Genomic DNA, 44,924 nt, shown 5'->3' with positions numbered 1-44,924 from the left:
TTATTAATCGACAGCTAAAAGACTAAAAACACTATACAGATACATTCCATCGTATCATCTCGTGACGCCTTAAAAGGCAATCTCTAGAAAGGAGGTGTTCCAGCCGCACCTTCCGGTACGGCTACCTTGTTACGACTTAGCCCCAGTTACCAGTTTTACCCTAGGCCGCTCCTTACGGTGACGGACTTCAGGTACTCCCAGCTTCCATGGCTTGACGGGCGGTGTGTACAAGGCCCGGGAACGTATTCACCGGATCATGGCTGATATCCGATTACTAGCGATTCCAGCTTCACGGAGTCGAGTTGCAGACTCCGATCCGAACTGTGATAGGCTTTATAGATTCGCTCCTTGTCACCAAGTGGCTGCTCTCTGTACCTACCATTGTAGCACGTGTGTGGCCCAGGACGTAAGGGCCGTGATGATTTGACGTCATCCCCACCTTCCTCACGGTTTGCACCGGCAGTCTTGTTAGAGTTCCCGACATTACTCGATGGCAACTAACAACAGGGGTTGCGCTCGTTATAGGACTTAACCTGACACCTCACGGCACGAGCTGACGACAACCATGCAGCACCTTGTAAATTGCCCGAAGGAAAGTCTATCTCTAAACCTGTCAATCTACATTTAAGCCCTGGTAAGGTTCCTCGCGTATCATCGAATTAAACCACATGCTCCACCGCTTGTGCGGGCCCCCGTCAATTCCTTTGAGTTTCATTCTTGCGAACGTACTCCCCAGGTGGGTTACTTATCACTTTCGCTTAGCCACTCAGACCGAAGTCCAAACAGCTAGTAACCATCGTTTACGGCGTGGACTACCAGGGTATCTAATCCTGTTCGCTACCCACGCTTTCGTCCCTTAGCGTCAATTAATTGTTAGTGATCTGCCTTCGCAATCGGTATTCTATGTAATATCTATGCATTTCACCGCTACACTACATATTCTAACCACTTCACAATAATTCAAGACCAGCAGTATCAATGGCAATTTTCCGGTTGAGCCGAAAACTTTCACCACTGACTTACTGACCCGCCTACGGACCCTTTAAACCCAATGATTCCGGATAACGCTTGGATCCTCCGTATTACCGCGGCTGCTGGCACGGAGTTAGCCGATCCTTATTCGTAGAGTACCGTCAGACCGGTATACATACCGGGGTTTCTTCCTCTATAAAAGTAGTTTACAACCCATAGGGCAGTCTTCCTACACGCGGCATGGCTGGATCAGAGTTGCCTCCATTGTCCAATATTCCTCACTGCTGCCTCCCGTAGGAGTCTGGTCCGTGTCTCAGTACCAGTGTGGGGGATCTCCCTCTCAGGACCCCTATCTATCGTAGCCTTGGTATGCCGTTACCATACCAACTAGCTAATAGAACGCATAGCCATCTTTTAGCAATAAATCTTTAATCCCTAATGAATGCTCACTTAAGATACTATGAGGTATTAATCCAAATTTCTCTGGGCTATCCCTCACTAAAAGGTAGGTTCTATACGCGTTACGCACCCGTGCGCCGGTCGTCAGCGAGTGCAAGCACTCCTGTTACCCCTCGACTTGCATGTGTTAAGCCTGCCGCTAGCGTTCATCCTGAGCCAGGATCAAACTCTTCATCGTTTGTCTTTAAATAATATTCAAAACAATACAACGGAATTATAATCGTATCTCTATGATGTCTCTAGTCTTTATTCTTTGTATAAACTATCTCTAGTTTAATACGCGCTGTCAATCAATATATCAATGAACTTTTATTTAGTAAAGAATAACCACTATTAATAGTATTCCCTACTCTTGCTATTACCTAAGGAATCGAACCCTAAAAAGTATCCTAAAATACTCCCAAACCATCGTAATTAATACTCCTATGAACGTCGCTTATCTCTCAAAGCGGGTGCAAATATACAACCCCTTTTTAAACCACCAAAACTTTTTGAAAATTATTTTGAAAAAAAGTTTTTCCGAGTAAGCTAAGCCCTAAATTCTCAATGAACATCGCAAAAAGAACCCCCTTTTTGCGGGTGCAAACATACAACCCTTTTTTAATCCAACAACACCTTTTCTAATCTTTTTTCTAATCTTTTTGCAACACCCTTAAAACATACACTTTACACAACAAAAAAAAATTGAAAAAGCACTCTGTATTTACACCTTCTCTATTTGAACCACAATTGACTTACTAATTGGTGTATTGCTTTTATCTGCAAAATGATTGTAAGGAACGAGAACATTTGTTTCTGGAAAGTAAGAAGCTAAGTTTCCCTGAGGTATATTATAAGGTATCACTAAAAAATTAGAGGCCCTCCTTTCAATAGTATTGTATTGACTTACTAAATTAATGACATCGAGTTTTTTTAAACGATGTTTATCCATATCCATTTGATTCATCAACACTACCCTTCGCTCATTATAAATCCCCCTATACCGATCATCTAAACCATATATAGTTGTATTAAATTGGTCATGAGATCGAATAGTCATTAATATAAACTCATTTTTATTGACATCATGATTAGGCAAACCGCATAGACTAAATTGCGCTCTTTGACCGGGCAACTTACTAAAATCTAAATCTCTTACATTATTAGGAAGGTAAAATCCAGATCCATTAGACCTACTATTTACATTATTAAATCCTTTTATAACGAGTTCGATTTTTTCTCTAATCAAATTATAATCTTGACTCAGTTTTTTCCACTGCACTGGATGATCACCTTTAAAATATCTATCAGCAATCTCACCCACAATTTCCGGTTCACTTTTTAGGGAATCCGAAGCCGGCTTTAACAGCCCTTTGGACTGATGTACTTTACCCATACTGTTTTCTACCGTAAAAAATCTTGGCTCACCATCTTTTATATCCAATTCTGAACGGCCGAGGGTAGGTAAAATCAAAGCTGTTTTACCTGTTACTAAATGAGTCCTATTGAGTTTGGTACTGATGTTAACCGTTAAGTCACAATTCTGAAGTGCTTTAGCGGTATATTCTGTATCTGATGCAGCTGATAAAAAGTTCCCACCTAACGCAATAAATACTTTAGCTTTTCTATCATGCATAGCTTGTATTGCGTGTACAGTATCCAACCCCTCTTTATCGGGTGGAGTAAAACCAAAGGTGTTTTCTATAGACGTATTTAATGCTGGAGATACATGATGCATGATCCCTACTGTTCGGTCACCTTGCACATTACTATGTCCTCTAACGGGACAAGTACCAGCTCCAGGTTTGCCCAGACTACCTTTAAGAAGCAAAAGGTTTACACATTCTTTTATGTTTTCGACTCCATTTTTATGTTGAGTTAACCCCATGGCCCAACAAATAATAATCTTATCCTTATCGGCTAATAATTGAACAGCTTTATCAATCACTTCCTTTTCTACCCCTGAGAGTTTGAGCAATTCTTTTTCTGAATATTGTTCTACATCTTTGAGTAATTCTTCGTAACCATTAGTATACGTAGCAATAAATTCATGATCAAAAATATTATGCTTTTCTTTATCTAATGCAGCCAGTTTCTTTATTATTAATTTTAAAAGAGAAACGTCTTGATTTATTTTTACCTGAAGATGTATATCTGTTAGTGAAGTACCTGAGGACAAAACTCCTTTTATTTCCTGGGGGTTTTTAAACCTGATTAAACCTGCTTCTTCAAGGGGATTAATACTTATAATTTTACCCCCATTTTCTTTACATTTTTGTAATGCTGTTAACATTCTCGGATGATTGGTTCCTGGGTTTTGCCCCATGACTATAACCACTTCTGCCTGATCAAAATCCTCTAGCCTGACCGAACCTTTTCCTATACCGAGAGTTTCATTTAACGCTACACCACTTGATTCATGACACATATTGGAGCAATCTGGCATATTATTAGTACCAAATGCCCTAACGAACAACCCATATAAAAATGCCGCTTCATTACTAGATCTACCTGAAGTATAAAATATTCCTTCATCAGGTGAGTTTAATTTATGCAATTCATCAGAAATTAACGCGAATGCATCATCCCATGTGATTGGCTTATAATGAACACTATCTGGTTCTAAAATCATGGGTTCTGTTAATCTTCCGCTTTTTCCAATTTTATAGTCGGACCAATGTGATAACTCTTCTACAGAATATTTGATAAAGAAATCTCTATCAACCCTATAATTTGTTGCTTCTTCGGCTATTGCTTTTACTCCATTCTCACAATACTCACCAAGTTTTGATGGTGTATCAGGATCTGGCCACGCACAACCGGGGCAGTCGAATCCATCTTTTTGATTCATCTGAGAAAGGGTGCGTACAGATTTCACCACTCCCATTTCTTTAAACGCATGCTTCAACGCTACTTTTACAGCCGGAATACCCGCAGCATACTCTGCCGGTTCTTTTAGTTTAATTCCGGTAAATTCTTGAGGGCCTAAAACAGAAACATTCCTTTTTTTGATACTACTCATTATTATTTACTATATAATCTTGAAGGTTATCAAAGGTACGTCTTAATGTTGAATTTTCATTCATTGGATTGCACCAGGGATAGCAGTAAAAATCCCGCAACCTGATCCTTGGACTGGCTCAGAAATCTATGAAATTGTGAGGAATTGAAACGGATAGCCCGCCCGGGTGCCCATAAAAAACTACAAAAAGAAGTTCCACACTATACCAAATCGTAGCACTGCATCTCGGGTAGCATATCCTGGAGCAGAGAACTCATTGTTTTGGTCAAAGGCTTCTCCAAAATTTTCTACCTTGAAAAAAATACGTGTTTGTTTTACTTTAGCATTAAAGAAAATATCAAATTGCGGAAACCCACCTATTTCTTGATCGTTTTGCACATAAAACTCTGATAAAACCGGATCATACGAATCTGCAGTATATGCCGTAAAATATTTAAATGTAACACCGGCTTGCATGAAAAGTGCATTTTTTTTGAAAAAATGATCCTGAAAGTACAGGCTATTTCTTGTCACAATCTCAGGTACATTATATACTAGATCCCCTCCTTCTGCATTTTGATACATTATGGTATTATCGAGTCCTAATTTCCAAAATTTTACCCCTTGAGTAAGTTTTACTTGTAACAAATCAATACTTTGTCCAAATTGAGAGGGTGCAATAACCCCATCGGCATCTTTCTGAAAAAAGGTGTAATTATCAATAATAGAGTAACTAGCTTCTAGTTCGGCAATTTTTTTCGCCTTGAAATTAAATTGAATTTTCTGAGTCTCTATATTAGATAGGTTATTTTCCCAATTGTAATTTATATAATCACTCTGATACAACAGAAAATTATAATTAGGCGCTACAGAATTAGCACTTATTGTCACTTGGGCCTCATATTTATTAAGCAAATTATATCCCGCTCCGGCATTAAAATAATTTCCTGTAAAATCTCCTGAAACTAAAGCCATTCCATCGGCAAATAATGAAAACCCTTTATACTTATTTTGATATTCACCTCCTACAGAATACACATCACCTTTAATACGATTGGTTATATTGGTTGAAATACCAGCATCATTAACCTGAGTTAATATTGTATTATATCCGTAGTTATAATTAGAGCTCCCTCCAATAATTTTTAAATGCCCTAACCATGTATTTGTAAAATCAAGATACACTTGATTACTAAAATCTTCGAGAGCTACATTATCTGCAATCGCCCCTGAAACATAAGCTTCACCCAAAAGGTTATTGGGTGCAATCGCTGCCTGATCATACTTAAATCTCTTATCGGTAAGATCCATACTATGACCTATAGATAACCCAGTATTGCTACTATCTGTTTTCTGAAGTAATTCAAATTGATGATCTAAGTAAAATCTTTTGCCCAGAAGTGTACTTTCTGCATTTTCGAAATTGACTGATATTGCACCTCGATCTACAAACTCATCTTCATCTGCAATAAACTGTCCACTTCCTAGATACTGGTCGATCCCTTCTGTAGACAAACCTCCATTTTCTTCATTAAGTAGGTCTTGCGACACAAAATGCGATCTCATTTTATAGCGTTCATTTTTAGTAAAATAACTAAGTGTTGCTCTAAAATTACCCGTGCTTGTTAATGCATGTTGATATTTACCTAATGAGCGCACTCCCTTATATGCAATAGAAAGGTTGATTCTAGGAGAGGTATTTGCCGTAAAAAAAGCATCTAGCTGTTGCCCTTGCTCGAAGGTAGTCTTAAAATAAAGCTCGGTAAGTGGTGTAGGAACATGATAATAATTAACATCTTCGGCCTCGATGAAATTAAAATGCCTTGCCCTTGCTCCAAAAAGAGGCAATAGGTGATTACCTTCCTCTCGTTTTACTAAACTAGTATAGGTTTGTCCTACATTATGAATCGGTAGTAACTCGAAATCATCTCTTCGCAGATAATTAAATTTATAGTCTTTTTGTATGGTTAATGTTGTATCGAGATATGTTGTATCATTTTTTATATTAATGATCTTATATGCTGTAACCGGCGGCTTGCTTTCTTTATCTTTCTTAGCCTCTGCAGCTATTTCTCTTAAAGATTTTTTAGATTTTTGATCACTTTCTCCACTCAAAGCAGAACCCTGTTTGATTTCTTTTTGATTCCTATCCTGGGCAAAAATCACAGAAACAAATAGAAGTGCAATTATAAATATTAAGTTTTTTCTCATTAGCATACAAAACTGTGGCAAAAATATACTTTTTTTAATGAAAGCAAATACCCCCTCATTGTTTGTTTAAAATACTTTCTTTATCAATTTTAAAAAATAGTTTTTTGAAATTATCTTCATACCGTATATTCGTATAATGCTTACATTAAAATTAAATCCCGATCTTATCGAATGTGGCACAGATGAAGCCGGTCGAGGTTGCCTTGCTGGTCCTGTCACTGCAGCCGCTATAATTCTTCCTGATGATTTTAAAAACGAAACTTTAAATGACTCTAAACAACTTAGTGAAATTAAAAGAAAATCTCTAAAACCTTTATTAGAAGACTGTTCTTTGACCTATGGTGTTACACATATTTTTATGGAAGAAATTGACACTATCAATATCCTAAACGCTTCTATTCTTGCCATGCAAAAGGCAATTGAGCAATTAAAACCTCAACCAGAACACATCATTGTAGATGGAAACAAATTCAAACCCTATCATAATATACCCCATACATGCGTTATAAAGGGTGATGGAAAATATTTAAATATAGCAGCTGCATCAGTTTTAGCAAAGACGTATCGTGATGAGTTTATGGAAAAAATTCATGAGGAGTTCCCCATGTATAATTGGAAAAAAAACAAGGGATACCCTACTGCCGAGCATAGAGATGCCATTCGCAAATATGGTATTACTAAATACCATCGAAAAAGCTTTAGATTGCTGCCAGAACAATTTACACTAGATCTGAAATAGTTATATATTTGAAGCCGAGAAGATAAAAAACCAATATATTCGAGATATATTTCGTTCATTAAACCAGACTTTATATTTTGCAAACCAGAAAAGCTGAACTTTTAATGTATACAACTCCATCCAGGAACACAAAACGCATTCGCATAATGAAAAAAATAATTGCAGTTTTCTTAGTTTTTATTGCTATTTCTTGTGACGATGTCAAAGAAAAATCAAACTCTTTGATCGACCATATCCCGAGAGATTCTCAAATTATTATAAAGATCAATGACCTTGAAGGAGCAAAAAGTAAGCTGCGAGATAATAGCATTATTAAAAACAATGATCACATAAAATTGTTTGAATATTTCAAGAATTTATCTGTTTTAAATGAAACCAACCAATCTGAAGGCCTACTGTGTTTTTCGCCCTTAGGAAAAAATGGTTTTGAGTACACTTATGTTTCAAAATTCGACCCTTCTGTACTTAACAATGACTCATTAAGTACTAAAAAGATTGAGACCATAAATTATTCTGAAAAAACTATCTATAAAATTTCATCCAAAGGAAAAGCTTTCTTTGCTACTCGACAAGATAGTATCCTTATTGCCTCTTCTTCCCAAATCTTAATAGAAAATGCGATAAGAATCCAAGCGAACCCTCTTCCAATTGATAAGGATCTTCAAAAAGCATATGATGTTTCTGGAAATGACAACAGCATGTCTTTATTACTTAATGGAAAGAAATTACAAAACATTCACAGCTCTTTATTACCTGGTAATGCATTAGAACCTCTTGAAAACTTTAGTGGATGGTCTTCGCTTGATGCAACAATAGAGCAAAATGCAATTTATTTGGATGGTATTGCTATAGAAAAAGATTCACTTTCGAGCACCATTGGCATTTTTGATAGTACAACGCCCCAAGAAAATCGAATTTCAAAAGTTACCCCTATTAGTGCTAAAGGATTTATCTCGTTTACCTACGATGATTTTGATATCCTGAAAAAGAATTTATCTATAGCTCAAGATCGTGAGTTAGAAGACATCCCTAATACACTAGATGAAATATTGTCGGGGGTTTCAGAAATAGGAATGATTTTTTTAGAGAAAGAAAATGCTTTAGTTCTAAATTCTCTTGACCCAGAGACAGCTATCAAAAGTCTAGGAGAAAGCAAAATAGAAACGTATAGAAATATCCCTATATACAAACACAATAATCCTGCTTCTTTTTCACAAATCCTTACTCCATTGGTTAAAGATTTTGAAGCCTCTTTCTATTTTGTTTACAATGAATTTATTGTCTTTGGATCATCACGAAACATCATTAGAGATATCATAGCTAACATCTTGAATCAAACACTTCTCTTTCAACAAGAATATTACATAAATACGGTAAAAGGTTTATCTGATGAATCTTCTATTTTAATTGCGGGTAATATTAAGAACCTTAAAGAATATATTTCAGAAAATGTCTCTGAAAATTATACTACTCAATGGGATAACTTAAAAGATAAAGGATATCAAATAGCCGTTTTTCAGGTTATAAAAGAAAATGATTTTGCACATTTACATGGCGTATTGCAAAAAAATCTTGCCAAGGGCACGGCCACATCTGTAACACAAATCGCTTCTACAACTCTAGAAAACAAATTATTGAACAAGCCTATTCTTGTAAAAAATCATAGAACCAAAGGGATGGATGTGGCTATACAAGACATAGAAAACAACCTTTACTTAATCTCAGACAAAGGGGCTATTTTTTGGAAAAAACAAGTTGACGGCGAAATATTAGGTGATATCCAGCAGATTGACATTTATAAAAATGGTCGATATCAACTGTTATTTAATACAGCCAACACATTATACCTCGTTGATAGAGATGGCAAAGATGTCGCACCTTATCCTAAGAAATTCGACAATACAATTACGCAACCTCTTGCATTGTTTGATTATGATAAAAGCAAACGCTATCGTATAGTAATTACTCAAGGAAACCAAATCAAAATGCTTAATGCCGAAGGAGAAATTGTAACAGGCTTTGGCTTTAAGGGAACAGAGACAGATCTTACCTTATCTCCCAAACATATAAGAATCGGAACAAAAGATTATATTGTATTCCCTGAAAAAAGTGGAAAACTAAATATTCTGGACCGATTAGGCAGAGCCAGAGTTAATGTAAAAGAGAAGATTAATTTTTCTAAAAACAATTGGTACCAATATCAGAATAAATTTACCTCTACTACTAAAGACGGAAAATTAATTCAAGTACTAGAAGACGGAAATGCAGTTACCCAAAACCTGAAATTAGACGAGAATAACAGAATTGTAGCAACTAACAAAACCCTGGTTACGTTCTCAGAAAATAAACTTTCGATAAAAGGAAGATCTCTCGAATTAGATTATGGCGTTTATACAGAGCCTAAACTTTATTACATCGATAACAAAATTTACATTACTATTACAGATATACAAGCCAAAAAAGTATATCTGTATGACAGTAATGGCGAGTTGTTCCCTAATTTTCCTGTATACGGAAACTCTGTGTTAAGTCTAAACAATATGGACAAAGATCCAAATTTAGAATTTGTAGTTCAAGGGGAAGAAAACAGCATTCTGATCTATCAAATTAATTAAAAAAACATTTTATTTACCTGATTATCTGAGGTTTACACGTAAATAAGAATAGTTCAAACTCCTGTAAAAAACAGGGGTTTGCCCCTTTATAATCTACTACAAACCACTTAATATTGCACTTGTATTTAGTTTATTGATAAACTATAGCACAAATTAGCATTGGAGTTTCTTACACTATTACCATTCCCTATTAAGAAGTCTTCAATAACCAAAGGTTAGGTGCACCTTCAAATCTTGAATGTTTTTTACAAAAACACTCATTTCTTCCCCAAGAATATAAATTCCCTTAATCGACAAATCCCCTTTTTTAAAATCTAAAAATCTATACAGGCTCTTTTTAAAGACCTGGTATTAATAAAACTTTGAATCGATTCGCTAAGGTGATACGCCGAAAAACCTAATTCCAAAAAGAGTAGGCAAAACTAAAACTATAACCATTATGAAAATCAAATTCTTAAAACCTAAAACATTAATTACCACAATGATGATGGGGCTTTTACTAGCATTTACAAGTTGTGAAAAAGATAGTGAAATTACCACAGAAGAATCCTTGCAACCTGTTGCCGACATTAAGAGTGACATCACCGAAAAAGCGTATCCCGAAAAAACAGGAGAATTAATTGACGTATCTCTACTTGGTGGAACCGCTACTGTGGAAGATTTTGGAGATCATTATATTTTTGAAGGAGATATTGTATTATCCCCAGATGATCTAAGGCAAAAAAGTACAGGTAGAACAAAAAATTTCTGGCCTAATTGTACAGTATACTATACCATAGAAAACAGTCTTCCCAATAAAGCAAGAGTATACAATGCCATTGCACACTGGGAAAAATATACCAATTTAAGATTTGTTAAGCGTACTAACCAAACGGCTTATGTTAATTTTAGAAAAGGATCGGGGTGCTCATCAGCAGTAGGACGCACAGGAGGTAAACAAAATATCAATTTAGCCAACGGTTGTTCTACCGGAAACACCATTCATGAAATAGGCCATGCAATTGGTCTGTGGCATGAGCAAAGTAGAAAAGATAGAAATAGCTATGTCAATATTCTCTTTGGCAATATTCAATCTGGAAAATCTCACAATTTTAAAACCTATATACAACGTGGGATGGATGGTACAGAATACACCAGCACATTAGATTTTGGAAGCATCATGATGTATGGCCCTTATGCATTTTCTAAAAATGGAAAACCTACTATTACCAAAAAGAATGGTAGCACATACTCTGTTCAAAGAAATGCACTATCATGGGGGGATCGAATTGGGGCATCAAAAATGTACCCATACAAACCTTGTGGCACCCAAGATTGTATCCCATTTAATCCAAATAACTTAAGGATAGTTAGAAATGCTTTTGGCACCTATTCTATTGCAGATGGTAGTCATTATGTATTTTCGGCGCCTAACCATGCCGAAGCTAAGAGGATAATTTACATTGTAAAACGTTATGGGTTTAATAAATCGTGTTTTGTTAAACGTCCAAATCCATCTTTTAAATATCAATTAGTAGGTAATAGCGCTTCTAATGTGCAGCCAGCCGCAGGTGAAGATATCATCAGGTTCAATCCAAATAATATTGATGTTCAAAAAATTGGAGGCCGATGGAAAATTGTTGACGGTAATCATTGGATATTCGATTTCGGAAACAGTGAAGCCGAAGCTAGAAAAGCGTTATGCCTTATTCTTAGGTATAAGTATACAGGTGTAGGGTACGTAGGACGCCCAGGGGCCTCTCTGCAATATATGGTTAAATAATATAATTGTTTTATTATTAAAAAAAGAGGTTGCCTTAATGAGCAACCTCTTTTATATATTTTACTCGCTCTGGTAACATGTATTATCTTCTAATTTTAACATTTTGTTAATTTTTTTAACACTTAGTGTTAAACATCATTTTATTAACACTAAACCATACTATTCTGAGTTGTAAGGCATATGATATAAACTTACAAACACAAACTCAATTATGAAAACAAGTATTTTTAGTAAAATACTGATGCTCACTTTTTTACTAGTTAGTATTAGTGTAAATGCCCAGTTATGGAGTCCCGCGTCTATAGCAAAATCACAGGGTAAAGAAAAAGAATTAAGAAAAACGACCCCAACGCAGTATCAATTATTTGACTTAAACAAAACAGAATTAACTTCTATTTTAAGCAATACTCCTTCTAGATCACTGCAGAAAAGTTCTAGTATTATAATGGATATTCCTACTGAAAATGGGGTGTTGAAAAAAATAAGAGTCTTTAAAGCCTCTGTATTAGATGAAGGTATCGCTAAACAATTCCCTAGCATACAATCTTTTGTTGGTTATGGGGTAGACGACCCTACGTTGGTCGCTAGATTTAGTGTGTCAAAACTTGGTTTGCATGCAATGATTACTTCTGGAAACCATAAAACCATCTACATTGACCCGTATACCAAAGACAAAGGAAGCTATATTTGTTATTCAAAAGCAGATTTACCTGCAAATCCAGATAGTTTTGAATGCTTAGTTGAAGATAATTTCAAATCAAATTTTTCAGAACAACAACTTCCTACTACGAGAAATGCAAACGATGGTAGATTAAGAACCTTTAGACTTGCTGTTGCATGTACAGGAGAATATTCTCAATTTCACTTAAACAATCAAGGGATATCCTCTAGTGCTTCTGACCAGGTGAAAAAAGAAGCTGTGCTTTCTGCGGTAAATACTACAATGACTAGAGTTAATGGTATTTTCGAAAGAGATTTAGCATTAACCATGGTACTGGTTAACAATAATACAGATATCATATTTTTAAATGCAAGCACCGACAACCTTAGTAACAATAATGCAGGTGCATTGATCAATGAGAGTCAGACAGTATGTGATCAATTTATTGGCCGTAACAATTATGACATAGGTCATGCTTTTAGTACCGGTGGTGGTGGATTAGCACAACTTAGATCTCCTTGTACAAATTCTAAAGCTAGAGGGATTACAGGAAGCGGTCGCCCTATTGGGGATTCATATGACGTAGATTATGTTGCCCACGAAATGGGGCATCAATATGGTGGTAATCATACTCAAAACAATAGCTGTCAGAGGTCAAGTGCTTCTGTAGAACCAGGTAGTGCTTCTACCATAATGGGATATGCAGGTATTTGCTCTCCGAACGTTCAAAATAATAGTGATGCTTATTTTCATGCCATAAGTATTCAAGAAATGTGGCAAAATATTTCTTCTGGTAATAGTAGATGTGGAGCCCAAAGCAACACGGGTAACGCTGCCCCTACTGCTAATGCAGGACAGGATTACACCATCCCAGCTTCTACGCCTTTCGTTTTAAAAGGAACTGCATCTGATGCTAACTCAGGTAATTCTCTTACGTATTGCTGGGAACAAATGGATACACAGCCAGCTACAATGCCTCCCGCTTCAACGTCAACAGGAGGACCTGCTTTCAGATCTTTGAATCCAACATCATCTCCTGATAGATATATGCCTGCATTATCAACAGTTAAAACGGGACAAACAGCCTCTACATGGGAGGTAGTTCCTTCGGTAAGCAGAACAATGAATTTTAGACTTACAGTTAGAGACAATGCACCCGGCGGAGCAAGTACCGCTAGTGATAATACCAGAATAACGGTTGCAGGCGGAGCAGGACCTTTTGTAGTAAATGCACCAAATACAAATGTTAGTTGGGCGGCAGGATCTACGCAAACAGTAACCTGGAATGTTGCAGGAACAACTGGTAATGGTGTTAATGCTGCCAATGTAGATATCCTATTATCTACCGATGGCGGAAATACATATCCTATTACTGTCGTATCTGCGGTAACTAATGATGGTTCTCAAAACATCACTGTACCTAATGCCGTTGGAACTCAAAACAGAATCATGGTGAGAGGATCTGGACATATTTTCTACGACATTTCTAATAGAAACTTTGAAATTACTCCAGGTACTGGTGGAGATGTGCAGGCACCGACTATTCCTGGAAGCTTAGCTGCTTCAAATATAACCCAAACTACAGTTGATCTTAACTGGAATGCTTCTACAGATAATGTAGGAGTTACCGGATATGATGTATATCAAGGAAATACTGTGATCACAACGGTAACAGGTACTACCTATCAAGTTACTGGACTTTCATCTAATACTGCATACAGTTTTAGAGTAAAAGCAAAGGATGCTGCTGGTAATGAATCTGATTTTAGTACTACTGCAAATGCTACTACGCTTTCACAACCAGACACACAAGCTCCTACAACTCCAAATGGGTTAGCTGCTTCGAATATAACACAAACAACGGTTGATCTTAACTGGAATGCTTCTACAGATAATATAGGAGTTACTGGATATGATGTATATCAAGGTACTAACGTGATTGGAACAGCAGCTAACACTTCATACCAAGTTACTGGATTATCACCAAATACGGCTTACAGTTTTAGTGTAAGAGCTAAAGATGCAGCGGGTAATGAATCAAATTCCAGCAATACTGTAAATGTTACAACACAGTCTTCTGGAGGAACTACTTGTACAGGAGGAATTTCATCATTCCCATATAGTGAAGGGTTTGAAAATACGCTAGGATCCTGGACTCAAGATTCTGGAAATGATTTTGACTGGACCATAGATGCTAACGGAACTCCATCGAGAGGTACGGGACCATCTAGTGCAATAGAAGGAATGAATTATCTATATATGGAGTCTTCTAGACCAAATTTCCCGTCTAAAAGAGCCATATTAAACTCTGACTGTTTTGATTTGAGTGCTGCAACTACTGCAAATTTTGCGTTCAGATACCATATGTATGGTGCTTCTAATATGGGAAGTCTTGCATTAGAAGCAAGCGATGATAATGGTGCTACCTGGGCTACACTTTGGTCAAAATCAGGAAATCAAGGTAATTCTTGGTTATCTGCAAACATAGATCTAAGTGCATACGCTGGGTCGTCTGTAAAACTACGTTTTAATGGTATTACTGGCGGCACCTGGCAAGGTGATATGGCAATAGATGATATTCGTCTTACTGAAACTGGAGGACCATCTACATGTACAGACGTAGTATTAACTCTTAACTTTGATGATTACCCGCAAGAAACGAGCTGGCAAATTACAGATAGTAGCAACCAGGTTATTGCATCAGGTGGAACATATGGTTCTCAGCCTGATGGATCCACATTAACCATTACTGAATGCTTAGACCCAGGAACGTATACTTTCGCACTTAATGATAGTTACGGAGATGGTATGTGCTGTGGATATGGTAATGGATCATATTCTCTAACATCTGAAGGAACTACAATAGCTTCTGGAGGAGAATTTGGAGCTTCTGAGTCAACAACATTTACTATTGGAGCTTCTGCAAAAGGAATTGTTATTGAAAGTGTAACTACCACAAAACAGTTACAGGTTTCTGTAGCTCCTAACCCTGTAGGAACTAATGAATTATTAACTGTAACCGTTTCTAAAAAAGATACTCCTTTTGAAATTGTTGACTTACTTGGAAAAACTGTAATGAGAGGTACGTTAACGAATAAGACAATTAACACGAGTACATTACAGAAAGGAATGTATATCATAAACCTTAACCCCGGAGGTGAAGGAAAAAACAAATCAATACGATTTATTCAGCAATAAACTATTGACATATAAGTAATGAATAAGCGGTACATTTTTAATGTATCGCTTATTTTTTTAGAGTTTTATTTTTTCTTTAACTCTTGTAATTCTATGTGAAACTTCGGTAAGGTTAATCAACAAATCTATAGTAATTTCATTGTTTGATTTTTGTAGTATAAGATTCCCATCATTCACCTTATAAAACCCGGCTTCTCCTCTACAAAAACATTGTTTTCCGAAAAGCATATTAACCTCTGCTAGTTTTTCACCTTCTACGGTTAGGTTTTCTGTAATTTCTTTAATCTCAAAATGAATAGTTTCTGAATAATCTCCATCTGCAGTTCCTTCGGCACCCTTTCTAGAAAACTCAAAGACAACAACAGTATGCCCACCCTCTTCGATAACTGGATACAACGCATCTGTGGTATCTTTTTTCAATATCAACGAAGAGTTTTTATGAAGTTTTATACTGCAGTCCCCATCATTAGGACAGTACTTTTGAATCTTTTGATTATCTACATTTTCGCTTATTTTTTCTGAAGAATCAACTGCATTTGAAGTTTTACATGCCGATATGCATATTAGCACAATAAAAAAAGTGTACATTTTCATAGGTTTACATTAATTATACTCAACTTAAAAATGGAAGGCATTGAATTAATTAGAACCCTGAATTTACTTTTTTAGTATATGGTGAAGATTTAAGCTTTGGCTTTTTGCTTTATAAGTTCTGCTTCAAAAAGGATGGCAAAGTGTTTCAATAATTTTTGTTTCACCTCTTCTTCATTTATTTCTTCTACTCCTAGTTCTACATTAAGCGAGGTGACTGCTTTTCCTTTAATTCCGCAAGGAATAATATTATCAAAATATCCCAGATCTGCATTCACATTTAATGCAAAACCATGCATCGTTACCCAGCGACTTGCACGAACTCCCATAGCACATATTTTACGTGCAAAAGGAGTGTCTACATCTAACCAAACCCCTGTTTCACCCTTGCTCCTAGTAGCATTAATGCCGTATTCTGCTAAGGTAAGAATCACCATCTCTTCGAGAAACCGAAGGTATTTGTGGATATCTGTAAAGAAATTTTCAAGATCAAGGATTGGGTACCCTACAATTTGTCCTGGACCATGATATGTAATATCTCCACCTCTGTTAATTTTATAGAACGTAGCTCCTTTTTCTTTTAGTTGTTCTTCAGATAACAAAAGATTACTCATATCGCCACTTTTACCTAACGTATATACATGGGGATGTTCTACAAAAAGAAAGTAATTAGAAGTATCTAATCCTGCATCTTCTCGTCGATTCTTGATTTTTATATCTAAAATTTCTTTGAATAATTCTTCTTGATACTCCCAGATCTCTTTATAATCTCTGTGACCAAGTTCTTGTATTTGGATCTTCTTATTCATTGGCACAAAGATACAATGAACTCATTTGATTCTTTTTAGATTAATCCTAAAATTTTATTTATCAGGATTATTTAATATAACCAAAGCCGCAATTACTCCTGGAACCCATCCGCAGATAGTTAATAATAATACAATCAATACAGAACCACATCCTTTATCTAATATTGAAAGGGGTGGAAAAAAAATAGCTAATAATACTCTCCAAAAACTCATAAAGTCGATTAAAATAAATTATATGTTATACTTATAAGTAGCGTTAGACTTTATTCTGTTACAATGTTAGAAAATTAATCTCTATATTTCTGATTTCTTTCTAAACATGAAATTAGTATCTTATTTATTCTACGGTATCATTTTAATATACTCTAATGTGGCTTTTGCACAGTATGAATTTTCTGGGTATGTAGATACTACAGATTGGTCAGATGGTGTTTACCTTTCACTTGTTGAGGATTACAGAAAAATATCGGGAATATATCCAGAGCAAATCATTCAAAAAGTTACTCCAGATTCTACCGGTTATTTTGTGTTCTTGGGCGATAATCTACCTCTAGGAAATCATATGTATAGAATACATGTAGATAAATGTTCTCAAAAACATAAAAATAGAGCACATCTCAATGGTTTCTGCACAGATAGTGAAGAGGTTCTTTTTATTGCAAACCATACAGACGCGCTTTCATTACCTTTTTCTTTTGATAAAGAAATATTTTGCAAAATCGTCTCTAAGAATGAAAAAAGTAATGCTTTTATAAAAATTGATTCTATTATCGATGAAATGCGTTTCGCATTCGGAAATTATCGCAGTACAGCCAATCGAAAAATCAATTCTAACAAATGGATGAACACATTACAACAGTTCGGAAAAAGCTTAGATGAACCGCTTATAGAGTTGTATGTATTTGCTTTTATATCTAACAAAACTAATGAGTTATATTCTCATTATCTTGATGATCTTAAAAGCAATCCTTATTATGATCAATTACTAGAACGACTCGTAGAGAAATACCCCAATAGCAACTATGCCAGGCAGTATGAAGCAGAATTAGCTTCAGATAAATTTCTTATCAATCCTAAAGAAAAATCTTCTAAAAATCCCTGGATATGGCTTTTGATTCTCGTATTGATTCTATCATTATCTTTGAATATTCTTCAATTTCTAAAAAAAAGAAAAGAAGCAAGCCTCTCTCACCCTCTTGAAAAAAATCTTACGCAACAAGAACAAAAAGTATTAGATCTAATCCTTGAAGACAAGACCAATAAAGAAATTGCTTCTACTATGTTTGTGAGTTTAAGTACAATAAAAACCCACATTAACAACCTGTATAAAAAACTTGATGTAAGCTCAAGAGACGAAGTTAAATCATTGTATATCAAAAAGTAAACAAAAATCCACCTGGGGGTCTAGCCCCTATTTCATACCCATATTTGCCGTTTTTCAGCTTCTAAATTTTCAATTTTGACATGGATCATTCTAAAAAGTAAAGACGAATGATACAATGAACTCATTTTAATAATCTAAAAAACAAAAGAATGAAAACAGGAATTTTAATTGCAGTAGCAGGAGCATTTTTAATGGTATTTGTATCGTGCAAAAACGATGCAACCCAAAAAATAAAACCCGAAAATTTAGAAATCGCTGTAAAAAGAGATACAAATGTCAAAGATCTTCCCGTGATGACGTTTTCTAAGACAGATCATGATTTTGGTATCATTAACGAAGGTGATTTGGTAAAACACAAATTTACTTTCACCAATACCGGAAAAGCACCATTATTAATCATTAGTGCCAAAGGTAGTTGTGGTTGCACAGTGCCAGAGTGGCCCAAAGAACCGATTGCTCCGGGAGCTTCAGGGACATTATTGGTAGCTTTTAATTCTAACGGAAAACCAAATTTGCAGAATAAGCAAATAACCATTACCACCAATACCGAAAAGGGTAAAGAAATTCTTAAAATCAAAGCTATGGTAACTCCTAAAGCAAAGAACAATAGTTGATCTCGAAGAGTAAATACCACTAGAATTTAGGTTAAAAACCTCTAGAAATAGATCCCGCCAAATAGCGGGATTTATTTTACGAGTATTCTTTGAAGATTTGAAAAGAATAAATCTTCAAAATTGAGTTTCGGTAAATTGAAAGATTAGGTCATACTTTGTATCTTTGCACGCTTAAAACGGCAGCATTATGCAATTATCAGAACAAGAACTTGTAAGAAGGGAAAAACTAAACTCTTTACGTAACTTAGGTATTAACCCATATCCGGCAGCTTTGTTCCCGGTTGATCATACTTCGGATAAGATCAAGAAGGAGTTTAAAGACGGTAAAAAAGTGGTTATTGCTGGTCGGTTAATGTCCAGACGTATTCAAGGTCCCGCTTCTTTTGCAGAGTTACAAGATGCAAATGGCCGTATTCAAGTGTATTTTAACAGGGATGAAATTTGTACCGGTGAAGATAAAACCAAGTACAATGATGTCTATAAAAAATTATTAGATATCGGTGACTTTATCGGTATCGAAGGTGAGCTTTTTACCACGAAAGTAGGTGAGAAAACGGTTATGGTTAAAGATTTTACATTATTAAGTAAAGCGCTAAAACCTTTACCATTACCAAAGACCGATAAAGAAGGGAATACTTTTGATGAATTTAATGATCCCGAAATGCGTTATCGTCAGCGATATGCAGATTTGGTCGTAAACCCTCATGTAAAAGATGTTTTTGTAAAGAGAACTAAGCTTTTTAATGCCATGCGCCAGTTTTTTAATGATCGTGACTATTTTGAAGTTGAAACTCCGATATTACAACCCATCCCGGGAGGAGCTGCTGCTCGCCCGTTTATAACACACCATAACTCCTTGGATATTCCTTTGTACATGCGTATCGCCAACGAATTATATCTTAAACGATTAATCGTAGGTGGTTTTGATGGTGTATATGAGTTTTCGAAAAACTTCAGAAATGAAGGAATGGATCGAACCCATAATCCAGAATTTACCGCGATGGAAATTTATGTAGCCTACAAAGACTACAACTGGATGATGGATTTTTGTGAGCAACTTCTTGAGTACTGTGCTATTGCCGTTAACGGAACAACAAAAGCAACTTTTGATAATCATGAAATTGACTTTAAAGCCCCTTATGCTAGAGTTACTATGGCAGATTCGATCAAACATTTTACAGGGTTTGATATTACAGGCAAGTCTGAAGATGAAATTCGTGAAGCAGCCAAAGGCATGGGAGTCGAAGTAGATAACACTATGGGTAAAGGAAAACTTATCGATGAGATTTTTGGTGAAAAATGTGAAGGAAATTATATCCAACCTACCTTTATCACTGATTATCCTAAAGAGATGAGTCCTTTATGTAAAGAACATCGTGATAACCCCGAACTTACAGAACGTTTTGAATTGATGGTTTGCGGTAAAGAGATTGCTAATGCATATTCTGAGCTTAATGACCCTATCGATCAACGTGAGCGATTTGAGGATCAATTAAAACTAGGAGCAAAAGGAGATGACGAAGCAATGTTTATTGATCAGGATTTCTTACGTGCTTTAGAATATGGTATGCCTCCTACATCTGGTATGGGAATAGGGATGGATCGCTTGATCATGTACTTAACCAATAACCAGTCTATCCAGGAAGTTTTATTCTTCCCTCAAATGCGACCAGAGAAAAAACAGGTTGACCTTAATGAAAATGAAAAAACCATTTTTGAAATTCTTAAAAAAGAAAAAACCATTGCACTAGCAGATCTTAAAAGTGCAACAGGACTAAGCAATAAAGCCTGGGACAAAGGCATGAAAGGCCTTTCTAAATTAGGGCTAACAAAGGTTACAAAAACCGAAGATAGTCTCATCGTAGAAATCACAGAGTAATAAAATAATAGCACATACAAAAACGCAACCCATATGGTTGCGTTTTTTCCCCTTTAAAAAACAAATTCTAACTATACGAAACCATAATTTCTTCGGTTTCAGATTGTCATAGATCAAAGATATTTTTACACAACCACACCAAGGTTACCTTTCAATTAAATAAATCTTAAGTATTAGATATTAATGTACTACTTACGTCTATCATTTAACATTAACTAAATGAAATTGATACCTAAACGATTAAAATCTTGAAGTTTTACAAGAATCTCCTATATTTGAGTGTTTAAAAAAACTAACAACCATGGCATTTATTACAGACGAAGAGCTACAAGACCTTAAAGATCAAATATATAAAGCCGAAGAAGCTACACAAAGCGCAAAATATCTTAGCGAAAAAGCTGTTGACGATGAGAAGGAAAACTCCAGAAAATTTAAGATTGCCACTATCATACTTGGTATCCTAGCTGTACTTGGAGTTGCGGGTACAGTATATTTTATGAACTTTGGTGCTACGGGTATGATCTCTGAAAAAGACCACAAATCGCAAGTAAGTGTTCTTGAAAATAAGGTATCAGAATTAGAAGGAACACTTCAGAACTTATCTATGAATCAAGAACTAGATTCTGAAAATACTGGTGAATCTGCCGGTTCTATAGAAGATGAATTGGTATATGCAGTACAGATTGGTGCTTTTGAGGAAAAAAACTTATCTATGTTTTCTGACAACTTCGTTAATTTTAAAGAAATCAAAAGCGAAGGATATAATAAATACGCCTTAGGAAATTTTGAAACGCTTGCAGAAGCTAAACGTTTTCGAAGAGAATTGGTAAAACTAGGCTTTAGAAATGCCTTTATCGGTTCTTATCAAAATGGAAAACGAATAAAAATTGAAGAAGCGTGGTAGATATAAATAAAAAAGGAGGCAAATGCCTCCTTTTTCTTTAGTAATCAACTCAACAAACTATACATGTACCACAATGTATTTTTTCCCTGATCTTCTATAATATACACCATTGCTGGTATAATACTTTACTCCTCTTACTTTTACTACTTTATAACCTCTGGGTAATGTGGTCACTCTAACCCCAACCGGGGCCGATACAGTTCTATACCCTCTACTCTTTTTTACGTACCATACACCTCCACTACGGTAGTATCTTACATTATTATGCACTACAACTCTGGGATGATGCAATTTGGTAACTACCACTCCTTTTGCAGGACGAACTCTCACGGTTGTAGCACAAGAAGTTGTTAGAAAAGAAAGTAATACAATCGGAATAACCAGTTTCAGTATTGTCTTCATATCGATAGTTTTTTTGTTTTCTATACTATCTAAGACTACACTATCTCATAAAGGTTTAATCTATACTTCCTTTTTCTACATATTCTTGTATTGGCATCCCATCAATAATTACATCTTTAAGTACCGATTGCCCTTCTTTAACATACACCAATGCATACACATTATTCTTTAGGCTATCACGATTAACCTGTCTATATGCTTTTTCTGCATCATAGGCTTTGGTCTCTTCCATATAAAATCTATTAAAGGGTAGTTCAAAATTTATGACTTCTTTATAATTACCCCTTACTTTGGCAATAACATAGTCCTTATCAATATCTAAGGATTCTTTACTTATCTTAACTACTTTGGCAAAACCTTGATCATCCTTTTCGATGTATACCTGTATTTCATCTCCACGTATATAGGTAGTATCTGCTAACGCAAAAGAATTTATCTCATAATCCAATGTAATGTATTTCCCTCTAAAGGGATCTGTAGGGTCTATAGGTCTGGTTCTAAATTTATACACTTTACCTGTCTCTAAAACATCTTCTTGCTGCCATATCATTTGTAACGGAACAAAAATTTGCACCAATGCTACGGTTATAAACCCTATTAATATGTGAATCGTTTTCATACCTGTAAATCGTTTAATTGTTTCTTAATCCTCTGTTGTTTCTTCAGCATAAAATAGTTAGTTAAAAAGAACCCTGTTCCTACCAAAACAAATAGAATTCCTCTCACTACAAAGCTCATTCCTGTATCAAAAAATCGGCAAATAATCAGAATCGAAATAATCAGCAGTCCGTAGTTTAGTATCCCGAAATTAAATTTATCTGCCCCAATTTTAATAGCAGAGATCCCCAGTGCAAAAACTAGTAAATTGATGAGTACAATAGGTAAAACGCCCATAGTCGGAAGCAAAAAGTACACGATCCAGAATACGATAAAAGCTACCTGAAACAGGTTAATCGCTTTTATTCCTTTTTTCCAAATCATATATCCCAAAACTGCTATCGTTATTACCAACAACACCAATTCAACAAACAATTCCTGAAGACCATAATTAAACTCACTCGGGAGCTCATCCCAAATCCAACTAAACGTAAATATCATCAGAGATACTACGGTGCCTAATGAACCAATAATCAACCAACCGTTTCTAAGCGTTCTTAGCTCCTTGAATACCGAAAGTCTTCCGATAGTATACAGCAGTCCAAATAGTGTGATATAAGTTACAAATCCAAGAGTGTCATCATTCCCTAAAAAAGTACTTAGCGCTATCGCCATACTAGCTGGTAAAATCCAATTAAAAATCGTTACGGTATTGCTTGTTATTTTTGTTTTAATCAGCATCCAATAATGAGGAAGTACTGCCAAAAAGAATACAATGTATAACCAGGGTGTTTTGGTGTTTCGATACTTCCACAAACCTGTCTCTAATGCATAATATGTACTTAACAGTAGCAATAGTAATGCTACTGCATTAGATCGTAGTAGATAAATCAACGGTAAACACAGTACGATCCATGTAAGCAGGTAAGAACCCAACTCTCCCGGGATATTATAAATCTGACTCACCATAGCGATACACGCCCCTACCGAAAAGAAAAGAAATGTACCTGATGCTTCTTTCCAGGTATTGCTTTTTTCTTTCAGGATAGAAAAACCAGTCATAAACTGCCCCACTAGTAATGGTAAAAATGCTAAGATTGTTTTTGTAATTTTTGAAAAATCATCCCAATTATGGGCCAGCATTAAAATAATACCTGACCCTACCAGTAACGCCCCAAAAATCCCGAAAACCATAAATAGTTTATTAGGTTTCCCAATATCTTTAGTCGCATAATACTGCTCTATTTTATCTGCAAGCTCTGGCGAAATTACTTTATCTTCTACCAAAGTTTTTAGTTCTTTATTAAATTTTGAACTCATTTCATCCTTGTTTTATAATTAAGAAATATACTCTTTATTTTATAACCAATTCTCTTCGTTCATAAGCTTTCAACAAAATATAAAGGCCCAACCCAGCAAATATATGTTTTAGAGAATGTCCGCTGATAACGCCCAACAAATCATAAATTATTTCATCATAATATTCTGATATTTTAGCAAAAAAATAAAAAATCAAGAGTAACCAATATACTTTTCCATAAGGGGTACTCGATTTAATAAAAATTAGAATCAAAGGTATAGCCACCATAGGATAAAACTGTACTAATACATATGGTCGCAAATCATTCATTTCTCCATATACCCAATACCAAATAGAACCCAACCCTACTAAAATCAAAGGCCACAAAAGGGCTCTTCCTAATTTTTCAGAAATAAACTCGCTGATCATTATTGAAAACAAGGCCATAAAAACAATAGTCATTGGTAATCTATCCCAAACCAATGATTGTGAACTTGGAAAAAGATGGTAATACCCAGATCCTAATCCAATTAAACTAACCCCAATAAAAAGCATTAAATACTGTGTTTTTGGCTTGCTAAAATTTCTGGATATATATAAACCTCGTATTCCTACAACTACAAATACTAGATTAGATACAACATTCCAAAAATTTGAAATACTAAACACACTCCTTGTATCGCTAAATGAATGATATTGTTCATCTTGTACTATTGGATCTAAGAAAAACATTGCCATAATAGCGAGTATACCAACGGTTATAAGTAAAGAAATTCCTGTTCTTTCTTTTTTCATCTGATTAAAATTTAGTGGAAAACTTTATAAAAAAGACAGCCGCAACCACACGGCTGTCTTTCCTAATCATCAAAACAAGGAGCCTCCCCCCGGATGTCAACATAATCATGACTCTTTTTAAGATCAAATTGACACGGCTCCTTCTTTTGATTCTTTATTGTTCCTGATTCTCTATAAACTTCTTATCCCTAGTGTTTTTTTGTACTGCAATTGCAGCAAATAAACTTAAGGTAAAAGACATCCCATAAAATCCTTTTTCACTTAGTTCTAAATCGGCATTCCATAAACCAATAATCAATAATAAAATAGAAGTAAGTGTAGTAAACCAACTGATCCCATAATAAATATCAGTAACCGGGATGCCTTCTAACCTATCCCTAACACTTTTTTGCACAGATACTGCAGAGAACAATCCAAATAACAGGATGGTAAAATAGTATCCCTTTTCGTTGAGAAACATACTGGCATTCCATAAACCGATACAATAGGATATCATCCCTATAAAAAGTGCCGACCAAGATGCCGATATAAAAGCCGGTGTAGGCTTTTGATCATATACTTTGTTTTCTTTCTTTTCTTTTTTTTCTGTTGCTGCATCCTGAGATACATCATTACTAAATTTGTACTCCATGATTAACTTGTTTTTGATGATTAATTATGGTACAAATGTGCAGTGATTTTGTTTGAAGATAAATTCTAGTTTTCAAAAAAACTTACGATATAATTATGTTATATTATACAATATTTATCTATTCATAGTATATTTGAGCACCTATTAATTACGATATAATGAGTACTATTTCCTCTATCATACGTACTTTATCTGATGAAGAAAAGCGAAGTTTTATTGCTTTATTAAAGCAAAAGAACAAAAGAAACGATACTAAAAACATACAGTTGTTTAACCTTTTAGACACCGCTGAAGAAGTCAAAAATCTGGATATAAAAATCTACGGAAAACCATCTAAAGGAGCTTTTCATGCCTTAAGTAAAAGATTACACGATAGCCTTATCGATTTTGTGGCCTCTAAAAGTTTTGAAGGAGAAACCTCTGAAGAGATGGAAATTCTTAAGCTGCTACTTGCCAGTAGGATCTTCTTTGAGCAGAAACAATACAAGATTGCTTTTAAAACCTTGCAAAAAGCCGAGCAAAAGGCAAAAATGTATGACCTTTATAGCATCCTTAACGAAATTTACTACACCAAAATACAATATGCGCATATTACTCCAACAATACCCTTAGAAGATCTAATCACTGATTTCAAAAACAATAAAGCATCGATACAACAAGAAGAAAACCTGAATCTCTTTTATGCTACCGTACAGAATGAACTTAGCAGACATCACCAGGATTTTGTACTCGTAATACAAACCACTTTATCCAAATTTGGAATCTCGACAACGCAAGACCTTACCTTTAGGTCTCTTTTTAAGATTTTAGAAATCACTAACAAAGCGGCCCAGGCTTCTAGGGATTATTATACCATATTGCCTTTTGTAGAAGAAGCCTACACGCAAATCGATACTAAAGAAAATCTAATCGACAAACACTTATTCTATCATATACAGATTTTGTATTATGTAGCCAATGCTTATTTTAGGAATAAGGATTTTAAGACCTCACAGCACTATCTCGTTTTGATGAAAAACCAGATGCAAAAGTACCAAGGCAAGTATTTTAGGCGATTTTTTCCTCAATACACTTTACTATACACCTTAAACCTTACTTATTGTGGTCATGCTGATCAAGCCATTACCTATCTAGAAGTTTTTGATGGTAATCGACATAAAGAACAAATTTCTTATGTCTTAGATCTAAAACTAAGTTTGATTGTATTTTACTTTATGCAATCTCGGTTTAAAGATGCATTAGGTATCGTATCTGGCTTTTATCATAGTGACACATGGTATACCGAAAAAGCGGGAATCCTTTGGGTTATCAAAAAGAATATGGTCGAGATCTTACTACATATAGAACTCAATAATCTAGACCTGGTAGAATCCCGGGCAAATAGTTTTAGAAAAAAGCATGGCTCCTATCTAAAAAGCAATGGCGAAACTCGGGTTTTAGAATTTTTGAAGCTTATTCTTGAGTACTATCGCAAACCCGAAATCATTACTACGTCTCTTTTTAAAGAAAAAATACAAAATGTTCTTACTACACCTAATAAGGAGCAAGAAGATATTTTTGAGATGAGTTTTTATGCCTGGCTAAAAGCAAAGGCTCATAACACTGGATTGTATGAAACAACCCTAGAGTTGGTAAACCCATCCTAAACACCTGTCATTGTGAGCAACGAAGAAATCCATCTCACAAAACAATAGTTAATTCTAATATAATTTTCTCAAAGGCTCTACCCGATTTACTATCTTGTTTCTATCGCATAACATGCTTACAAAGCATTCGTCACACATAAAGTATTATAAGCTATTAGAAATGTCAATCAAAAAGCTCACCATGAAAAAAAACATTATACTACTCTTTGTATTTACCCTTATTTGGAATTTTGAAGTAAGCGCACAATCAGAAATTGAGCAGATCAACACTACCTTACAACATTATATAGAAGGCACTGCCAACGGAGAACCAGAACGGTTAAAAAAAGTATTCCATAAAGATTTCAAGCTATTTATTGTAGATACAGATACTCTAAAAGTAATAGATGGTAAGGGTTATATCGAACGTGTAGAAAAGGGTAAAAAATATAATCGGATCGGAAAAATAATCACTATCGATTATGAAAACGACGCAGCATCGGCTAAGATTGAAGTTTATTTTCCTGACAGAAACAGAGTAGCAACCGACTACCTGTTACTGTTAAAAATACAAGGAACATGGAAAATCCTTCATAAAATCATTAATCTTAATACGTTCGAAAAAGTAGCAGACCTACAAGCTAAAAACACACTAGAGATCGACAACATCAATACCACCTTATTACACTACATAGAAGGTACGGCCAATAGCAAACCCGAGAGATTAGATAAAGCATTTCATAAAGATTTCAATTTGTATTATATCAAAAAAGATACGCTGGGTATTATCCCGGGAAAAAAATACATGACTAATTTCACCAATGGCAAAACATATAATCGCATCGGCAAAGTAGTATCTATAGATTATGAAGAAGATGCTGGTCTTGCAAAAATACAGATACTCATGCCCGATAGAGATAGAGTAGCCATAGATTACCTATTGCTACTAAAAATAGAGGAAGAATGGAAAATAATTCATAAATCCTTTACTTCTAAAACCTACAGCAAGTAAACTAAAAGTAACATTCATTATGAAGCAATGAAGCAGTCAAACAAATTCGTTACTACCCGGTTCGTTACCCCCCTAAGGGTGGTTCTGAACCACCCCTAACCCGGTTACGAACCCCTTATTACCCATACCAAGGTGCTTCGAAGCGGTTCTAAACCCTTTCTAATCGGTTACATAAGTACTTAGAGCCGGTTGTTTACTGCTTATAACAGGTTCTTAACCCATTCGAATGGGTTCTATATCGTCTCGAACCAGTACAACAACCCATTGTAATGAGTAGAACACTCCGTCGAGATGGTATTCTACCCTTTCGAACTAGCAATTAACCACCAAACCATGATCTATACACTTATGAAAAAGGGGTTAGAACCGCTTCGAATCAATAAACAACCACCTACTCATAAGAAACGAACCTACTAAAAAGAATGACAGACCTTCGACGGTGCCTCCCCAAAGTTTGTTGTGGGGCTCAGAATACTTGGCGTTTTTATAAAACATCTCGATACATGCTCGTTCCTCAAGCTTTCGATATGATATCTTTTTTTTGTTTTGAACTACCCATCTGTTCAAGTGACCCAATGGTCATTGGGATGTATCTCAACCTTTTTATAGCATTAAGCCATAACCACTCTACAGACCTGGTTATCATAGATTCCGGAAATTCCCCTATCAAAAAAGGGGTTTAATCCCCATACCGTCGTATTAAGATTTGATGTAAGTTTGTGACAACCAATAAAAAGATAAAAACAGCCTTCTATAGGTTCAAAAAATATCAAAAAGCGAGTTTGTGTTAGTTAGCAAACCCCATAGGCTATATAAAAGCTTATGGGGTTTACTTTTTTAAAAGACAAGTTTCATATTTCTTTTTTATAAAAATCATATAAGTTTATGCATACTTCTAGAACTTGAAAAAAAGCATACTCCAAATACTCGATCACCTTATACAGATTAGCAATAATCACAAATATTTTATGTCGTTAACAACAACAAAACCTAAGACTGCAACGTTATATACTTTCTTATAAACCATGTCACACGATTAATGAGTATACTACCAAAGTATGGGTTACTACAATTAAGGAACTCTGCAAGAATATACACTAAAGACGTCACCGAAAGTCTACAACTCTTTAAGAAAGAAACCAAAAATCTTAAAGTAACTGTGTTTCTTTCTTACCATCCCGATGAGCTGGAAGAACTGGATAGTGCAATTAATTTTTTAAAGGATTTTGATGTACTGATCTATGCAGATTGGCTGGATGAAAACATACCAAGAGACAAAAGTGACATCACCTCGAAACAATTACAACAGCAAATACAAGAGAACAAAAAGTTTATTTTTCTAGCAACAGAGACTGCTGTACAATCAAAATGGTGTGATTGGGTACTACGATTAGCTGCTACCATAAAAGCACCAGAAGATATTGTTGTTTTACCCATACGAGAAGATTTTAGTGACTATGGTGGCGCCGACTATCTAAAAAAACATGCCTACATCAAAGAAAATGATTTTACCGCACTGGCATATGATGTAAAATACCCTAATGGAGATGAAAAAACATTAGCAGAATGGTTTACATCGTAAACAATAGTCGCCAAACACTTATAAAAACTATGGTCTGCCTATGCCTTTCGAAGACAAGTTTTTATTACAAACTAAAGAGTCCCTGCTACTTTCTCCACTGCAGCGATGGTATCATCAAGATCTTTATAGGTTAAGGCATCGGTGATAAACCAAGTTTCGAATGCACTTGGCGCGATATAAATCCCATTATCCAACATACCATGAAAGAACTTTTTAAAGGTTTCATTATTCCCATTAGCAGCAGTATCAAAGTCTACTACATTATCTTTAGCAAAGTGTACCGAGATCATTGATCCCACTCTATTAATAGTATGTGTTACGTAATGATGTTTTAAAGCCTTTTCAATCCCTTGATGCAGGTATTCTGTCTTTTCTGCTAAACTCTTAAAAATTTCCGGGTTATCGTTCAATTCGGTAAGCATAGCTAATCCCGCAGCCATTGCTAAAGGATTACCACTTAATGTTCCTGCTTGATATACTGGTCCTAATGGTGCCAGGTGATTCATGATTTCTTCTCGTGCAGCAAAAGCCCCAACAGGCAACCCTCCACCAATTACCTTACCAAAAGTAACGATATCGGCATCTACTCCTAATAATTCTTGGGCCCCACCTTTAGCAAGCCTAAACCCTGTCATTACCTCATCAAAAATCAAAAGGATATCATGTGTATCGCATAAAGCTCTTAACCCCTGAAGAAAGCCTTTTACCGGAGGAATACATCCCATATTACCTGCCACAGGTTCTATAATGATACAGGCAATTTCTCCTTTATTGGATTCAATGATTTGTTCTACATGATCTAGATCATTATATCTTGCTAGCAACGTATCTTGTGCAGTTCCCTTGGTAACCCCTGGACTATTTGGGCTTCCAAAAGTAACAGCGCCGCTACCGGCCTGAATTAGGAAAGAATCGCTGTGCCCATGATAACAACCGGAAAATTTGATAATCTTATCCTTATTCGTAAACCCACGAGCCAATCGCACGGCACTCATACAGGCTTCTGTCCCCGAATTTACAAAACGTATCTTATCGATATTAGGCACCATAGAAACCGCCAATTCTGCAATCTGTGTTTCGATCTCTGTAGGCATCCCAAAACTTGTTCCTTTTTTTGCTTTTTCAACCACTGCATTTACTACTGGTGGATGAGCATGACCGAGAATCATAGGCCCCCAGGAATTGATATAATCTATCAATCGGTTTCCGTCTTCATCATATAGATATGCTCCTTTGGCTTCTTTAACAAATATGGGATCTCCTCCTACTGCTTTGAAAGCTCTTACTGGTGAGTTGACCCCACCAGGAATCACTTTTTGCGCTGCTACGAATAGTGCGCTACTTCTTTGGTATATCATGTTTAGTTGAAATCTTCTTCTTCCTCATCTTCGGCCTTTACCTTAAGTACTTGTCCGATTCTGATATTATTATCTGCGAGATTATTGTATGCCTTGAGTTCGTTTACAGAGATTTTATATTTACGCGAAATAGAATATAGGGTATCTCCTTTTTGTACTACATGACCCTTCTTATTATAAACAACAAGAGGTGGTGTAGTTGCAGCCATAGAGATATCTGTTTTAGCTCCTCTACGTGCCTTACGTTTACGCCCTAACACCTCATCATCGAACTTATATAATTGGTGCTTTTCGATAATACTAATCAATTTTTCGGGATATTTTCTGTCTGTTGCATATCCCGCTTCTCTAAGGCCACGAGCCCAGGATTTATAATCTTTTTTATTGAAGGTAAAAAGTCTTGAATATCGTTTTCTGTTCTTTAAAAACAAGGAATGATCTCGAAAAGATTCACTCGCTTTATTATACTTTCTGAAACATTCTTGTGAACGATCATCATCATGATATACGCGATCACCTTCCCAATCATGGCACTTGATCCCGAAATGATTTCTTGCTCTCTGGGTGAGGTCTCCGTATCCTGCACCAGATTCTAAAATCCCTTGTGCCAAAGTAATACTCGCTGGAATACCGTACGTTTTCATTTCGCTCATGGCAATGCTAGAAAACTCGAAAATATATTGCTGTACACGTTCTTTATAAGGAATGGTGGCAGGTGATTTTTTTCTAGGTGCTACATCTGGTAGTTTTTCTGAAATAACTTCTTGAGTATTGCGCTCAATAGTAGTCACCGTAGTTCGCCTTGGTGTTGGCTTTTTTGTTCTCGAAGTAATTACTTTTTTGTTTCCTCCACAAGAAATCAAAAATGCAGTAATACATAGTAATGAAATAAATTTCCTCATCTTCAGTATTAAATTGTAATAAGGGGTAGTTTCTTTTTCTTTAATCTTTTGTTCATCCCAGCAATACCTTGTAACCCTCCGGTATGCACGGCTAAAATACGAGTATTTTTTGGAAAAACACCTTTTTGTACCATGTCAAAAATCCCAAAAAGCATCTTAGCGGTATAGACAGGATCTAATGCAATGTGTTGCTGTGCATAGAACCTATTTATAAACTCTACGCCCTCTGCGTTTATTTTACCATAGCCTCCAAAATGGTAGTTGGTTATTAGTTTCCAGTTTGTTTTTGTAGTATATTTTTTTATTTCTTCGGAAAGAAATTCACCTTTTAATGCCGGAAAACCCAGTACAGTTTGATGAGTACCGGCGCTATTAATGATACCCGAAATCGTTCCCCCGGTACCCACAGCACAACAAATGATATCATAATCTTTATCTTGTTCTGAGAGTATTTCTTCGCAACCTTTAACCGCTAGTTCGTTGGTTCCCCCTTCGGGAACCAGGTAAAAGGATCCAAACTCTTTGGTTAATTCTTCTAAAAAGGTTTCAGAAGTTTTTTCTCGATACTGCTCTCTGGGAATAAACTTAAGGCGCATTCCTGATACCGAAGCAAAATGTAACGTATCATTTCCTGACAAGGTTTTATCGAGGTCTTTACCTAATTCTTCTCCCCTAATAATCCCGATGCTATGCATCCCCACCATCTTTCCTGCAGATGCCGTAGCCGCTATATGATTACTATATGCTCCTCCAAAAGTAAGGATCGTACTGAATCCTAATTTTTTAGCTTCGGCTAGATTGTATTTTAATTTTCTGAATTTGTTTCCGGAAACATGGGTATGGATCTCATCTTCTCGCTTAATATCCAAAGAAACTTCTGCATTATCCAAAATCGGGTGGTTAATCTGTTGATTTTCTGAAAGTACCGTTTCCGAAGAGAAAATATGCATTTATAAATATTTAATAAAACTCCAGGGTCTTCTCTTTTTTAAATAATCGAGATCATCTTCATTGTAGTATGCCTCTCTTTCAAAAGAAATATTGCGATACGCTTGTTGCGAATTTCGATATTGTACTACCCTAATAATATATTCTGCAAAATAAAGAATATAGAATGGCAATACCAACAACTCTGCTTGTTGTCTTATATGAATTTTCTCATGGTTGATAAAGATTTCATCTTCTTTAAGAAAGGAGTCCTTCACCACAATAAAAGGCCAAAGAGCTAACCCAACAAAATGGCGACCTATCAAATATTTGTTAACAACTATGCGCATATAATTACAAGATACTATTTTTGTATGATATGAGTAACCCTAAAAAAGTATTAACTCCAAAAGACGGAGATTATTATATTACCCCCGAAGGGTATCGATGTTTTACAGAACAATATCACCTTAGAAGAGGATATTGTTGTGAGAGTGGCTGCAGGCACTGCCCGTATGGCTATGATAAAAAAACAAATAGCTACACTAAATAATAGTGTTAAAACTAGTGTCATGGTATGATTATTGTTGGTAAATAGTTAAAAAAGCTATTTATTGTTGAACCTCTAAAACAAGGGATTATGAAATTTTTATCACTTTTATCATTAATCCTTATCATAACTTTTAGTTCCTGCACCACTGTACGTGTGGCTTCAGATTATGATAAGCAGGCAAATTTTAATACCTATAAAAGCTATGCATTCTTCAAGCCAGGTATTGACAAAGCAGAAATTAGTGATCTAGACAAAAAACGCATCTTAAGAGCTATCGAAGCAGATATGACTTCAAAAGGATTTATTAAATCAGAAAATCCAGATATGTTAGTTAGTATTTTTACAAAAACCCGTGAAAATGTATCAGTATACCAGAATAACTGGGGCTGGGGCTGGGGTCCCGGTTGGGGATATGGCTGGGGGTGGAATCCCTGGTTTTGGGGTGGTAACTACAATTCGGTTTCGACAGTAACTGAAGGCACCCTATATATAGACCTTATAGACGCTTCTAAAAAAGAACTGATTTGGCAAGGAATGGGTACATCGGCCTTGACTAAAGATGTAGACAAAAAGCAGGAAAAAATGAATGAGATTGTTGGCGCAATCCTCGAAAAATATCCACCACAGATAGAATAATACCAATATTTCTTTACATAAGTGTAGCCTTTCTTTATAGAAGGGCTATATTTTTTTTATGTACATTTATGCTAAACCTGATAGTAAAAACCTATGCGTAATTTTCTACTCGGAGCAGCAATAGCGGCTTTATTAGTATTTGGAATAAAGTATTTTATTGATCAATCGAATACCCGAAAAACAGAGCTTCAATCTTCTGATCTTATCCTTAATCAAATTAAAAACGTTGGCAAACTTGTTGTTACCGAAGGGCATTTCTCTGAAGTGATTAATTACAAAGAGGATAAAAAAGTATTTTCTTTTATTCCTACTATAAAAACTGCCCTAGTAGTTGTTAATGCCAAAGTAGAAGTATCTTACGATCTCAGTAAAATTGATTACATCCTTAACAAGGATATTAAAACTGTAGTGATTACTAAAATCCCAAAACCAGAAATCAATATTAATCCTGATATAAAATACCATAGCCTTCAATATGGTCTTTTAAACCAATATAATCCTAAAGATCACAACTTAATAAGGAAAAAGGTAGTGAACCAACTCGAAAAAAAAGTAAAAAAATCATCGTTAGTTACAAATTCTGAAAATCGACTTATTAGTGAACTTCAAAAAATATATATCCTCACCAATTCATTAGGTTGGACTTTAAAATATAATAATACCATCATTGATAATCAAGTTCAGCTCGAAGAATTACTAGACTAATTAGGGGGAAAATTTACTTTACATTACCGGTAAATTGTCATCCCGAACCATGCGATTCGGGATCCATAACACAAACTCATATAATTTATGGACTCTGGCCTTATATTTTAGCAAAAGCTAGTACAATATTTAGACAACAAAATGACAATATCCTTTATTAGTGTATAAAAAAGATGGAAAGAAAAATCTTTCCATCTTAAAATTTAAAAAATCTACATAGTATAGAATTCGTTTGTCCCTCAAACCCTATGTTATTATACAGATTGTTTATTTGTCTACAGTAATAAAACGAGCCAGTTATTAAATACCCTACCCCCTATACTAATTATTTATAAAATATTACAAGGGTAGTGATTTTAACTGGTCTAATGCCTTTTTGAAAACCGATGCTACAAATTCTGCTACATCTTTTACATTAAAATCAATATTCCAATGATAATCATGCCCTAGCAGTGCTACATCCAGTTCTGCATCAAACAGATTTCCTTTTTCTATTTCTTTTAAGTTTCCCGAAATTTTAAACTTTTTAATATCTATAATATCACCGGCATGCTTAGCCACATATGTCGCGATTTTTAGAACTCCCTCGGCTCCTAGTTTTGCACCTTCTAATACCGCTTTTGCACTATCAAAGGCTATGGCTTCGGTTCCTTTTTCAATAATTTCAAGTTCTTTTTTAGCCCCTTCTAATGCTAAATAGACTGTAGATCTTCCGATGGTATTAATGGCATCACCTGCAGTGGCAATAGCCTGTTCACCTGTTGCTTTTACTGCGCTTAAACTTTTTAAAGCTCCTTGCCAAACCGTATAATCACCACCATACCGAACTCCCTCTAATGTTTTTTTGGCGGCTTCAAAAGCAGTATAGTTTACTCCTGTTTTGGCAACGTGCAAAGCTGTTTTAGCGGATTGAAATGCGGTATAATTCACTCCTGTTTTGGCAGTTTGCAATGCAGTTTTTGCCGATTGAAACGCCGTATAATCTACTCCATATTTGATTCCTTCTAAAAATTTCTTGGCAGCTGCCAATACTCCTTTAGCAATTCCATAAGCGGCCAATGTTGTACCATAGTTATAATGATGCCTCTTTAATTTATTGCATTTACGACTTGCATTATCTATTGATTTTTGTGCACTCCCTACACTATTATTATATTTCTTTTCTGCAGCATTTACTGATTTCTGCGCAGTCTTAATCCCATCATTATATTTTTTTTGCGCCGTATTTAACTCATTCTGTGCAGTTTTCATCCCAGAGTTATATGTCTTTTGGGCTTTATTGACATCATTCTGAGCTTTTTTTAAGGAAGCATCGTAGGTGCCTTTTGCTTTTTTTACATCGTTCTTAGCTTTAGTAAGCTCCTTAGCATATTTTGTTTTTTCATTGTTTAAATCGGTTGTAAGTTTTTTAAGATAGGCATCTGCATCTTTTCGAGCTTGTGTCAATGCTTTCTGTGCAGGTACAAATTTTGCTTCATATGCTTTTTGAGCTTTATCAACTTTGTCTTTTGCTTTATTGATATCTGTTTCTGTTGTTTTAAGAGCTGTATCTAATCTTGCTGCAACTTCAGTCTTAAGGTAATGACTAATATCATTATCCATCTCTCCCGAAAGTTTGAAATCCAATGATTCTGGTTTAGTAATGGTTCCTAAACTTTCACCTTGGATCTCATATTTTAATACTCCGAAGAAGTTTTGATCAAATTTAAATGCAATTCCTTGGTTAGAGATGTCTACATACACTCCTTCTTGAGCTCCCAAAAATGAAATACTCCCATCAATTAATAGTGACTGCTTAGAAGTAGTTAACTCTAAATCAATAGTTGCGTCTTTTCCTTCTTCACCACTTATCTTTAATGGCCCGAAACTAAGATTATCTATATGCCCTGCTCCTTCAATACCTGTATCAGAAATACGTGTATACATAGCAATTTCTTTGCCCGCGATAACTAAATCCCCAGAAAAACTAAATCCAGGTTTATACGTTATTGTTCCTATAGAGCCCCCAGCCGGAGCGCAATACAATTCAAGCTCTTTTAACTCAAAGAAATCAGGAACTTCAGGAATATCCAGATGGGTTACATCTGCTGCAAAATTGATAAGTTGAGAAGGATTTAGTTCTTCCAGTTTTCCCATTAGAATTTCTTCCATTGGGTTTTCAGAAATACTTACTGCCATATCGACGACTGTATCGCCTATTTCTAGTCCTCCCGCAATCCCAAATTCAGAAGGTATCCCTGTAGCTACAAATTGTTCATAGATAATCCCTATTTGTAGGGCAAGTGCCGGACCTATTTTTACTCCATTGATTCCGAAAGGGTTTTTCCAATAATTTTTCATGGTTACCGAGCCTTTGGCTTCTAGAGCACCAACAGATAACGCCATATCAAAATGCAACGGAGTGGTTTGCTTTGGCACATCTACTTCCATCCCAAATATCAAAACTAAAGCGGGTTGCGGTGTAATATCGATTTGAATCTTAAAAGGATCACATTCTACCGAATGCCCTAAATGTAATCTTGTTTCTGGTATTTCGATAGAGATATTGGTAACTGTTCCAAAATGCGCTGTTAATACAAGTCCAACATGTTTTTGTCCTGTTAAACTTGATAAACCGGGAATTTCTTCTAAAACTCCCATTAATTGTAAGCCTTCTTGAACTGAAAAGTTGAGCCCTTCATTTTTAGTAATACAATTAGCCGAAGCATAGATAAACCCTACTTTAGAAAATTGAAGCTCGTCAACAAATGTACTTTTTGCAGGAGGAAACACTGTAGACATACTAAAAGAATCAGCTGCAAGGTTCGCATATAAAACGGTAGTCCAGTCTGTATTTTTTTCGAAATAGATACCACAATCCACAGTGACTCCTTCTATTATGGCTTCGCCCGAAATTTCAAACTTTGTTGGTTTTTGAACCGATTTGTTATAAACTTCGAAATCAAGGCTAGTTTTGGTCACTTTAACCGATCCAAGGGTGATGTTTCCAATAGAACCATCAAACACCACCCCCTTACTCGAAATTTGAGCCATTGCATTAAACGAATGATCATGTGCTGTAATATCTGTCATGAGTGTTAGTCCCATTTTAATGTCGGTGGTATCCACCTTACAATCTGTTGTAGCCAGAGCAATACTTGTGTTTTTAAAATCAACACCAAAATCCGGAAGATTAAGACCCGCAGGAAATATTTCATTAAACATAGCTCCAAGGTCATGTAACGTAAAATTTTCGGCTTTTGTCACAATCCCAATTGTATCTGGGGTAATGCTCCCGGCAAAGTTAAAAGTAGTATGTCCTACTATAAATTGAGATGTCATATCCAATGACTTAGTCACTCCTATTTTTCCTGTAATTGCAATAGTATCGAGATGTAATTTTTCGATCCCAAAAGCACCACTTAGATTCTTTGCATTTGCATTTAAAACCAAAGTTTTATTTGCTTCGGTAACTTCGAAAGTCATTTTGCCCTGATCCTTATCTGTTAGATTATCTACATCAAAATCTCCAACTAGCTTAGGTATTATGATCCAATTTTCGTCTTTTTTCGAAATATCTAACTGAAACCAAGCTTGGGTAAGTGTTACTCCTCTGAAAACTTCTTTATGAAATACCATTTCGCATGTAAGTGTAGCATTTTGCGGAGTAATTTTTTTAGTAATATCTTTACTACTCGATATAATACTACCAGTAATTTCTATTGCGGTATCACTATTGACATATTCTTTAAAAATAGAGAGAACTCCATCCATTCTTAATTTCCCTGAAAAAGAAATAGTGTTTTTCGCGCCGGATAATGAAGTTTCTTCGCTAACAGAAAGACTTACGCCATCGAATACAAAATCATCTACATTACTGCAGTTAAAATCTTTAAATAAGTCTAAAAACTTAAAATCGTCCTTTAATACAGGACCTGGTTGGGTTGTAGTGAGCATAGTTGTTGTTTTTGTGCATATTATATACCTGTTTGACAAGCAAACAGACCTATGTTGGTTGACAACCTAAAAATACTACAGTTTTAAATACAGTACCAGTTTTTCTATGGGCAATATGAAATTATCGGGTAAATTATAATGTACTATTTGTTACCCGTTGTGTATTTAGAGGTTTTTTAATTACAATTCGATTGCTTCGACTGTAGGAGAAGTGTACTTCGACTGGCTCAGCAGAGCTATCGAGAATAGGATTTTAGTTAAAAAAACTATTCTCGATACATTTTTCCTTCATTTCATTACGAAAAAACACTCGAATTGACGCTTTTTTTTATTAATTTTCCTATATGCACAACAGGTTATTGGTTATATTTCTTGTTTAGAATATAATAACGATGCTCATCCCAAATTTTGTTATTCTTAATTATTGCTTTTTGAAACACCCCTTCTTTTTTATAACCATTATATTCTAAGATCTTCATAGAGGCAACATTATGCTCTAAAACACCGGCATATATTCTAATCAAGTCTAATTTTTCAAATCCATACTTGGTGATTAATTCTATAGCTTTAGTCATGATTCCCTTTCCCCAATACGGTTCACCTATCCAATACCCTATTTCTGCTGATTTTCTATAAATATCCTCTTGTACAATAAGACTAATTACTCCGCAAAGCTCATTTTTAAAAATGATACCAAAACTTTGTTTAGGATTATGTTCTTTGGCAAGGTTTATAAAATACTTCGCATCTTGTTCGGTATATGGGTATGGAAAGTAGTCTCTTAAATTATCCCATACTTTTTTATTATTAGCAAGGGTAGTCAATTGCTGTATATCTGACAGTTCTAATTGTCTTATGATGATATTTGAATCGTTCATTTATTCCTGTGGATTCTCATTAAAACCAACCATCCAATTGATCCCAAATTTGTCGGTTAACATGCCAAAATAAGCGCAGCACTTCGTTTATTCTCACTTACTCTTTTAAAATTACTCATTTTAACTCAAAAATATTACATCTTACCAAATATTTAAGTTATTGATTATAAGGAATTTATTTAATTTTAAACGACTACAAACGGTTACAAGCGAAACTAAACACTTCCTAACCGAATCTCTACAACATCCTCTTCTATGTTTGCATCGTCGAAACATAAGAACTCGATAGTATCAATTGTTTAACACGAAAAATTAAAATTATGAACACGCTAAAAAACAAAGTACAGTTGATTGGAAACTTAGGACAAGAACCTGAAATTATCAATCTCGAATCTGGTAAAAAACTAGCCAAATTCTCTATTGCTACTAATGACTATTATTACAACAAAGAGGGAGATAAAATTACGGATACACAATGGCACAATATTGTTGCCTGGGGTAAGACTGCAGATATCATCGAAAAATATGTAAACAAGGGTCAAGAAATTGCTATCGAAGGTAAACTAACATCTCGCAGTTATGAAGATAGTGAAGGTCAAAAACGGTATATTACAGAAGTAGTTTGCAATGAACTACTCATGTTAGGGAAATAAATAAAAAAGGGTTGACTAGCGAATAGTCAACCCTTTTAAAATAATTTTTTATCCTATAAAAAATTCCCTTCGTCATCGGTTTTAACCTTGATAAGCTTATCCCCGTTTTCTAATCTAAGCTTATACATTTTTTTGGTAGCTCCCTTCTTATCATGATAATTAACCACATATAAATCCTTAGTAACGGTCCATCCAGGAAATCTCTTCGCTATTGATTTTACTACATTAGTAGGTAGCTTTACATCTTTAAACCTTTCGACAGTTCGTAGAACCTTGCCGTCTTTGTCGTATGCCGCCAAGATCTTGCCCTCGGGAATATGAAATGCCACTTCATAATGATCATATTCGTCATTATAAATGTCTGAACTCTTGAGGTCAAAAGTCGCTACCTTTCGTTGTAGTAATTCTACTGGGAGCGCTTCGTCCTCAGCATCGGTTTCACTAAGATATTTATAGTTTGTAGCTATGATCCATACTTCAGCTAACTGCTCAACATCCTGAGCAAAAGATGGCATAGTTAATCCTAATACAAGTAAGCCTAAAATTATTTTTTTCATGATTTTAATTTTTAATAAATGATTAGTGTAATAATGAAAAAATGATTCTTGCTTTGTAACTCTAAAAATATTCAGTCGACAGTTTATAAACTATGATATTTATCAGTTATACGTATTGACACTATCTCTTAACATATTTATAATTAAACCCCTACAAAAACATCATGCTTGTCGCCTGAAGTAAGTTTCGACAAATTAATACTACTAAGGTGTTACCAAAATTCATTACTTTTAACAGTACTAATTCATAAACCATACCCCCTTTGAACACATATACCAAATATTGGTTTCTAGAAGGGTTCAACCTTTTTAATAAACTTGGTAGGATTACCATGATGCGTATGTGTGAGATTCTGGAAATGGAAAACATTAATAAAGGTGAAACCATCCAGCTTCTTAAAAACAACGAAAAAAGCATCTTCTTTCTTAAGAAAGGCACCATAAAAATCATCGATGCTCTAAACAACAACGTAAAATATATTGTAAAAAAAGGGAACATTTTTGGTGAACTCTCTCTTTACGATAAGCAAGCCGCATTAGAGGAGCAAGCCGTAGCATTAGAGGATTGTATTATCTGCTATATCGAAGCAGATAGAATGGAGAATATTATGGAAAAACACAAATCCTTGAAAAATGGGGTTTTAAAAGTATATGGTTTACGAATTAAAAAACTCGAAAGAAGACTTCGAGATTTATTATATAAAGATAGTGCATTGAGAATCGAAGAGTTCATAAAAGATTATATCCAAGAATTTGGAGAAATAGAAGAAAACCAGATTGTGGCAAAAAATCTGCTGTCTCACAAAGATATTGCGAACCTCACTAACACTTCAAGACAAACGGTTAGCAATGTAATGAGTTGTCTCCGAAAAGATGATATAATCAGCTATAACTCACAATATATTTCAATACCCAAAAAATTGCTTCCTACATAACCATCAAAAAAGAATTCTCGATTACATTATGAAACTCACACAATCAACAATCATCTTATCCGTTCTAATTTCATTTTCAGTACTACTCATACAGGGACAGGAAAATGAAATCGAAAGTAGCGTATTCATTACTGCAAACACTAGTGAAGATGTTGATCAGGATATTTTAAAGAACATGGTGTCCGCTTCTAACCAAGAACAAAATGCTACACTACTAATTGTCGGTAATACCGCCGATCCTATAAGTATTAAAGAGAATTCTGCAAAAACCACTGTGGGAAAACAATTAGATGTAATTTCTGATTTTAACGGAGAAATTGTTTTTATACCAGGGTATAACGAATGGAAAGCCAAAGGGTATAAGAATGTAAAAAGTCTGGAAAAATTTATTCAAGGAAACAGTAGTGCTAAATATTATCCAGATGATGGTTGCCCAATTAAGAAAAAGGAGATTTCTAAAAATGTTGTATTAATTGCTGTAGATTCTCAATGGTTTCTAGAAAATTGGGATCAAAACACCTATATCAATGATGATTGTGATATTAAAAACAGAACACAATTCTTCCTCGAATTCGAAAGTATGCTCAAAAAATCACAAGATCAAATAAAAATCGTTGCTATTCATCATCCCATGTTTACCAATACCAAATCTGGACTTATTTCTCGTACAGGTGGACTTTCTCTTCAGGATTTTCAGAACAAACAATATCGCACATTAAGGAATAAACTAATTACGTTAGCACGGCAAAAAGAAAATGTCATTTTTGTTTCGGGCCAAGGTAGTAACTTACAATATGTTTTTAAATACGGCATCCCTCAAATAATAAGTGGATCTGTTGGTAAAACGAAAGGAGTTAAGTCTTCTAAAAAAGATGATTTTGGTTCCTCAGAAAACGGGTTTGCTAAATTGAATGTTTTCAAAAACGGAAAAGTCACCGCAAACTATTATGCAATAAAAAATGGTAGTTCGTCTGAAATATATTCTTCAGAAATTTTCAAAGGAAAAAGTCGAGATGTAAACTATACTTTTACACCCAAAAGCAGTTTTGGAAAATCCCAAAATACATCGGTCTATTCAAAAGAAGAGACTACAAAAGGGAAATTGTATAAAGGTTTATGGGGTGATCATTATCGCGAGTATTACAGCACTTCTGTCAATGCACCGATTGCTTTCTTAGACACATTAATGGGCGGATTAACACCTGTACAACGAGGTGGTGGTCACCAATCAAAATCATTACGCCTGGTTGATAAGAATGGCAAACAATTTGTAATGAGAGCATTGAGAAAAAGTGCCATCAAATTTTTGCAATCTACTGCATTTCAAGATAAATACGTTGAAGAGGATCTCGAAGAAAGCTTTGCAGATCGCTTCTTACTTGATTTCTATACCACCGCTCATCCTTATACCCCTTTTGCAGTAGGAACACTTGCTGATGCCGCTGGTGTATTTCATACCAATCCAAAACTTTACTACATCCCTAAACAAGAAACGCTGGGCCTATTTAATGATGAATACGGTGATGAATTATACATGATCGAAGAACGCGTAGAATCAAATCACAAAGATTTGGAAAGTTTTGGGAAACCCAAAGATATTTTAAGTACCGATGATGTACTTCAGGAAATTCGAAAAACCGGAAAATCTATTGTAGATGAACCTTCATATATAAGAGCAAGGATATTTGATATGCTTATCGGAGACTGGGATCGACATGAAGACCAATGGCGATGGGCGCGTTTTAAGAAAGAAGATGGTACAGAATTCTGTAAACCCATCCCCAGGGATCGTGATCAGGCATTTTCGATATTTGACGGAAGTATTATCTCTTTTTTACGCTGTGCTGTACCTTTTATCCGGATGATGCAATCTTATGATGAAGAATTACCAAGCACTAAGTGGTTTAATTTCGAACCATACCCTCTAGATCTTACTTTTTTAAATCAGTCTAATTGGAACGAATGGGAGAAACAAGTAAAATATATCCAGACCAATTTAACCGACGAAGTCATCGAACAAGCTTTTGAAGAGCTTCCTGATGAAATAAAAGGAACAACTATAGAAGAAATTAAAACCAAACTTAAAGGAAGAAGGCAAAACATTCTAAATATTGCCAAAGAGTATTATCTATACCTCAATAAGTTTGAAGTCATTGCAGGGACACAAAAAGATGATGAATTTCGTATTACCAGACTTCCGGGAGGTAAAACATCTGTTGATATCCATAGAAAAGACCTAGGTATATTTAATCGAACTTTTACTCATGACGTAACCAAAGAAATATGGTTATATGGCCTAGATGGTAGAGATTCATTTGTTGTTGAAGGGGAAGGTGATCACCCTATTATGGTTCGTGTTATGGGGGGTAGAAAAAATGACACTTATGATTTTAAAAGCACCAAAAAGGTGAAATTATATGATTATAAATCCAAAAACAATACAATTGTCAATAAGAAATCAAGAAAATGGTTAGTCGATTCTTATGACATCAACAATTACGATTATAAAAAAAGAGATTATTTTGTATATCAACTGTTTCCTCTCATTTCATTTAACCCCGATGATGGACTAAGAGTTGGCGTATTGAACAATTATACTAAGTACGGATTGCAAAGAAATCCATTCACTCATAAACATTCTTTTGGAGTATCGTACTATACTGGATCGTCGGGATTTGATGTTTCCTATTCAGGTGAATTTTCTAATATTTTTCACAAATGGAATTTTGGAGTAGAAGGATTATATACCAGTCCAAATTTTGCTCAAAACTTCTTTGGATTTGGTAATGAAACAGAATACGATAGAGATGAAGTAGATTTAGATTTTAATAGGGTACGAATCGGAAAATGGAATGCAGCCATTTCATTGATCTGGAGAGGAAGAGATGGAGGTTCTTTTTATTTCAAACCCATGGCAGAATCCTTTGATGTCGAAAATACCGAAGGTAGATTTGTAAACTTACTACCTGTAAGCAGTACCGTTTTTGAAAAACAGACCTATGCAGGTGCAGAGGTTATGTATAACTTCAAAAATGCGAATGACTTTGCTTTTCCAACGTTAGGGTTAGATGTCGGAATCACCGCAGGATATAAAGCAAATATTGATGGTGGGGATGCAGACAATCGTTTTGGATATGTCGAACCTCATTTCGCAATAACTCA

Annotated in this window: 34 protein-coding genes and 1 rRNA gene (1 of these 35 running past the window's edge); 17 read left to right on the top strand and 18 right to left on the bottom strand. The window is 35.2% G+C overall.

Features of this window, described 5'->3' with window-relative positions:
* Positions 1-87: 87 nt before the first annotated feature.
* From ABW637_RS07595 to ABW637_RS07585, 3 genes are all read right to left on the bottom strand, one after another.
* Positions 88-1,609 (bottom strand): 16S ribosomal RNA (locus tag ABW637_RS07595).
* A gap of 525 nt (positions 1,610-2,134) precedes the next feature.
* On the bottom strand, positions 2,135-4,432 hold the full coding sequence (locus ABW637_RS07590) for an FdhF/YdeP family oxidoreductase (protein ID WP_367584051.1): 2,298 nt from the start codon (positions 4,430-4,432) through the stop codon (positions 2,135-2,137).
* 180 nt (positions 4,433-4,612) lie between these two features.
* Positions 4,613-6,622 (bottom strand): putative porin, encoded by a 2,010-nt coding sequence (locus tag ABW637_RS07585; RefSeq protein WP_367584050.1) that lies wholly within the window; start codon positions 6,620-6,622, stop codon positions 4,613-4,615.
* Between the two features lie 136 nt (positions 6,623-6,758).
* Here ABW637_RS07585 and rnhB point away from each other — a divergent pair, with 136 nt between their 5' ends.
* From rnhB to ABW637_RS07565, 4 genes are all read left to right on the top strand, one after another.
* Positions 6,759-7,361 carry a ribonuclease HII gene (gene rnhB / locus ABW637_RS07580; RefSeq protein WP_367584049.1) on the top strand — a complete coding sequence of 201 codons (603 nt, stop codon included), beginning with the start codon at positions 6,759-6,761 and terminating at the stop codon, positions 7,359-7,361.
* Positions 7,362-7,507: 146 nt separating this feature from the next.
* Positions 7,508-9,976, top strand: a complete 2,469-nt coding sequence (locus ABW637_RS07575; protein WP_367584048.1) for a hypothetical protein — start codon at positions 7,508-7,510, stop codon at positions 9,974-9,976.
* Between the two features lie 439 nt (positions 9,977-10,415).
* Positions 10,416-11,738, top strand: coding sequence for a M12 family metallopeptidase (locus tag ABW637_RS07570; RefSeq protein ID WP_367584047.1), 1,323 nt, complete (start codon positions 10,416-10,418; stop codon positions 11,736-11,738).
* A gap of 211 nt (positions 11,739-11,949) precedes the next feature.
* The gene (locus ABW637_RS07565) at positions 11,950-15,597 is read left to right on the top strand and encodes a reprolysin-like metallopeptidase (protein ID WP_367584046.1); all 3,648 of its coding nucleotides are present in this window, start codon (positions 11,950-11,952) and stop codon (positions 15,595-15,597) included.
* 57 nt (positions 15,598-15,654) lie between these two features.
* On the opposite strand, the gene ABW637_RS07560 is transcribed toward ABW637_RS07565, so the two are convergent.
* The 3 genes from ABW637_RS07560 to ABW637_RS07550 all read right to left on the bottom strand — a co-directional run bounded on the left by ABW637_RS07560 (position 15,655) and on the right by ABW637_RS07550 (position 17,210).
* Positions 15,655-16,191 carry a hypothetical protein gene (locus tag ABW637_RS07560; RefSeq protein ID WP_367584045.1) on the bottom strand — a complete coding sequence of 179 codons (537 nt, stop codon included), beginning with the start codon at positions 16,189-16,191 and terminating at the stop codon, positions 15,655-15,657.
* Positions 16,192-16,280: 89 nt separating this feature from the next.
* Positions 16,281-16,997 (bottom strand): lipoyl(octanoyl) transferase LipB, encoded by a 717-nt coding sequence (lipB, locus tag ABW637_RS07555; protein WP_367584044.1) that lies wholly within the window; start codon positions 16,995-16,997, stop codon positions 16,281-16,283.
* Between the two features lie 54 nt (positions 16,998-17,051).
* A complete protein-coding gene (locus ABW637_RS07550; RefSeq protein ID WP_367584043.1) occupies positions 17,052-17,210 on the bottom strand; it encodes a YqaE/Pmp3 family membrane protein in 159 nt (52 codons plus the stop codon).
* 106 nt (positions 17,211-17,316) lie between these two features.
* On the opposite strand from ABW637_RS07550, the gene ABW637_RS07545 reads away from it, so the two are divergent.
* The 4 genes from ABW637_RS07545 (at position 17,317) to ABW637_RS07530 (ending at position 21,778) form a co-directional block, all read left to right on the top strand.
* Positions 17,317-18,381, top strand: coding sequence for a response regulator transcription factor (locus tag ABW637_RS07545; protein WP_367584042.1), 1,065 nt, complete (start codon positions 17,317-17,319; stop codon positions 18,379-18,381).
* 149 nt (positions 18,382-18,530) lie between these two features.
* The gene (locus ABW637_RS07540) at positions 18,531-18,995 is read left to right on the top strand and encodes a DUF1573 domain-containing protein (RefSeq protein ID WP_367584041.1); all 465 of its coding nucleotides are present in this window, start codon (positions 18,531-18,533) and stop codon (positions 18,993-18,995) included.
* A 187-nt stretch (positions 18,996-19,182) separates the two neighbouring features.
* Positions 19,183-20,874: a lysine--tRNA ligase gene (gene lysS, locus ABW637_RS07535; protein ID WP_367584040.1), complete on the top strand. Its 1,692-nt coding sequence runs from the start codon at positions 19,183-19,185 to the stop codon at positions 20,872-20,874.
* Positions 20,875-21,175: 301 nt separating this feature from the next.
* Positions 21,176-21,778, top strand: a complete 603-nt coding sequence (locus ABW637_RS07530; protein ID WP_367584039.1) for an SPOR domain-containing protein — start codon at positions 21,176-21,178, stop codon at positions 21,776-21,778.
* A 57-nt stretch (positions 21,779-21,835) separates the two neighbouring features.
* Here ABW637_RS07530 and ABW637_RS07525 read toward each other — a convergent pair whose 3' ends face one another.
* The 5 genes from ABW637_RS07525 to yiaA form a co-directional block, all read right to left on the bottom strand.
* Positions 21,836-22,180 (bottom strand): DUF6515 family protein, encoded by a 345-nt coding sequence (locus ABW637_RS07525; RefSeq protein ID WP_367584038.1) that lies wholly within the window; start codon positions 22,178-22,180, stop codon positions 21,836-21,838.
* A gap of 55 nt (positions 22,181-22,235) precedes the next feature.
* Positions 22,236-22,799: a GDYXXLXY domain-containing protein gene (locus tag ABW637_RS07520; protein ID WP_367584037.1), complete on the bottom strand. Its 564-nt coding sequence runs from the start codon at positions 22,797-22,799 to the stop codon at positions 22,236-22,238.
* Complete coding sequence (locus tag ABW637_RS07515; protein WP_367584036.1) at positions 22,796-24,097, bottom strand: DUF2157 domain-containing protein; 1,302 nt, start codon at positions 24,095-24,097, stop codon at positions 22,796-22,798. Before ABW637_RS07515 ends, ABW637_RS07520 begins: the two co-directional genes overlap by 4 nt.
* A 34-nt stretch (positions 24,098-24,131) precedes the next feature.
* Positions 24,132-24,872 (bottom strand): ceramidase domain-containing protein, encoded by a 741-nt coding sequence (locus tag ABW637_RS07510; RefSeq protein ID WP_367584035.1) that lies wholly within the window; start codon positions 24,870-24,872, stop codon positions 24,132-24,134.
* Positions 24,873-25,026: 154 nt separating this feature from the next.
* Positions 25,027-25,503, bottom strand: a complete 477-nt coding sequence (gene yiaA / locus ABW637_RS07505) for an inner membrane protein YiaA (protein ID WP_367584034.1) — start codon at positions 25,501-25,503, stop codon at positions 25,027-25,029.
* 158 nt (positions 25,504-25,661) lie between these two features.
* Between yiaA and ABW637_RS07500 the strand changes: the two genes are divergently transcribed.
* From ABW637_RS07500 to ABW637_RS07490, 3 genes are all read left to right on the top strand, one after another.
* A complete protein-coding gene (locus ABW637_RS07500) occupies positions 25,662-27,149 on the top strand; it encodes a hypothetical protein (RefSeq protein WP_367584033.1) in 1,488 nt (495 codons plus the stop codon).
* A 181-nt stretch (positions 27,150-27,330) separates the two neighbouring features.
* Positions 27,331-28,140 (top strand): nuclear transport factor 2 family protein, encoded by an 810-nt coding sequence (locus ABW637_RS07495; RefSeq protein ID WP_367584032.1) that lies wholly within the window; start codon positions 27,331-27,333, stop codon positions 28,138-28,140.
* A 1,039-nt stretch (positions 28,141-29,179) separates the two neighbouring features.
* Entirely contained in the window at positions 29,180-29,722 is a 543-nt protein-coding gene (locus ABW637_RS07490) for a TIR domain-containing protein (RefSeq protein ID WP_367584031.1), read from the top strand.
* Positions 29,723-29,793: 71 nt separating this feature from the next.
* On the opposite strand, the gene hemL is transcribed toward ABW637_RS07490, so the two are convergent.
* Genes hemL through ABW637_RS07470 form a run of 4 tightly spaced genes read right to left on the bottom strand, consistent with a single transcriptional unit; the run spans position 29,794 to position 33,259 of the window.
* Positions 29,794-31,080, bottom strand: coding sequence for a glutamate-1-semialdehyde 2,1-aminomutase (gene hemL, locus ABW637_RS07485; protein ID WP_367584030.1), 1,287 nt, complete (start codon positions 31,078-31,080; stop codon positions 29,794-29,796).
* 2 nt (positions 31,081-31,082) lie between these two features.
* Positions 31,083-31,982 (bottom strand): glucosaminidase domain-containing protein, encoded by a 900-nt coding sequence (locus tag ABW637_RS07480; protein ID WP_367584029.1) that lies wholly within the window; start codon positions 31,980-31,982, stop codon positions 31,083-31,085.
* An 8-nt stretch (positions 31,983-31,990) separates the two neighbouring features.
* Positions 31,991-32,932, bottom strand: a complete 942-nt coding sequence (locus tag ABW637_RS07475) for a 1-aminocyclopropane-1-carboxylate deaminase/D-cysteine desulfhydrase (RefSeq protein WP_367584028.1) — start codon at positions 32,930-32,932, stop codon at positions 31,991-31,993.
* Complete coding sequence (locus ABW637_RS07470; protein WP_367584027.1) at positions 32,933-33,259, bottom strand: hypothetical protein; 327 nt, start codon at positions 33,257-33,259, stop codon at positions 32,933-32,935.
* Positions 33,260-33,288: 29 nt separating this feature from the next.
* On the opposite strand from ABW637_RS07470, the gene ABW637_RS07465 reads away from it, so the two are divergent.
* The 3 genes from ABW637_RS07465 (at position 33,289) to ABW637_RS07455 (ending at position 34,803) form a co-directional block, all read left to right on the top strand.
* Positions 33,289-33,462: a C1orf53 family protein gene (locus ABW637_RS07465; RefSeq protein ID WP_367584026.1), complete on the top strand. Its 174-nt coding sequence runs from the start codon at positions 33,289-33,291 to the stop codon at positions 33,460-33,462.
* Positions 33,463-33,549: 87 nt separating this feature from the next.
* Positions 33,550-34,098, top strand: a complete 549-nt coding sequence (locus tag ABW637_RS07460) for a DUF4136 domain-containing protein (RefSeq protein ID WP_367584025.1) — start codon at positions 33,550-33,552, stop codon at positions 34,096-34,098.
* A 93-nt stretch (positions 34,099-34,191) separates the two neighbouring features.
* Complete coding sequence (locus tag ABW637_RS07455; protein ID WP_367584024.1) at positions 34,192-34,803, top strand: DUF4230 domain-containing protein; 612 nt, start codon at positions 34,192-34,194, stop codon at positions 34,801-34,803.
* Between the two features lie 339 nt (positions 34,804-35,142).
* Here ABW637_RS07455 and ABW637_RS07450 read toward each other — a convergent pair whose 3' ends face one another.
* Both ABW637_RS07450 and ABW637_RS07445 read right to left on the bottom strand, forming a co-directional pair.
* The gene (locus ABW637_RS07450; RefSeq protein ID WP_367584023.1) at positions 35,143-38,739 is read right to left on the bottom strand and encodes a hypothetical protein; all 3,597 of its coding nucleotides are present in this window, start codon (positions 38,737-38,739) and stop codon (positions 35,143-35,145) included.
* 356 nt (positions 38,740-39,095) lie between these two features.
* Positions 39,096-39,617: a GNAT family N-acetyltransferase gene (locus ABW637_RS07445; protein WP_367584022.1), complete on the bottom strand. Its 522-nt coding sequence runs from the start codon at positions 39,615-39,617 to the stop codon at positions 39,096-39,098.
* 320 nt (positions 39,618-39,937) lie between these two features.
* Between ABW637_RS07445 and ABW637_RS07440 the strand changes: the two genes are divergently transcribed.
* A complete protein-coding gene (locus ABW637_RS07440) occupies positions 39,938-40,270 on the top strand; it encodes a single-stranded DNA-binding protein (RefSeq protein WP_367584021.1) in 333 nt (110 codons plus the stop codon).
* 53 nt (positions 40,271-40,323) lie between these two features.
* On the opposite strand, the gene ABW637_RS07435 is transcribed toward ABW637_RS07440, so the two are convergent.
* The gene (locus ABW637_RS07435; RefSeq protein ID WP_367584020.1) at positions 40,324-40,827 is read right to left on the bottom strand and encodes a nicotinate-nucleotide adenylyltransferase; all 504 of its coding nucleotides are present in this window, start codon (positions 40,825-40,827) and stop codon (positions 40,324-40,326) included.
* 263 nt (positions 40,828-41,090) lie between these two features.
* On the opposite strand from ABW637_RS07435, the gene ABW637_RS07430 reads away from it, so the two are divergent.
* Together ABW637_RS07430 and ABW637_RS07425 are read left to right on the top strand one after the other, a co-directional pair.
* The gene (locus ABW637_RS07430) at positions 41,091-41,762 is read left to right on the top strand and encodes a Crp/Fnr family transcriptional regulator (protein ID WP_367584019.1); all 672 of its coding nucleotides are present in this window, start codon (positions 41,091-41,093) and stop codon (positions 41,760-41,762) included.
* Positions 41,763-41,790: 28 nt separating this feature from the next.
* On the top strand, positions 41,791-44,924 hold the 5' portion of the coding sequence (locus tag ABW637_RS07425; protein WP_367584018.1) for a bifunctional metallophosphoesterase/BamA family protein. The gene runs 406 nt beyond the window's last position; only the first 3,134 of its 3,540 coding nucleotides appear in the window; it begins with the start codon at positions 41,791-41,793; its stop codon lies beyond the right edge, outside the window.

Origin of the sequence: Aquimarina penaris (genome assembly GCF_040786285.1) — a bacterium.
Classification (GTDB): Bacteria; Bacteroidota; Bacteroidia; order Flavobacteriales; family Flavobacteriaceae; genus Aquimarina.
Note: the sequence above shows the minus strand (reverse complement) of the source record. Positions and strands in the feature narration are given on the sequence as shown.

What these genes read in the sequence shown, in the direction of transcription:
- ABW637_RS07460 (WP_367584025.1), top strand. Translation starts at nt 33,550, where the DNA reads ATGAAATTTTTATCACTTTTATCATTAATCCTTATCATAACTTTTAGT.
- ABW637_RS07475 (WP_367584028.1), bottom strand. Translation starts at nt 32,932, where the DNA reads ATGCATATTTTCTCTTCGGAAACGGTACTTTCAGAAAATCAACAGATT.
- ABW637_RS07530 (WP_367584039.1), top strand. Translation starts at nt 21,176, where the DNA reads ATGGCATTTATTACAGACGAAGAGCTACAAGACCTTAAAGATCAAATA.
- ABW637_RS07455 (WP_367584024.1), top strand. Translation starts at nt 34,192, where the DNA reads ATGCGTAATTTTCTACTCGGAGCAGCAATAGCGGCTTTATTAGTATTT.
- lysS (WP_367584040.1), top strand. Translation starts at nt 19,183, where the DNA reads ATGCAATTATCAGAACAAGAACTTGTAAGAAGGGAAAAACTAAACTCT.
- ABW637_RS07550 (WP_367584043.1), bottom strand. Translation starts at nt 17,210, where the DNA reads ATGAGTTTTTGGAGAGTATTATTAGCTATTTTTTTTCCACCCCTTTCA.
- ABW637_RS07515 (WP_367584036.1), bottom strand. Translation starts at nt 24,097, where the DNA reads ATGAGTTCAAAATTTAATAAAGAACTAAAAACTTTGGTAGAAGATAAA.
- ABW637_RS07510 (WP_367584035.1), bottom strand. Translation starts at nt 24,872, where the DNA reads ATGAAAAAAGAAAGAACAGGAATTTCTTTACTTATAACCGTTGGTATA.
- ABW637_RS07590 (WP_367584051.1), bottom strand. Translation starts at nt 4,432, where the DNA reads ATGAGTAGTATCAAAAAAAGGAATGTTTCTGTTTTAGGCCCTCAAGAA.
- ABW637_RS07470 (WP_367584027.1), bottom strand. Translation starts at nt 33,259, where the DNA reads ATGCGCATAGTTGTTAACAAATATTTGATAGGTCGCCATTTTGTTGGG.
- ABW637_RS07540 (WP_367584041.1), top strand. Translation starts at nt 18,531, where the DNA reads ATGAAAACAGGAATTTTAATTGCAGTAGCAGGAGCATTTTTAATGGTA.
- ABW637_RS07570 (WP_367584047.1), top strand. Translation starts at nt 10,416, where the DNA reads ATGAAAATCAAATTCTTAAAACCTAAAACATTAATTACCACAATGATG.
- ABW637_RS07480 (WP_367584029.1), bottom strand. Translation starts at nt 31,982, where the DNA reads ATGAGGAAATTTATTTCATTACTATGTATTACTGCATTTTTGATTTCT.
- ABW637_RS07560 (WP_367584045.1), bottom strand. Translation starts at nt 16,191, where the DNA reads ATGAAAATGTACACTTTTTTTATTGTGCTAATATGCATATCGGCATGT.
- ABW637_RS07585 (WP_367584050.1), bottom strand. Translation starts at nt 6,622, where the DNA reads ATGAGAAAAAACTTAATATTTATAATTGCACTTCTATTTGTTTCTGTG.
- hemL (WP_367584030.1), bottom strand. Translation starts at nt 31,080, where the DNA reads ATGATATACCAAAGAAGTAGCGCACTATTCGTAGCAGCGCAAAAAGTG.
- ABW637_RS07490 (WP_367584031.1), top strand. Translation starts at nt 29,180, where the DNA reads ATGAGTATACTACCAAAGTATGGGTTACTACAATTAAGGAACTCTGCA.
- ABW637_RS07565 (WP_367584046.1), top strand. Translation starts at nt 11,950, where the DNA reads ATGAAAACAAGTATTTTTAGTAAAATACTGATGCTCACTTTTTTACTA.
- ABW637_RS07445 (WP_367584022.1), bottom strand. Translation starts at nt 39,617, where the DNA reads ATGAACGATTCAAATATCATCATAAGACAATTAGAACTGTCAGATATA.
- ABW637_RS07575 (WP_367584048.1), top strand. Translation starts at nt 7,508, where the DNA reads ATGAAAAAAATAATTGCAGTTTTCTTAGTTTTTATTGCTATTTCTTGT.
- ABW637_RS07450 (WP_367584023.1), bottom strand. Translation starts at nt 38,739, where the DNA reads ATGCTCACTACAACCCAACCAGGTCCTGTATTAAAGGACGATTTTAAG.
- ABW637_RS07545 (WP_367584042.1), top strand. Translation starts at nt 17,317, where the DNA reads ATGAAATTAGTATCTTATTTATTCTACGGTATCATTTTAATATACTCT.
- ABW637_RS07495 (WP_367584032.1), top strand. Translation starts at nt 27,331, where the DNA reads ATGAAAAAAAACATTATACTACTCTTTGTATTTACCCTTATTTGGAAT.
- lipB (WP_367584044.1), bottom strand. Translation starts at nt 16,997, where the DNA reads ATGAATAAGAAGATCCAAATACAAGAACTTGGTCACAGAGATTATAAA.
- ABW637_RS07520 (WP_367584037.1), bottom strand. Translation starts at nt 22,799, where the DNA reads ATGAAAACGATTCACATATTAATAGGGTTTATAACCGTAGCATTGGTG.
- ABW637_RS07500 (WP_367584033.1), top strand. Translation starts at nt 25,662, where the DNA reads ATGAGTACTATTTCCTCTATCATACGTACTTTATCTGATGAAGAAAAG.
- ABW637_RS07465 (WP_367584026.1), top strand. Translation starts at nt 33,289, where the DNA reads ATGAGTAACCCTAAAAAAGTATTAACTCCAAAAGACGGAGATTATTAT.
- ABW637_RS07440 (WP_367584021.1), top strand. Translation starts at nt 39,938, where the DNA reads ATGAACACGCTAAAAAACAAAGTACAGTTGATTGGAAACTTAGGACAA.
- yiaA (WP_367584034.1), bottom strand. Translation starts at nt 25,503, where the DNA reads ATGGAGTACAAATTTAGTAATGATGTATCTCAGGATGCAGCAACAGAA.
- ABW637_RS07525 (WP_367584038.1), bottom strand. Translation starts at nt 22,180, where the DNA reads ATGAAGACAATACTGAAACTGGTTATTCCGATTGTATTACTTTCTTTT.
- ABW637_RS07435 (WP_367584020.1), bottom strand. Translation starts at nt 40,827, where the DNA reads ATGAAAAAAATAATTTTAGGCTTACTTGTATTAGGATTAACTATGCCA.
- rnhB (WP_367584049.1), top strand. Translation starts at nt 6,759, where the DNA reads ATGCTTACATTAAAATTAAATCCCGATCTTATCGAATGTGGCACAGAT.